Raw genomic sequence first — 57,671 nt, 5'->3', positions numbered from 1 at the left:
ACTTTAAGAACCTGTCCGGATCGAATCATTTTAGCAACCGTGACCACCTCTGCTTCTTTTTTCATTTGCAGGGCATGATCTTTTGTCACAACATTGCTTTCGAACGTTTCAACAACCAGATTCCGCTTTTTTTGTATAACAGCTTCAATTTGATCCTGCTGTTTTTTATGAAGCAGACGGTTACCCGCTTTAACGCTAACGGTGATATATGGCCCGTCTTCATGAATGTATTGCTTTAAAGATAACATTTGCTCAAGTTCATTCAGCAGTTCTTCAAAAGAACATGAATCATCGAGATGCAGCGTTAGTCCATCTTTTGTACCTTTTATTGTGACAAATTGCTGTTTCTGAGCCTTCATGACGTTCACCTCAACGACTATACTATTTCGACAGATAGATGCAATCTTCCTCTTTTTTTTATAAGAGAATTTTGATTATTCGGCTGATGATCCAACATGTCTGCCGCAGCGATAGCCGTTTTCCAGAATGTGATTCATCAATAATCGCTAGTCATCCAGATAATCACTTTTGATTCTCGATATAAAGCGGCTCATTGGATAAATCAGGACAACAGCCCCGACCGAATTTGCAGCCAATGTAGGCAAAAGCCTGAGATTAGTAAAATCATAGAATGACAAATTGGAGTAGCCGATCAGCATTTGAATGCCATATGAGTAAAATTCCAAAAGTGTAACAGCAAGCAAAGACAAGAAAAGCACAACGAGCATATTTCCCTGCAGTGCTTTTAAAGCTTTTGAAATTAAGTAAGCGAATAACGGATAGGCAAATAAGTAAATACCAAGTATTTCTGTATACACAATATCATGCAGGAGTCCAAAAACCAGTCCGTAAATCAGCCCTAATTTTTGACTGTGATAAGCTGTGATAAAAACGATTGAGAGCATAACAAAGCGCGGAATGATGACCTGGTCCTCATTTGTAAATGGAAGCTCAATCAGGTCAACAAATGTGCTTTCGGAAATAAAAATAAATAAGATCAAAAGAGGAAGGAGAATGCGGTTCATTATTCTTCCTCCTCCTCTGGATCCATATTATCGATATCAATCGTTTCTTTCACTCGATCTGTAACAAAAACACGGTCAATATCATAAAGATCAGCTTCAGGCTTAATGTAGGCCATTTGCGAGAGTCCGTATGAATCAGGCTCTACTTCCAGAACTTCCCCAATGACAAGGCCTTCGGGAAAGATTCCGCTGCTTCCGGAGGTGACCACCTTCTGCCCTTTTTCGATCTTGACATCAGATTCAATTTTTTTTAGGAGCAGCGCTTTTTTCTTCTCATCATATCCTTCGATCAATCCGAAAATATTTGGCTGCCCTTCTTTGCCCTGTATTTCAGCTGCAATCCGGTTTTTACGGTCCGGAGAGCTTAATAGCTGAACGGTAGAATTGAATTTGGACGTATTTTTTATTTTTCCGATTAATCCTTTATCCGTAATAACGGCCATGTCCTTTTGGATGCCGTGCTGTGATCCCTTATCAATCGTAATCAAGTCAAACCAGCGGCCAGGATCCGGATTTCTTGCAATTAGAGTGGCTACGATTGGATTATATTTCCGAAGCGATTCTTCTGCACCGATTTCAGCCCGGAGCTTTTCGTTATCCCGTTTCAGCTCTTGAAGCTCGGTCTCTATTTTCATATGCTCGTCAATTTTGCTTTTAAGCAATTTATTTTCTTCATATGTATTTTTCAAATCGCCGACATTCTCAAAGAAGCCCGCTACATATTGTGCGGGCTTATGAAAAACAGTTTGGAATAGTCCTGTTGAATCTTTTACAAATTGTTCCGGCCATGTTAGCTGTCTGTCTTCTTTTAAAGAATACCCAATCAATGCCACTAAAAAGATGATACTGACCAGCAACAAGATAAGACGTTTATTCAAGAAAAACTGTGGCATGTGACTTTTACACCCTCTTAATGTTTATTTCACAATTAGCGGCTGTCTCTTGCTTTTGTTTTGAACAAATGAATATGCTCAAGAGCTTTCCCTGTACCGATTGCAACACAATCAAGCGGGTTTTCTGCAATTAAAACAGGCATATTTGTTTCTTCGCTGATCACTTTATCGATGTTGCGAAGCAAAGCTCCGCCTCCAGTAAGAACAATGCCGCGGTCCATAATATCCGCCGCAAGCTCAGGCGGTGTTTTTTCAAGTGTATTTTTTACAGAATCAACAATCGAATTGACCGTATCACGCAAAGCTTCTGCAATTTCTTTAGCGGTAATTTCAATTGTTTTTGGAAGTCCTGTCAGCAGATCGCGGCCGCGAATGTCCATATTATCGACACCTTCAGCAGACCCTGCAGAACCAATTTCCATTTTAATAGATTCTGAAGTACGGTCGCCGATCATTAAGTTATATGTTTTGCGGATATAGTTGACAATAGCATCGTCCATTTCGTCACCGGCAACGCGGATAGACTGTGACGTAACGATTCCTCCAAGAGAAATAATCGCCACTTCTGTCGTGCCTCCGCCAATATCAACAACCATGCTTCCAGTCGGTTCCCAAACAGGAAGATTCGCACCGATTGCAGCTGCAAACGGCTCTTCAATCGTATAAGCATCACGTGCGCCTGCTTGTCTTGTCGCATCAATAACTGCTCGCTCTTCTACTGCTGTAATGCCGGAAGGAACACAGACCATAACATAAGGCTTGCTTGCGAAAACACCTTTACCTTTTGTTGCTTGTTTTATGTAATACTTCATCATTGATGCGGTTGTTTCATAATCGGCAATGACGCCGTCTTTCATCGGACGGAGCGCCACAACATTTCCCGGTGTGCGTCCAATCATATTTTTTGCGTCGTTTCCTACTGCTACGATGGACTTAGTGTCTGTCTGCATCGCTACTACAGAAGGCTCACGAACCACAATTCCTTTTCCTTTAACGAAAACAAGGGTATTTGCTGTACCCAAATCTATACCAAGGTCTCTTGTCCCAATTCCAAACATCAGATGTATCTCCCTTTCTAAAAACCGAATTACTTTCTACTATTTATTTTCACATGGTCATATGAGAACTAAAAAAACTCATAAACATTATTATAGCGTAATTACGCAAAAATAAAAGTGTTACAAATATCCTTTTTCTTTTAAACTCACATATTTTTGTTCACCGATAATAAGATGGTCCAAAAGCTCTATCCCTAACATTTTACCACACTCTGTTAACCTTTTTGTGACTTCGATGTCTTCGCGGCTTGGAGTAGGGTCTCCCGAGGGGTGATTATGGATGCAGATAATCGAAGCTGCCGAGCGTTTCAGAGCTTCTTTATACACTTCGCGGGGATGGACAATCGAGGCATTCAGGCTGCCGATAAAAACCGTTTGTTTGTGAAGCACTTGGTTTTTCGTATTTAAATAGAGGCAAACGAAATGCTCCTGTGATAAAAACCGCATTTCTTCCATTACATAATTGGCACCATCTTGAGGAGACTTGATGACATATCTGTCTTCATAAGTGAGGCGGTTGATTCTTCTGCCCAATTCAAGAGCTGCGAGAATCTGCACGGCCTTCGCTTCCCCTATTCCAGAGATGCTTGTCAGTTCCCCAACCGATGCTTCTTTAAGATACCTTAAACCCTCAAAGTGAGTGAGGAGTCTGTTTGAAAGCTGCAGAACAGATTCCTTTTTTGAACCTGTTCTAAGCAAAATAGCAAGCAGCTCGTGATTTGCAAGACTTTCAGGACCGTCGTTGATCAATCGTTCACGCGGCCTGTCTTCTTCAGGGAAATCATGGATTTTTAAAGCTTCCAATCGTCGTCTCCTCCTATTTCCCTCTCTGCTTCATCCTTTACTTAAGCGAAAATCCTGCTTTCTTCAGCTCTTTGACCGTGCGTGCGACAGGCAATCCCACAACAGAAAAATAGTCACCTTTTATTTCTTTTACAAAGAGGGAACCGAGCTCTTGAATTCCATAGGATCCCGCTTTATCCATCGGCTCCTCTGTTTCGATGTAATCTTCAATCTCTTCATCTGTAATCGTCCAGAAAGTAACATCTGTCTGTTCATAAAACAGGATTTTTTCGTTTTCAAAAAGAATGGCAACTCCCGTTAAAACCTGGTGAGTATTGCCTGATAATTTAGTCAGCATCCGCTTTGCTTCTTCAGTATTGGCCGGCTTCCCTAAAACTTCTCCATCATATACAACAATGGTATCTGCTCCAAGAACAAATGATTCATTAAAACGGTCTGCAACGGCTGCAGCTTTTTGCTCTGCAAGCGACATCACAACCTCAGAAGGCGGAAGCTTCGGATCCACAACTTCTTCTACATCACTGATTACAACTGTAAAAGGCACACGAACATTCTCAAGCAGTTCTTTTCTGCGCGGAGAACCTGATGCCAAAATAAGGTGCTGCTCCATCCTTCAACATCCTTTCATTCGGTTTAAAAGGGAGATACACTCGTATCGTAGCAAACACTGAAGGGATACACAAATAGGAAAAATCCGATTTTGCAGAATAAATGGGCAAGCGCGAAAGCCCGCTTGTTTTTATTTATAGGGGAGGTTATCCATGGGAATCTTACCCTCCCATATCGTTATTCGGTTTCGCGGGGTAGGATTCAACTTGCCAGTGAAGGATTACACATATAAATTCTGATACAAGATCAAAAGCGCAAGCACCTTGGTCAGATCACAGCAAAGCCCTGGTCCCGACTTTTTGGGCGGATTCATTTTGCAATGATCTAGGCGCTTACGCTTGCCGCAGATAACATTATTTACTTCACCGCAACTTTCGCAAAACAATAAAAAAAGATTGCCCTAAAAATTAGGACAATCCTCATTTTAAAGTCAGCAAGAGATCCATAAGCTTCTGCTGGGCGGCCCACCCTGTTTTATCGGTTACATCTTCTTTTAGAAGCTTGGAAACATCAGTCAGCTCTTTTTTGACAGCTGCAAGATTTTCATCTTTCGGTTTGAGCTTGTTCAGTTCTGCCGCAATCGCATCAGCTTCAGACTCAATTCCATCTGTCTGACCTGCAGCAGCAGAGGAAGATAAAGTTACTAACGATTTAAAATGATTGATAAGGGCACTTGCATCTTCACTTGTTTTCATTGAAAAAACAGCACTTTTCCCGCTCCATGGTTCAATGGCGCTCGTTTTGTACACATTGCTTAACCCATCTGTTTCCTGTTTGGCATTTCCGACGCCGCCATACACAAAGTATGATCCCTCTTCTTCAACGGCTATTGCAGGGAACCCTTTGCTTTTTAGCTCAGAAGCTGTAGTTTTTGCCCCGTCCTCCGTTGAAAACTTTCCGATTTGAGCGAAGAACAGCTGAAAATCAGCTGAAGCTTCCCCTGAACCTGCCGCGCCATCCTTAGAATCCGGTTGGGAGGATGCTTGCTCTGTCTCAGCGCCAGCCTGCTGCAGGGCTGCCGGCAAATCCTCATTTGAAATAAAATTCAGTGCAACAAATCCAAAGCTCACTCCGAGCACGATTGCAAGAATGATGGTAACCGCATATTGTTTAAATGGATAGGTGCTGAGCGAATTCTTTCTGCCTATGCCGAAGTATGGGGACACTTTCCCCTTTGACGATGATTTTTTAGCAGTAACTACTTTTGGATCATCCTGAAATACTTCACCGTCATCCTCAGGCAAAACCCAAGAAAATTCATCCTCTTTCTCTGCACCAGAAGCGGCAACTTCTTTCTCAGCCAGCACTTTCTCATCCCAGCTCAGAACAGGAAAATCCAGAGATGCCTCATCATGTTCGGTTTCTTCCGGTTTCTTTTTCGGCTGCTTCACGCTCTTCAGTTTGCGTTCTTCCCCATTAATCTTGATCTTAATTGCATTAGCCTGCTGCTTGTCCAATTCAACACCGCCTATCTGAAACGATTCTCGTATCTGAATTCCATGCTAGCATATGAAAATAAAAAAAGAACAAGACATTTGTCGTCTTGTTCAGAAAGGTTTTCGTCAAATAAACACTCTATTCGCCATCTTTTTCCTTTACGAGGGAAGTATTCAGGGGATTGAGCTTGCCTTCAGGCTCCGGGGCTGCTACCTTCGGGGTTTCACCCTCAAGGTCCGGAAGGTTGTCCATGTAAAAAGCAGAGACTTGCAGAGTATATTTCAGCGGCTCAGCCTCTTGATCGAGTGACGTAAGTTCTTTTACCCCATTAAAAGTCAGCAGATCCACTTTCGAAACACGCTGCTGATTTTCAAGCTCAGCAATAAACGCCTCCATATCAAAATAGTGGCTTGACGTCACTTCAAGGGAAATGAGAATTCGCTTTAGCCCCTCAGGTGCTGCAGGCAGCTCAGCCGTCCCCTGCGCATTTACAGGCTGTGCAGACGCTGCGTCCGCTGATTCTGACGGCACCTCTGAATTTCCAGATTGATCTGCCGGAGCCTCTGGACTTTCAGCTTCCGCTTGTGCCGGTGGCGGAAGCAATGCATCTTCGCTTTCTGCAAACGTCATGCTTTCAATTTTACTGTTTGAAACAGTCTCCGCCTTTTCAAGATCGAGCACAAGCTGTTCCACCATCGGGGAAACCGGGACTTTTCGCTGTAATTCTACAGAATGAACAGGCGCCTTCGTTTCTGTCGAAGGATTTTCAGCTAAAGTTCCGATTTGGCTCTGATACATATCTTTTGAAGTCTGCAGCGTGCTGATTTCTTCCTTAACAGGCTTTATAAAGAGATGGTAAGCACCAAAATAAAGCAACCCGAGAGTGACGACTGCTGCAAGCAGAACAATGAGATGTTTTTTATGAAGATGAATCGTCATCAGCTGCTTCCCCGCTCTCTGCTTGTAAATAATCCGGATTCAATTTAAGCATATACTGTGCTTCTGACCGTGGAAGCTCATTGGATTCTTCTTCCGGCGTCTCTGTTCCCTCTTCTTTAACAGCGGCAATACTGATTAGTTCGGCACTAGTGAAAAAAGAAGATTCTTTTAATCTCGCAAGATAGTACGCAGCCTCGCGGTTTGTATCAAATTGAACGGAAAGCGTCAGCTCTCCTGCATCATTGTAAGAGAAGGTTTTAAAGAAGCCCCGTTCAGGAAGCTTGCCTGCAAGCTCTTTTACAGCCGGAACAGAATCGAGCGACACACCGTCTGCATACTCAACAGCACTTTGAAGAGCGGAAACAGAAGAGCTGGAACTGCTTTCTGTTCCTTTCTCAGCCGCGAGCCGCTCATACTCTGATTCAAGTGCCGCAACCCGCATTTTCACTTCTGCTTTTTCTCCATTGGCAGAAGTAAATTGAATGATAAAAAGCCCCGCAAAGACGACTGCGATAAAAGCAAGCAGAATATAGAGAGTGGCATTGGCCACATTCCTGGGATCTTTTTTCGGCAGTAAATTAATATCAGCCAGCATTTAACGCACCTCTTTTAATGCCAGACCGGCAGTCAGATAAAACGAAGCAGGCAGCGGAGATTTATTCGAAATTTCAGCTTGCGCATTCTTTAATGAATCAACAGGATAGTCATATCGTTCAATCAGAAGCCGCTCTGCTTCCTGGAGCAGCGGGTGATCACCCGTCAGGATAAAGGATGAAACTTCATCATTTCCCTGATTCAGTGAAAATCTGTAAAAATTGAGGACATGGTCGATTTCCTTTATGATTTCATTCACTTGGAGTCTGAAGTCATCTTGTGTTATGCTCCCGCTCATTTTGTCAGATTCACGGATACTCTTCTCTACCTCTAGGTTGCGCATAAACACAGGCTGCTCATGCTGAAAAATGCTGAGGTTTACGCCTGACAGATCATACTGAATGAGCATGACAGAGGACGCATGATCCACTTTTGTCTTTTGATTCAAATAAAAACGGTACTGGCAAAGGGGAGAGATATCGGCAGCATCCGGTTTCAGGCCTGCACTTTCAAACAGGTCGGAATAGCTTCTCACAAGCTCTTCGCTCGAAGCAAACAGCAGCAGGTGAAGCTCTTTTTCCGTTCTACCAGTCACGATAAAATCAAAAACAGCCTCATCAAAAGGCAGATGAATCGACGAACCGATTTCAATATAGAGATGCCCGCGAATCTCATCGTCTATTAAATCGCCGGGGACAGTCACCTTCCGGATCACTACATGGGAATCAGGAACCGTAAACCTGATTTTCCTGCCTTTAATGCCCCATTCCCTCACACACTCATCCAGTATGAGTGAAAGGGTGTCAAAATCCTGGATGACCCCTCCGCGGACAAGTCCTTCTGGAAGCAGGCGCTCTTCGCACATCCCCATAATCAATGGTTCTGCCTGCTTCAATTCCGCATAGCGGATGGCATCATCTTTAATCGTAAAATTTCCTGTCTTTTTGCTGAAACGAAATCCCGAAAGCCTCAATATGCTCCCTCCTTTCCTAATAACCGATCAAACGGATATACCAGTCTATTAATTGTTCCCCGAAAAAGTAGGCTGCAAGAGTCCCCGCCATAATGAAAGGACCGAACGGCATCGGTTCCTTCCGCTTTGCTTTGCCAAGAAGCATCGCAATCCCTCCGGCAATCGAACCCGCCAGGCACGAAAGGAAGAAGGCCAAAAGAACAAGTTTCCATCCAAGCACAATGCCAAGAACGGCAAAAAGCTTGATATCGCCGCCGCCCATGCCTTTGCCCCTTGTCACGAAAGCAATCGCATAAAGCAGCGAAAACCCGGCTGCAGCGCCTGCAAGCGGATCCCACCAAGGCGAAAGCGGAATCAAGATTCTTTCAAGAGCCAAAAGCCCGCCGAAAAACAGCAGCACTTTATCAGGAATCACCATGTATTTCACATCAGACACAAAAATAATCATAAACAGCGAAATCAGCGTCAGGGCAACAGCCAGTTCACCTGTCCACCCCAAAAGCAAAGCCGCCGCTGCAAAAAGCAGCGCCGTCATCGCCTCCACAAACGGATACAGCGGAGAAATGGAGGCTTTGCACTTTTTGCACTTACCGCCCTGTAAAACATAAGAAACAACAGGAATAAGCTCGCCTGCTGTTAATGTATGTCCGCACCCCGGACACGCGGAACGGGGTGCGACTATGGATTGTTTCATTGGAACGCGGAGGCCGACTACGTTGTAGAAAGAGCCTAGTAGGAGGCCGTTGGTAATTACATATATTAATAAAAACATTTTATCAATTTAGATTAGCTTTGATTTCTGCTTCAGTGGCACCATCTGTATCAGTAAAAGCACTGATGCTAGTAATACTATTGATTTTGTGTCCCGTTATAGAATAAGTAAATTTCCCATTAGTTTCTGTTACTTTAACGGTAAAGTTAGATGAAGTATCAAGGTATTTATCAAAACCTGCAGTGCTTTTTGTAATTGTAAGAGCGTTCGAAGTGAATGCTGGTTCATCATTCGTTACGTATAATTTAGCAGCATCAATAATTTGAGATGCTTCAGTGATTATTGCATCTTGTTTTGAGCTTTTAATTATGCCGCTTATACTCGGCACAGCAATAGCGGCAATAATCCCCAAAATCACAACAACAGCAAGCAATTCGATCAGTGTTAATCCCCGTTCGTTTTTCAGCATTTTTTTAAACATGTCTCTTTCTCCTTATCTAGTAAATTAGAAGTATAGGTCTTTATGTTTAGTCTATCGTCATTATAGCATACAAAATTGGGTTTTACTGCTAATTTTTCTCGAAAATTAATTAATTTTGTTGAAAATATCAAACATAGGTACTAGGATGGAAGTCACTACCACACCGACAATTCCTGCAAGAAAGACGATCATCAGCGGTTCGATCAGGGACTTCAGTCTGTCTGTCGCCTGCTCGACCTCATCTTCGTAGAAATCTGCGACTTTTGAGAGCATTTCATCGAGTGAGCCCGTTTCTTCTCCGATTGCGATCATCTGTGTGACGAGCGGAGGGAATACCCAGTGGTCTCTCATAGGCTCCGTCAGTGAATGTCCTTTTTCAAGCGCGTTTCTTGAGTCCTTCAGCACCCGGCTGATGACCTCGTTTTCAACGATACTTTCTACAATGGAAATCGCCTGCAGGATCGGCACAGAGCTTGAAAACAGCGAGCTGAGTGTTCTCGTCATTCTTGCCAGCGCTGCCTTTTGCAGCATTTTGCCGAATATCGGCATTCTCAGAACAGCGGCATCCAAATAGTATTTTGATGAAGGCTGTGATTTCATAGCTGCAATCCCGGCAAAGAACAGAAGGATGAAAAGAATGACAAGCCACCAAAACGACTGCATCCATCCACTCGCTCCGAGTACAAACCTAGTAATCAGGGGCAGTTCGGCTCCGAAATCCTGGAACATATCAACAAACGTCGGCACAACAGCCACTAATAGAAAAATAACGACCGCAATGGCCACAACTCCGACAACCGCAGGATAGGCAAGCGCGGAAATGATTTTCTGTTTTGTTTTATGCTGTTTTTCATAATGCAGGGCAAGCCGGTCAAGGGTTTCGTCCATGTTACCGGCTGCTTCGCCGGCCTTGACCATGTTCGTAAACATATTGGAGAAGATTTTTTTATGTTTAGCCGCTGCAGCAGACAGCGGATTCCCTGACCTGAGCTCTTCTTCAACGTCAAAAAGCGTTTTCCCTAAAGCTTTGCTTTCTGTTTGTCTGGCAAGAATATTCGTCGCATCCACGACAGAAATTCCCGCTTTGAGCAGAGTCGAAAACTGCCGCAGGTAGATGACAAAGTCCTGAAGCTTCACAGGGTTGCCTAAGCTGATTTCCTTTGTCAAAAAGGTTTCCTGCAGCTCTTCAATCTTTGTAATCCGAAGGCCTTTTTCCTGCAGCTTCACAATGACATCCCTTTTTGAAGTACCGGCGATTACACCGCTTGTCTGGCCTGTTTTTCCCCGTCCTTCATATTTAAACCGCGCCATTATCGCATCGTCTCCTGTAAGTATGGTTCTGCCATTTCCCTTAAAATGACGCCCGATTGAATAAGCTCTCTTATCGACCCTTCAAGTGTCATCATCCCCTGATTACGGCTCGTTTGAAGTATATTGGGAATCTGGTGGATTTTTTCATTCCGGATCAGGTTTGCAATGGCCGGGTTATTCACAAGAATTTCCGTTGCCGCTCTTCTCCCTCTAAAGTCCGAAGTCTGAAAAAGACGCTGGGACAAAATACCGGTTAAAACGGAGGCAAGCTGAATTCTTACCTGCGCCTGCTGGTTTGGAGGGAAAACATCAATGATTCTGTCAATGGTGGCATGAGCGCTTGAAGTATGAAGAGTCCCAAGGACAAGATGGCCTGTTTCAGCAGCGGTAATCGCTGTATGGACAGTCTCCAAATCTCTCATTTCCCCGACAAGGATAACATCCGGGTCCTGCCTGAGCGCTGCCCTCAGACCGTTGGCAAAGTTCAATGTATCAAACCCCACTTCTCTTTGGTCAATGATGCAGGATCCGTGCTTATGAAGATATTCAATCGGATCTTCAAGAGTAATAATGTGCTTTCTGGCTGACTGGTTCATATGATGAATCATTGCTGCAAGTGTTGTAGATTTTCCGCTTCCAGTCGGTCCTGTTACTAAAATAAGCCCCTGGGGTTTATGGGAAAGTGTCTTCAGCACATCCGGTAGGTGCAGGTCTTCAAGAGTCGGGATGGACGTCGGTATAATCCGGACGGCAAGCGCTGTACAGGAGCGCTGCTTGTAGGCATTTATTCTGAATCTCGATACACCGGCTATCCCGTAGGAGAAGTCAAGCTCTCCTTTTTCCTGAAACTTTTCCCACATCGCCGGCGGAAGAATGGACCTTGCCATTTCCTCTGTATCCTCCGGCACTAGAACCATATCGCTGTAGCTTCTCAGTTCCCCATTCACTCTCAGCATAGGAGCAATTCCGACTGTCAAGTGAATATCGGATGCTCTCAGTTCAAACGCAGCTCTCATGATTTCTTCAAGTTTCAATTTCATCTTCATCACTCCGATAAGGCTACGCGCAAAATTTCTTCTGTCGTCGTCAGCCCCTGTTTCACTTTCAGCAGGCCGTCATCAATCAAGAAGAGCGTTCTGTTTTTAACAGCAAGATCACGTATAGCGGAGAAGGATTCTCCGTTCATAATGACTTTTTTCATTTCATCTGTCACAACAAGCAGTTCATGGATGGCAAGGCGGCCTTTATACCCCGTCATGTTGCATGTTCCGCAGCCTCTTCCTCTGACAATGGATTCAACCGTCATGCCGCGTTTGGCGAAAATCTCTTTTTCCCGGACAGTCGGCTGAACCGTTTCAGCACAGTCGCGGCAAACTTTTCGGACAAGCCTCTGGGCAACTACCCCGGAAAGCGATGTAGCCACGAGAAACGGCTCTACTCCCATATCAATCAGGCGGGTAATGGTGCCGACCGAGTCATTCGTATGAAGTGTGCTGAGAACAAGGTGACCTGTGAGCGACGCCCGTATAGCAACCTCAGCCGTCTCTTTATCACGGATCTCTCCGACCATAATGATATTCGGATCCTGCCTCAGGATAGAGCGAAGTCCTTTTGCAAATGTCATGCCGACAGTCTGATTCACCTGAATCTGATTGATGCCTTCAAGCTGGTATTCAACCGGATCTTCAATTGTAATAATGTTGACCTCTTCAGAATTCAGCTTGTTCAAAGCTGCATAGAGCGTCGACGATTTCCCTGAACCGGTCGGGCCGGTAATCAGCACAATTCCGGACGGCCGTTCAATCAGCTGTGAGAAGCGCTCCAGATTCATTTGATGGAAGCCAAGCTGCGTCATGTCATTTAATGCACTGCTCAAATCAAGCACCCGCAGAACAATCTTTTCCCCGTAGACGGTCGGCAGTGTGGCAACACGCAGATCAATCGGATGAAAATCAAGCGTCAGTTTAATCCTTCCGTCCTGAGGAACGCGCTGCTCTGTAATATCGAGATTGGACATGATTTTGATTCTTGCCGTAAGAACACTCTGCATGTGTTTTGGAAGGACCCGCTCCGTTTTCAGGACGCCGTCTATTCTGTAGCGCACTGCAATCTTTGTCTCCTGAGGATCTATATGAATATCGCTCGCCCGCTGCTGAACGGCATTTTGCAGCAGCTGATTGACAAGCCTCACAATCGGCGAATCCGCATCCGCAGCTTTCTCATCCTGCACCGTTTCCTGCGGCGCACCGATCAGCTGATCAATGTCTTCTTCCATATCAAAATATTTTGTAATGGTTCTTAATATATCATCCTTCGTGGCAATGGCCGGCTCTACCTGAAAGCCTGTGGAAAGCCTCAAGTCCTCAATTGCATAGTAATCCATCGGATCTGCCATTGCGACGTACAGCTTGTCCCCTTCTTTTTTCAGAGGAATCATATAATTGCGTTTGGCCGTTTCCTTCGGAATTAAGGTGAAAAGCTTCGTATCGAAGGGATACCTGAACAAACTTACGTGGGGAATGCCAAGCTGAAATTCAAGCACCTCTATCAGCTGCTGCTCTGTAATGTAGCCGCGCTGCAGGAGCGCATCCCCAAGCTTTTGACGTTCGCTTTTTTCTTTCAGCGTTACCTTCAGCTGCTCATCTGTAATCAGTCCTGTTTCTACAAGAAGATCTCCGAGCCTTTTCCGCGTCTGCTTCACAGTGCTATTCATCCCCTTTCTCAAATGCCGGTTCTTCCCACAGCTCCTGATCTCGATCGCCTTCGGCCGGAGGATTATTTCCAGGCTGATTCTCTGATGAAGGGTTCACCGTATTGACCTCAGGTTTGTTTTGAACAGCCCCTGCTTCCGGCTGAACGGCTCCTTCAGCCTCACCCTGAACGGATTCCTGCTGTTCTGACTTCAGCGCTTTTACTTCCACTCTGTGAACAGGTGCGTAAAAGTCGTCTGAAATCAGGGTGCTTGATAAAATGTTTCCGTTACTGTCAAGCTCATTCCGGTACACTTCAGCCGACTGGCCGTTTCTGCCTTCCTCTTTTACTCTCGTTGTATCATGATCAAGAGCCGAATCATATTGAATGATGGTTTTAGGCTTAAAACTTTTTTCACTTTCCATTGTTAAGCTGTACGTATTCTCAAAGGCAGCTCCTTCAAGACTGATGTTCAGAGATGATTCGTCCTGAACAAGCTTCAGTTCATACGCGGCATCGTTCGGGTTGTAGAAGACAAGGTCCTGCTTCCCTTTTATAAATGCAGCTTCTTTTCCAAGCTCTGCATAAGCCGGCAGTTCTGCACTTATGTGGCGTTCAAGAATGTCAAAGTTCGTTAGAAGGATTGTCTGATAGATTCCTGTCGCCATCCGGCTCAAAGCGGCATCATCCAGCTGAAGAAGAAACTCTTCTAGATAAGCTTCCAATGAAAAAGTTTCAAGGGGTTTTATCTGGATGACAGCCGGCTGCAGGAGCACAGCCGAATCCGCAGGAAGCTCAGATCCTGCAAGCAGCGTTTTAGGAAGCTTTTCTTTTAAAAGGTAATTATTAATAGACAGAGTGAAAATCCCCTCCGTCAATTCGGATGCTGCAAGCTCAATTTCCGCTGCAAGTGCTTTTTGATCAACTGCCCCGAACGTGTCGGCACTGAGCTCATTTTCAAGAAAAGTGGTAAGAGCTTTTTCATCAACTGCGGCTATCAGCCTGTTCGTTTTATTGGCAACAGCAAGCTCTGCTGTTTTATTCACATCGAATGTTACAAGATTCAAATCAAGACCAAGCTCCCGGTCTGCCTGAAGAAAATAAAAGCTGTTTTCTTTCCACGCGGCAACAGCCTGATTCAGCTTCTCTTCCGCTTCTTCCTTTGTTAAACCGGATAGTACATTTCCTCCAGCCATGACACCTTCCGGAACCGTTTTTTCATTAAAAAGCGCCCCATACGCTTTCACTCCGAAAAAAGAAAATCCAAAGAGAATAAAAACACATCCGAACAAAACAAGAAACACTTTCCTTTTTGATGCTGTACCCACTTCATGCCCCCCTTTGTCACAACACACTCTCTACTAGTTAAATAAACCTAAGTAATTCGAATTATTTATTTCCAAATACTAGACAAAAATCGACTAGTTTTATTGTATAATAGCTTTATTCAGATGAAAAGAAAGATTTTCCTTCAAATCCATAAATTATAAGAGAAAGTACGGGGATGCCTATGAAAAAGGCTTTTAAAAAGGAACAGGGGTTCACATTGATCGAAGTTTTAGCCTCCATCGTCATTTTGACCATTATGTTTTCAGTTCTGAGCAGCTTTTTCGTAAATAGTGCTTCTTACTCAAATTCTTTCGACAAAAAATTGAATTCGGTGCAATTGAGCAAGAGCCTTCTTGAAAAATTTCAGGCAGAAGGATTTGAAGCGGCTCAAAAAAGGCTACAGACCGGATCCAAATCTTTATCAAGTGCTGAAATAAATTCTGTACTTGAACTAAGTGAAGATTTTGTCCCGGTAACATATGAGGCCAAGATTGAGTATTTCACCATAAGCCGGCATGATGAACCGGTTATGGACCCTGCCTTGTTGAGTCGGTTTATTCTTATAAAAGTTACTGTAAGTAATAAAGATGGAAAATCAGAAGCAGAACTGGAAGGATATGTTCGCAAATGAGTAATAACGAACGAGGAGTTACACTTATTGAATTGCTTTTAGTCCTTGTACTGTCATCAATGGTTCTGACACTCAGTGCGTCATTTTTATTTACTATGTTCAAAACGTCTGATCAAACACTTCTTGAAACAGAGTTACGCAATGAATCTGTTCTTATTCTTGATTCTCTTAATAAAGCGATGGAAAACGCAGACGGATTATTACTAAGTGAAGGTGCTTCAGAAATAGTTAAAAAAGTAAATGTGAGCCAGATAAATATTATAGATGAGAACGGGGTTTTTAAAGAGAACCCCATTACCTTTATCATTGAAATTAAAAACGGAAATCTTCTGATCAACAATAACATTGTAAATCATCCGAATTTCTCCATGGCAGATTCAGTCTTTTATCAAAAAGAGAACAAATTAGTTTGCAAGATTATCATTAAGGAAAAAAACACCCCATCTAAACCATATGAGTTGATTAAGATTTATGAGCTGAAATGAGGCGGATAACAGTATGAAGAAAATGAATCAAGATGGTTATGCACTGCTTAACGTCATTCTCGTTTTTACTATCGTCACAATAGCCGGTTTAGCCTTGCTTGCATCTGTAGTCAGTTCCAGGCATTTCGTTGCCTACTCGGAAACCTACACTAAAGAATTAGCAGAAGCCGAAAAAACTATGGAGACTGCAACCGCTGAACTGGAACACGGCATTGAAACGATTAATAATCGAATCAGTTCAATTAATATTCAAACATTACCGGGGGAGATAAACAGACTGCAAAGCTCTTTGGATGCTAAAAGTTCAAAGTATGCTATTTCGATAGAAACTATTAAAGATCTCAGTGACGCAAACAATCTTTTTTTGCGCAAAGCTGTTATTGAAGTTCCTGTTGGTACAAGCAAAAAGAAATCTATAAAAAAAACCATTACAATTTCAACCTTTCCAGATGTTTTTCGGCACAGTGTAGTGACAGAGGGAGATTTAACGTTAAATGGAGCAGTTGATATTAAAGGAGACTTATTTGTCAATCGCACAGTAAATATCAGTCGTGCCGGAAAATTTACGACAACAGATGGGCGGGGAAACGAAACCATTTATCAGCCATTAACAGCATTTCCTTCCATTGAAGGCAACCTTACTGTTAAAGGAAATATCGGCGGAACAAAATATTACACAGGCATTGAACCGAATTTCTCGCCGCTGCAAAGTAATCAAAACATAACTGATTATTTTACGAAAGCTCCAACATTCAAAGATCGAAACGTATCATTTAATCAATTTAATATTAATCAGCTGATTAATGAAAAAAAAGAGAACTTTTACAGCCTTTACAATAAGGTCAGAAATGTTGTTGAATCGGGCACTGTTAAAAATAATACTGTCATCAATCAGGACATACTTTTTAATAACAGACTTAACTTATCGTCTAATCGATTAACGGTTAAAGGTGACTTGTTTCTCCTTAACGGTCTTAACATTGCTCAAGGAGGCAAACTAACCGTAGAGGGAAATTTGTATATCTATAATAATTATGGCTGGTGGAATCCAAATAATTTGACAGGAACCATTGAATTAACAAAACGAAATAACTATATGTATATACAAGGAAACTCTAATATTAAAGATCTTACCTTCAATGGACAGATGTTCAGCAATGGAGAAATTTCTATCAGTGATAACTTGAATATGAATGGGACGATGTATGTTTCAGAAAATGTATCGATTCGGAATTTGTCAAACCAAAGCGGAGGAACAGCTGTCATCCTGAGCGAAGGGAACATTCAAGTCGCTAATAACAATGTGTATGAACGTAACATCCGCGTACTTGATGCTTTTTTATATTCAAATAAAGATTTAGAAATTTATGGAGTCGGATCCAATATGAAAATACGCGGAGGCATTTACGGGCGAAACATAAAGCTGAATGCAACAAAAGGTGAAACCTATCCGAAAGATGGCTATTCAAATTATGTTCAAAACCTGGATCTAAGCCGTTTTGATTCTATTGGATACTTATATATTCAAAAAAACCAGCAGAATCCTTCTCTAAAATCCAGACTGCAAATCGAATTTAAGCCTGATTTAATTTTAAATCCTCCTGTAGGGATACCGACTGTAGAGAACCTTCAGTTTACCGAAATCGACCAAAAAATCGAATAACACCAAAAAACCAGCATCCGCACAAGGATGCTGGTTTTCTATTTCACATACTCTGCTACCCGGTTCCGTCCCGCCTGTTTGGCTCCGATATACATGGCACGGTCTGCATGTCTGATTAGGTCGAGTGCACCCTCTGCGTCAAAAGGAGCCGTTGCGTATCCTATGCTTGCAGTGATCGGAACGGATTGGCGCCTGCCAATGGTTTGAATGCCCTGATCAATTAAAAATGACCGGTTGGCGATCGTTTTACGGATCCCTTCAGCGATGGCAAAGCATGCCATTTTGTCCACGTTTGGCAGAAGGATAACGAATTCTTCTCCTCCATATCTTGCAACTGTGCCCCGGTCCCCGATAAACTTAACAAGCCTGTCTGCGAGTGCGATCAGGATTTCATTACCCGCCTGGTGCCCGTAAGTATCGTTCACTTTTTTGAAGTGATCAATATCGAGTAAAATAAGGGATAAATGATGTAGATTGCCCTCTTCTAGTTCCATATACTCCGATTCAAGCAGCTTCTCCATATAGCGGTAGTTATAGAGACCTGTTAACGCACAGCGTTCACTTTGTTTTTTCGTTTCCTCATAGCTTCTTGCATTATCAATCGCAACGCCGAGATAGGCTGTTAATAAATCAACGATCATCAGCTGTGACTGATCATAGGAGCGTTTTTTGTCAGAAGCAAGCACCACGATGCCAACGACTTTTTGGTTTCTTACAATCGGCACCGCAATCATGCTTTCAATCGTTTCCGGCAGCAGGGTTTTCTCAAGCTTTGCCCAATGATCACGTTTTTTGTACAGAACGCTTTTCTTTTTGGCATAAACCAGCCCGCCGATCCCCTGATGAACGGAAAGCGTTTCTTTTGTATTGGATAAAATCTGTCCATTTTCAAGCTTCCGGATGACTTTAAGCTCATATTCATTGATGACATCAATGATATAAGCGTAGTCTGTCTTGATCATGGAAGTCAGTTTATCAATATAGACGTCCAGCACTTCCTTCACTTCCAGCCTTTCAGTGAGCTGATGGCCAATTTCACTCGATTGCTGAAGGTAAGTATTCAAACGCTGGCTGTTTGAAAGCAGAAGCAGAATAAAGGATATTCCGACGAACGGAGTTCCTACATAGAACAAGGCTTCTAGACCCAGTTCTTTATATAAAAGATACAGCATGATTCCAACGGGCAGGAACATGAGAGTGGTGAGGATCTCCCATAAAAAATCTTTCGAAAAGAATTTTTCTTTATTTTTATAAAAGAAGCCTCTGATCACATGCTGAAGAAAAAAATGATTGGTCAGGCAAATGGTGAAAGCATAAATAATGATCTTCAATAAAAATTCCAGAGTGAATTCTGTTTGCCCGTGTGATCCGCCGATTGCATAATAGACGGCCGCCCCTGCAATAGAAACGATTAAGAACATCAATGAATTTGTAGGATATCGGTAGATTTCTTTAAAGCCTATGCGAAGCTTAAGAAGAAGAACCGTCAGGGAAACCTGCATCAGAATCATTTCAACAAATGGACCGAACAGCAGAAAAACAGAAATCGACACACCCTGAGCGAAAAAAACAGGTGTTTCATTTACGATTATAGGAAAGATGGAAACAATACACATCAAGATCAGGAAAGTTGCAATTTCCAGCTCATTGCCTGCTATCATCGGCGGCCAGAAATAGTAGGCTGCACATAGTGCTGACGGAAATATAATAGCCCATGACACCCACAATACAACTTTAAGATGTTTATCCACGTACTGTTCCCCCCTCTCTATCATTTATTATTTTTATATTTTAACAAAAATTCAGATATTTGTCATTTATTTTAGGACTATCAGCCTAATCTTTCGATAAGAAATTCCGACAATATGGCCTGACTTCTGAAATAAAGTACAACGAACCAGTAACTAAGAAGATATCTCCTAATTCTTTCTCCGTCATCATTTTATCAAAAGCAGATTTCCAATCTTCATCAAAATCTTTTTTCGGATGCCCGCACGCCTCAAAAAGCTCTGCAGCTGAAGCGGCCCTTGGAAAGTCAAAGGTTGTAAAATGCATGCTGTCAGCAATTGATGAGAGAATATCAATCATCTCAGCGTATTCCTTATCTTTTAAAGCAGAAAAAAGAATATGAATCTTTTTGCAGGGATAATGGCGTTTCATGACTGCTGCCAGGCTTTCGACTCCCTCTTTATTATGAGCTCCGTCAACAATAATGGCGGGGTATTCGCATACCTGTTCAAACCTGCCGTTCCAGCTTGTCTGTAAAAGACCTTTAATGACATGCTGCCGGTCTATATGAAACCATTCATTCGCCCGAAGATAATCCAGTGCCATCACTGCAAGAGCGGCATTTTGGACTTGATGCTCACCGCGCATTGATATCTCAAGATTTTGGTAATGACTGAACGGCGTCTTCATTTCAAACCTTTCTCCGCTTGGGATAGGCCTGTGAGACAATACTGGAAAAGAATCATAGTAAAGAGAAGCGTTCATCTCCTTTGCCTTCTTCTTTATGACGTTTAAAGCACGTTCATCTGCTACAGACGTGAGCATAGGAATGCCCTGCTTGATGATGCCCGCTTTTTCACCAGCGATTTCTTCGATCGTATTGCCGAGAATATTCATGTGATCATAGCCGATGCTTGTAATCATCGTTAAGATCGGCTCTGCAATATTGGTTGAATCATATGTGCCGCCAAGACCTGTTTCAAGCAGCAGAATATCTGTTTTTTCATGTCTTCCAAAATAGTAGAAAGCCATGGCCGTGATCACTTCAAATTCAGTCGGTCCGCCGAGCTCTGTCCCTTCAAGATCATCTGCAAGTGGCTTGATCATATTTACTAAAAACAGCATTTCTTCATCGGAAATGGGTTTGCCGTTCATGCTGATTCTTTCGTTGAATGTTTCTAGAAACGGAGAGGTAAATGTACCTGTCGTATACCCTGCTTCTTGAAGAACATTCCGCATATAGGAAATAGTTGACCCCTTGCCGTTTGTCCCCGCAACATGAATGGCGCGAATGTGTTTATGGGGATTATTTAACTTTTCCATCATCCAGGTCATCCGCTTTAATCCTGGTTTGATCCCAAATCTTAAGCGGGAATGAATCCAATCTACAGCTTCCTCATAGGTTTGAAACATGAGCCTCTGCCCCTTTTCTCTCTATTTACATGAAAACTCGGGTGTGATTCTGCTGATCACAACCCGAGCTTCTCTAAAAAGCTTACCCTTTTAATTCGCCGATTCTTGAGAGAACTGCTTCTCTTTTCTCCACATAATCGTTTTCTTTCGCACGTTCTTCTTCAATTACTTTTTCAGGTGCTTTTTTCACAAAGCCTTCGTTGCTCAGTTTCTTTTGAACACGTTCGACTTCTTTATTTAATTTGTCCAGCTCTTTTTGAAGGCGTGAGATTTCCTCATCAATATTGATTAAGCCTTCAAGAGGGAAAATAAGCTCAGCTCCCGTTACGACAGAAGTCATCGCTTTTTCGCCTGACTCTGCATCCGTGCTGATTGCCAAACTGCTTGTGTTGCAGAAACGCTCAATGTAAGCACGATTTTGATCAAGCTGCTTTGCAACATCCTCATTCTTCGCTTTAATCAGCATTGGAATCTGCTTGCTCATAGGTGTATTTACCTCTGCACGCACGTTTCTCACAGAACGGATCACTTCAACAAGCAGCTTCATATCTGCCGCAGCTTCTAGATCTGTTAATGAAGCATCAACTTCAGGCCATTTAGCAATTGTAATGGATTCGCCTTCGTGAGGAAGGTTCTGCCATATTTCCTCGGTAATGAATGGCATGAATGGATGAAGAAGTCTCATCGTGTTATCAAGCACATAAGCAAGAATGGAACGAGTTGTTTTCTTCGCCTCTTCATTGTCTCCATAAAGCGGAAGCTTCGCCATTTCGATATACCAGTCACAGAAATCATCCCAAATGAAGTTATAAAGAAGGCGGCCTACTTCACCGAATTCATATTTATCAGCAAGTTTGGTCACATGCTCAATGGTTTCGTTCAATCGAGTCAAAATCCATTTGTCAGCGACTGACTTTTCTCCGCTGATATCAATTTCTTCATATTTCAGGCCGTCCATGTTCATTAAAGCAAAACGTGAAGCATTCCAGATCTTATTTGCAAAGTTCCAAGTCGCTTCTACCTTTTCGTAGCTGAAACGCAAGTCCTGGCCCGGAGAGCTTCCGGTAGACAGGAAGTAACGCAGTGAATCTGCTCCGTATTTCTCGATGACTTCCATTGGATCGACGCCGTTGCCAAGAGATTTACTCATTTTGCGGCCCTGTTCATCACGTACAAGTCCGTGAATCAGCACATCTTTAAATGGACGCTTACCTGTAAATTCAAGACCCTGGAAAATCATGCGGGATACCCAGAAGAAAATAATATCGTAGCCCGTTACGAGCACATCTGTCGGATAGAAGCGCTGATAGTCGATTGATTCTGTATCAGGCCAGCCCATTGTCGAGAACGGCCATAGCGCGGAACTGAACCACGTATCAAGAACATCTGTATCCTGCTCCCAGTTTTCAATATCTGCAGGCGGTGAGTGATCAACATGAACCTCGCCTGTTTCTTTGTTATACCAGGCAGGAATTCTGTGTCCCCACCAAAGCTGTCTTGAAATACACCAGTCACGGATGTTTTCCATCCAGCGCATATACGTATTTTCAAACCGGTTTGGAACAAAGTTTACTTTTTCTTCCTTGCTTTGCAGTTCGATTGCTGCATCAGCAAGCGGCTGCATTTTAACAAACCATTGTGTTGAAAGATATGGTTCTACAACTGCTCCGCTTCGTTCACTGTGCCCTACAGAATGAAGATGCTCTTCAATCTTGAATAAAACATCCATCTCCTGAAGGTCTTTCACGATTTGCTTGCGGCAGTCAAAACGGTCAAGACCATTGTATTTGCCTGCTTTAGCATTCATTGTTCCGTCTTCATTCATAACTAAAACACGTTCTAAGTCATGGCGGTTTCCGATTTCAAAATCGTTCGGATCATGTGCAGGCGTTATTTTAACTGCTCCTGATCCAAATTCCATATCTACATAGTCGTCACCTACAATCGGAATCTCGCGGCCAACGATTGGCAGAACAACTGTCTTTCCGATCAAATGCTTGTAGCGGTCATCTTCCGGATGAACGGCAACTGCTGTATCGCCAAGCATCGTTTCAGGACGGGTAGTAGCGATTTCAATATGTCCAGAACCGTCAGAAAGAGGATAGCGCATATGGTAAAAAGCGCCTTGTACATCTTTGTAGATAACTTCGATGTCCGATAAAGCAGTTTTCGTTTGCGGATCCCAGTTGATGATATATTCGCCGCGATATATAAGTCCCTTTTTATAAAGGGATACAAATACTTCATTTACTGCTTTTGATAAGCCTTCATCTAAAGTAAAACGTTCTCTGGAGTAATCAAGTCCAAGGCCAAGCTTAGACCATTGCGTACGAATGTGGGACGCATACTCCTCTTTCCACTTCCACGTTTCTTCAACAAATTTTTCCCGTCCAAGATCATAGCGGGATTTGCCTTCTTCGCGCAGCTTGCCTTCTACTTTTGCCTGAGTAGCAATTCCTGCATGGTCCATGCCGGGAAGCCACAGTACGTCGTAGCCCTGCATTCTTTTCATGCGGGTCACAATGTCTTGAAGTGTTGTGTCCCAAGCATGCCCGAGGTGAAGTTTTCCAGTAACATTTGGCGGCGGGATAACGATTGTATATGGCTGTTTTTCCTGATCATTTGTCGCTTCAAAGTACTTGCCCTCAAGCCAGTAATCATAGCGGTTACGCTCGATTGCCTGCGGATCGTATTTTGTAGAGAGTGTTTGTTCCTTGTTCTCCATTTTTCTTCCTCCTTAAAATTAAACCGGTGAACTAGAAAAGCGCAAGCGCCTTGTTCTGACCGAGGATCTAGGCGCTTGCGCGAGACATAGACCCATAACACTAAATAAATTCTGATAAAATTGTAAGGCGTAAGCGCCATGCCCGCTCCGGCAGGAAGATAAACGTCCGGCAGAATGAATGGCGGAGCCGTCCTGACCCGGGGAACCAGCCGCAGCAGCTGGACAAAATAAAAAACTCCTCTCATCCAATAAAAGGACGAAAGGAGTTGATTTCGCGGTGCCACCTTTTTTCACAGGCGAAAATAAGCCTATGCTCTCAAATGGGGTAACGGCGTTCATGCCGATTCTCTCTACTTCAAGTTCAAGAGAATTACTCGAGGGCGACCTTCAAGCGAGCTAGTTTAAGAAATCTTTCAGCAACTGATTTCTCTCTCTAAAAACAGCATTCGGCTTTACTCTTCCCTGTCAATGTATGTTCTTTTATTCAATAAAAGCATATATGTATTATTGTATACAATCATATCATTTTACGTCAATCATCTTCTCCAATTTTTCTATCCTTTATTCACAGTCAGCACAAATTTGGGTAAATGCACATATCTTGATAGCATGAGTCAACAGGTTAGGAGAATTTGTATGCGCAAAAAAATTAATTACTACAATATGTCACCATGGGTAAAGCAATTCAAAGTGATTGCAGGCCAGTTCATTGTACCGATCACGATTTTCCAGACGATAAGGACTTTGATCTTTCCTTCTCCAGTAGACCTTGTTCTATTATCCCTGCTGATATTGCTTGGCGTTGCCCTTCACATGGAGTGGATTTAAAGAACCCAATCAAAGAGATGATTGGGATTTTTTTATGATGATTGCTCAGCTGCTATTTTCTTATTCTCTTCAATTTCCGTTACTTTCATAACAAAATATTCGATATTTTTAAACGTCCAATAAGATTTAATGAGATCCTGATTGCGTTTGAGCTGTGGGACACTCCGGGTTCCATGGTTCATATGCTTTTTTAAATTCCTGTAAATGAAATCAGGGTATGCAAGATAGCAAATGAATAAAAGCATTTCTTCTTCCCTTAAGGGAAAATGCTGCTGATGCGTATAGAGCCAATCCACACACTCATCATCTGCAAATGGATACGTATGAAACGTGCGATGATAAAAGAGAAGCAAATCATCGATCGGAGATGAGTATCTGGCTTGTTCAAAATTCGTTAAAAATCCAGTGCCCTGTTCATCATACAGGAAGTGATGGATGGAAGCTCTGCCGTGAATAATAACCTGGCGGACATCTTCCTTTTCCTTCATCATCTCATACCATTCATCAAGTTTCTTCCGCGCGAAATCCGTCGCTCTTGCTGTTTCAAAATAATACGTAACCGCCTGCAGTTCAAACGGGGACAAGTACCATCTTTTTTCACATTCTTCTACATATTTTTCGTACATGGCTTTGTTGTCATCCCATTGCTTAGATAACGTTTCATAATGTCCTTTAAGTGCCTCCTGATTCAATTTTTCCGAAGCTGCTGTTTTCTGATGGAGCAAGGCGAGTTCCCTGAACATATTTTTATGGCGCTCATCTCTTTCCTCTTCCGGTTCATTGTGAAGCCACGGCATGATGTAATACCAGTTCTCGCCATCTGAGGTGAAAAATTGCCTGTGTTTATTTCTGAAGATCGGCACATAGCCTGAAAATCCTTTTTGATGTGCAGTATGAAGAGTTTCTATAAAATTCCCGTTCCGGTTTGCTGTCACTTTTTTTAGAGCATATGATGCTCCTGAGCTTGCATAGATTTTGGTCAGCTTGTCACTGATTGATTCCGCGTACTCGCCAGTTAAATCATATTGGCTGATTACAGGCACCAGCTTTTCCATAATTCCTCTCACCACTCTATACCTCACTTTCCTTTATGAAGGAATAAGTGAACGATTCTTATAAAAAAACAGCTGAGGAATACTCCTCCCCAAGCTGTTCTGTCCATCTTAATGCGTGTTTGCATAAACCGGAATGTATAATGTCTGCCCTTCATGGACATCTGCCGTTGAGCTGATCTGGTTCACTCTGTGCAGCTGCTGGACCGTAATATTATAACGGTCGCAAATGCTGTCAATGGAATCACCCTGCTGAACAATGCAGATTTTCAGTTTTGAAAACTCTTCTTCGTCTTCTCTGCCAAAAAGCTTTGTTAAATAAAGAGAGTTTTCGGTCTCCTTCGGCTGCTCCTGCTTTTTTGCTTCTTCTTTTCGGCTTTTAGGACTTTTTTTAGGCGGAGCTGAGTAAACCTCTTCGAACTCATCTTCAGCCGGCCTTCCTGCATTATAATGAATCTCAGGCTGAACAATTTCTTCTTCAATAGCCTGCTTTCTGACCTCTACATCAAAAGGCTGATAAAACTCTTCTTTTTGAGGAGTTCCGCTGTTCTCAGCAAGTACGGCATCATAGCTTTCTGAATAGGCTTCCTCTGTCTCCTCCTCGTAGAGCAAAGCCTGTGACGAACGGTACAAAGGCTCAAGCTCTTCTTCAGATGTGTGATTATATGTGTGCTCTTCTTCCTCTTCCTGAACTTCTTCAAAAGAATCCTGACTTGCGATTCCGCTTATTTCTAAATCGGCAACAAGCTTCAGGTTTCTGCTTTCAGATAAATCATAGTCAAAAGATTCAATCGTCACATATACTTCTTCTAAATTTCCAATTCTGTTTCTTGGGATTGTAATATCCACAGGAAATCGGTGAACAAGCTGCGAAATGCCGTCATCCTCCCGGGTTTCAACACTGCTTACAAACCGGAGATTGGCGTATTCAAATTCCTCTTCGTTATAATCCTCATCTATTTTGTACTCACCCGTTAACTGCAGTGCACCCCGAATGGAGATGTACTGGTCAAATTCCTGGATGGTGATGTCTGGATCTAATGAGATGGATAACAGCTCACCTACTTCCTGTCCCTTTTGAAACCAAACGGATTCTTCAACAGAAAACCGTAATGATGATTGTTGATCCTGTGACAACTTGAACTCCTCCTTTCAATGGCCTAACCAAATAGCTATGACATTAAATTTTTATGTTCCAGATTCAAAGATTATGAGTGATTTTTAGAATTAGACTTCATTCCATGAAGGCTTTTAGTATTTTCAATAAAGTGTTTTAACTATCCCCGGTCCGGGAATAAAGACTGTAACATACAAAAAGGAGTGATCTGCAATGTCAAAAGATCAAGGTTTAAGCGACAAAGTAAAAGGCAAGGTTAACCAGGCCAAAGGTGAAGTGAAAGACCAGGTCGGCAATGCGACAGACAATCCGAATATGCAGCGTGAAGGCAAAAAAGATAAGCTTAAAGGCAACATCCAAGAAGGTGTAGGAAAAGCGAAGGATGATTCCCGCCGCTATTAATGTACATAAAGAGAGTCTGGCGAAAGCCCGGCTCTCTTTTTTATTTCATGGCATATTTGCTATACTAGAAGAAAAACACAGGAGATTCTATGAAACCCTTATTTTTTATAATAATTGGTCTGATTTTTTTGCTTCAGATCCCGTTATGGTTCAATATTGTCGATGACTGGCTGATGGCTGCAGTAGGTTTAATTGGTTTTACAATTATTTTTGCAAGCAAGTGGCTGAGCAGGAAATCTGGTTATGAGGAAAAATAAAAACAAACCCCTGCACATTTTCATGCAGGGGTTTTCCTATGCTTATTTTAATTTAGAAAAAGCTTTTTCAGCAGCAGCAATGGTTTTATCCAAATCTTCATCTGTATGGGCTGTAGATAAGAATAGACCTTCAAATTGTGACGGCGGAAGGAAGACACCCTCATTTGCCATTTCACGGTAGAATTTTGAGAAAAAGTCTAAATTGGATGTTTTGGCTGTCTCAAAGTTTGTTACTTTTTCATTTGTAAAGAAGAAGCCTATCATGGAGCCGGCTCTGTTGAATGTGATCGGAATATCATGCTTTTTCGCTGCAGCCGTCAGGCCTTCTTCGAGAATATCTGCTTTGCGGCCAAATTCTTTATAAGAATCCGGAGTCAGCTGTTTTAAAGTTGCATAACCTGCAGTCATAGCAAGCGGATTTCCGGATAAAGTACCAGCCTGATAAATCGGCCCGCTTGGAGCAATCTGCTGCATAATGTCTGCACGGCCGCCATAAGCTCCAACAGGCAATCCTCCGCCAATGACTTTTCCGAGGCAAGTAATATCAGGTGTTACACCAAAATAGTCTTGCGCACAGCCATAGTCAACACGGAAACCTGTCATTACTTCATCAAAGATAAGCAGTGAGCCGTATTGAGCGGTCATTTCTCTGAGGCTTTCCAGGAATCCTTTGAGCGGCGGCACCACTCCCATATTTCCTGCAACTGGTTCAACAATCACACCAGCAATATCGTCTCCGAATTGTTCAAATGCGTATTTGACGCTTTCCATATCATTGTAAGGAACTGTTATCGTGTTTTTCGCAATTCCCTCAGGCACACCAGGACTGTCCGGCAGACCGAGTGTTGCAACACCAGACCCTGCTTTGATTAATAATGAGTCACCATGTCCATGGTAGCAGCCTTCAAATTTGAGAATTTTGTTTCGGCCGGTAAAACCCCGGGCAAGGCGCAATGCACTCATTGTTGCTTCTGTTCCTGAGCTTACCATGCGAATCACTTCAATTGAAGGGACACGGTCAATCACAAGCTTTGCAAGTTCATTTTCAATTAATGTGGGAGCACCAAAGCTTGTACCTGATTCCGTCACCTTTTTGATGGCTTCAACCACTTCATCATTTGTATGACCTAAAATAAGCGGTCCCCATGATAATACATAATCAATATATTCATTTCCATCGATATCATAAATCTTGGAGCCTTTACCGCGCTCCATGAAGATAGGATCCATTGCAACCGATTTAAATGCGCGCACTGGGCTGTTTACACCGCCTGGCATTAAATCCTGCGCTTCTTTAAAGGCCTGCTTTGATTTTTCATAATTGCGCATAAGAATTCTCCCTTACGATTAGTGTTGTTCTTTAAGCCAGCGTGCAGCATCCTTTGCATGATACGTCAAAATCATATCAACGCCCGCACGTTTCATGCTGATCATCATTTCCATCACGATCGCTTTTTCATCAACCCAGCCATTTTGTGCAGCCGCTTTGATCATGGCATATTCTCCGCTTACGTTATAAGCTACAATTGGTACATTAAAGTTGTTTTTTACATCACGGATAATATCAAGATAAGATAAAGCAGGCTTCACAATCAGAAAATCTGCGCCTTCCAATAAATCAGATTCTGCTTCTCTTAAAGCCTCCATGCGGTTAGCAGGATCCATTTGATAGGTTTTGCGGTCGCCAAATTGCGGGGTGCTGTGTGCAGCATCGCGGAATGGGCCGTAAAATGCGCTTGAGTACTTGATTCCATATGACATAACCGGCACATCTTCAAAGCCTGCTTCGTCTAATCCGTGGCGGATTGCTGCTACAAATCCGTCCATCATATTGGATGGTGCAATAATGTCAGCTCCTGCTTTTGCCTGGCTGACCGCTGTCCGTGCAAGCAGATCCAGTGTAGGATCATTTAAGATTTTGCCTTCTTTAACAATGCCGCAATGTCCATGGTCTGTAAATTGGCATAAACACGTATCGGCAATGACAACAAGATCAGGGAAGTTCTCTTTAATTTGGGTAATCGCTCTCTGAACAATTCCGTGATCATGATATGCTTGTGAACCGACCTCGTCCTTTTTGTCGGGAACACCGAACACGATAACTGATTTAATGCCCAGATCAGATACTTCCTGCATCTCTGCATCTAAATAATCAAGTGAAATCTGATCAACGCCTGGCATTGATTTTACTTCATTTCTCTTTTTTTCTCCCTCTACTACAAAGATTGGATAAATGAAGTCTTCTGCATGAAGGTGAGTTTCACGTACAATTGATCTCATGCTGCTTGTGGTGCGTAGTCTGCGGTGTCTTGTAAATTGAAGATCCATAATGATTCATTTCCTTTCAGATTGAATATGAGTTTTCATTCTATTTATCATGGCATCGATTGTGTACGTTTCACAAACAATCCCATTAAATCCGTAATTGGTCAGGGTCTGGTGAGTAATGGGCCCAATGCTCACTAAAGTAACCCCGGAAAGCAGCGAATCCAGATCCCTGTTTTTCATTACTTTCATAAAAGCATCTACGGTTGAAGAGCTTGTAAATGTGATATAATCCAGCTCATTCTGCTTCAGCAAATGCTCAATATTTTGACCATCTTCTACATTATGTATTGTTTCATACAGCTTGGCATCTGTCACGGAGAAGCCCTTATCCGTAAGCTTATTGATTAAGATTTCCCTGGCGAGGTTTCCTCTGAACAGGAAAATATGCTGAGAGGAGCTGGCATTTGCTGCAATTTCCTCTGCTAATCGCTCTGCCACATATTCTTTTGGAATGATGGTGACCGGGAAGCCTTTGTCTTCAATCAATTTCTTTGTTTTTCTCCCGACTGCGGCAAAGATGCACTCTGATAATTTGGTTATATGTATATTATGTTCTGTCAGGAAGTCAAAAAAGTAAGCAACCCCATTTGTGCTTGTAAAAACCAGGCAGTCTTTGGGTCTGATGCTGTCTATAATCTCATGAATTTGCTTTTCATTCTTTGCCTTTTCAAAACGGATAAGCGGAGCTGCAATGGGAACTCCGCCGGCGTTTATTATTTTTTTGGCAAATGTGGTCGCCTGTGTATGCTCTCTCGTAATTAAGATTTTCTTACCGGAGAGGTCAGGAGCCATTATAGATCAAGCTCCTCTTTCACCCGGTCTATCAAATCTTTAGCCCCTTGTTTGATCAGGCGGTCTGAAACTTCCTTGCCGATCGCCTCAGGATCTTTTCCAACGATTCTTTCTTTATAAATCTCTTTTCCGTCAGGTGAAGCAATTAATGCAGTCAGGGAGATTTCATTATCAAAAGCAACTGTAGCATATCCTGCAATCGGAACCTGACAACCGCCTTCCATGACGTGCAGGAATGTTCTCTCTGCCAAAACAGCGAGCTTTGTTGCTTCATCCGTAAAATGAGACAAGAGCTCAAGCAGCTCGTGATCATCTTCTCTGCATTCAATAGAAAGTGCACCTTGTCCAACTGCCGGGACACAATCATTTGCATCAAGGAATTCAGTGACAACATCCTGACTCCATCCCATTCTGGCAAGACCCGCAGCAGCTAAAATAATAGCGTCATATTCTTCATGCTGAAGCTTTGCAAGACGTGTATCAATATTTCCACGAATCCACTTAATCTCAAGATCCGGCCTCATCGCAAGCAGCTGCGCGCTTCTTCTTAAACTGCTCGTTCCAACAATTGCTCCTGCCGGAAGCTCAGAAAGCTTTACATGATTTTTTGAAATGAAAGCATCTCTCGGATCTTCGCGGAAAGGAATGCAGCCGATAGTCAGCCCTTCAGGCAATACAGCAGGCATGTCTTTCATGCTATGTACAGCCATATCAATTTTGCCGTCAAGCATGGCCTGCTCGATTTCTTTGACAAAAAGACCTTTTCCGCCTACTTTTGAAAGTGTCACATCTAATATCTGATCGCCTTTTGTCACGATTTCATGCACTTCAAAATCAAAAGGCAGCCCTATGTTTTTTAACTGATCAATCACCCAGTTTGTTTGGGTTAATGCCAATTTACTGCGTCTAGAACCTACAATTATTTTGCGCATATTGAGTACCTCCAACTTTCAGCCTGATGTATGGTGCATTTATTATGAATCCCATATATGAAACCGGGACAAACTTCCAAATAAAAAGAAGTTAATTAATAGAATTAAAAAGGATGCTGCATTCAAGTAAGCAACCTGCTTGCCCTGCCACTCTTTCACAATGCGGCTGTATAAATAAAAACTATAAACGAGGAGCATCATAAAAGATCCAAGCACTTTTGCATCGTACCAGTGGAAATTTGGAAGTTTTAAATACGCCCAAATGACTCCTAGAATTAAGCTTAGTAACAGCATTGGTACTCCTATGACATTTAATACATATGACATATGATCAAGCTTTGCCAAATCATCGATTCGAAGCAATTGCTTTCCCCATTTTTTCTTTTTCAGCAGGTTGAATTGAATCAAGTAAAGCAGAGAAAAAACGAATGACAGTGTAAAAGCGCCATATGAGAGAATAGCCATCGTAATGTGGATAAACAGCAATTCAGAGATCAGCTGGCCTGTAACTGCCGCCGATTCATACTGGGAAGGAGCAAATGTATGAATCGACAGCATAATAAACCCTAATACGTTTGTAAAAAAGATAATAAAGTCCACTCTTAGAAAGCGGTTTAATACAACAGAAAGCGTAACAAGCACCCACGAATAAAAGTACAAGCCTTCAGAAATATTCAAAATTGGAAATCTTCCGGTTGTAAACATTTGATAAAACAAAAAAATTGTTTGCAGCAGCCAAACAATAGAAAGCAACCAGAAGGCAATCTTGTTTGCCTTCCGGTTGTTATGGATAAAATCTATGAAAAAAAAGAGAACACTAAATGCGTAAATAATGATGATTAATTCATTGATTCTTGTTAAACTCATCTCTGGCATAAATCAAATTCCTTTCACTTACGATTGAAGTGAAGCTTTTGCTTGCTCAACCGGTGCTTTTGAGCTGCTAAAAGAAATTGAGTTTTCTTGTCTTTTTTGCTCTTCTACTGCTTCTTCAATATCAAAGATTTTCATAAAAAGATCCAGCGTGTGATCTGCATCAGGTGCTGCAGACAATTCTTTCACCTTTAATATTGGATCACGGAGCATTTGATTGATGATGCTTTTCGTATGCTTGTTTAAAAGTTTTAATTCACGTTCTGAAAGATTTGGCATCTTCCGTTCAAGGCTTTGCATGGTCTCAGCCTGAATACCAAGTGCTTTTTGACGGAGAGCGGAAATCACAGGAACAACACCCAGTGTGCTGAGCCACTGTTTAAAGGCAACAATCTCACCTTCAACCATAATTCCAATCTCCTCAGCTGCCTTTTGTCTTTCTTGAAGATTTGCATCCACAATTCCCTGCAGATCATCAATATCATACAAAAAGACACTTTCAAGCTCATCAAGTGCAGGATCAAGATCACGGGGAACAGCAATATCCACCATAAACAGCGGTTTGCCCTTTCTCATTTTTTCGGCCCCTGCCATGATTTCCTTTGTAATGACAAACTCGTTTGCACCTGTAGAACTGATCAGAATATCAGCTTCAACAAGCGCACATTGCAGTTCATTCATGCTTTTTGCGCTGCCGCTGAATTTCTTGGCCAGAACCTCTGCTTTTTCAAATGTGCGGTTAATGACAGTCACTTTGCGCACTCCGCTTCCGTGCAGATTCTGCACAGCAAGCTCTCCCATTTTGCCTGCTCCGAGAATAAGAACATGCTTGTTTGATAAATCACCAAAAATTTTCTTTGCAAGTTCTACAGCAGCATAGCTGACAGAAACGGCATTTGCGCCAATATCTGTTTCTGAGTGTGCTTTTTTGGCAAGGGTGATGGCTTGTTTAAACAGGTGCTGAAAAACCGTTCCAATTGTGTCTTCTGTTTGCCCAAGCATGAAGCTTGACCGTACTTGTCCAAGAATCTGGGTTTCACCAAGAACCATCGAATCAAGTCCGCATGAAACGCTGAATAAATGATCGATTGCTCCATCATTTTCATACATCGTTAAAAAGGGTGAAAAAGAATCTTTGTCGATTCCGAACCACTCTGCTAAAAATGCTTTAATATAATAACGGCCAGTATGAAGCTGGTCCACAACTGTATAAATTTCTGTCCGATTACAAGTCGAAACAATGATATTCTCCAAGATGCTTTTCTTGCCTTTCAAAGCCTTCATTGCATCTCCGAGCTCATTTGGATTAAACGTTAATTTTTCACGGATTTCGACAGGGGCAGTTTTATAATTTAAGCCGACAACTAAAATATGCATGATCCTATACACCCCACATACAAGAATACTATTACCATTATACCATGACCTGCATTTTTCTCTTTTTTTAAATGTGAACAGTTCTTGAAAGCTTGTTCGTCTATGGTATGATACTATTTAAAAGCAAAGCTGTTACATATTCGTCCACCTTGAACAATACCAAAAAAAGTGCTTACAATCAAGGAAATCGTTCTATTTAGAGGTGAAAATCAATGAAAAAATCGACAAATTTCTCTGCTCTCGCCCTGCTTGCAATCGGATTTTACTACTTTCTGCAAACCTTTCAAATCCAGCTGTTTGAAAATCAGGAATCCTGGCAAACTTTGCTCGTCCTGTTTGGCCTGGTGTTTCTGATTGGCGGGCACTTCGATCAAGATGACAGCGCCATTCTTCCCGGGATTCTTTTGCTTGGACTTGGGATTCATTTTCATAGCATCGAACGTTTTCCGAATTGGCCTGAGCATGCACCTGCCATTACCTTTATTATCGGACTCGGAATGCTGCTGCGGGGAGCAAAAGCCAAAACAGGCTATTTACACGGTTTCATTTTACTCCTGCTTGCCGTTTTTCTCCACTCATTTGATTCGATCATAAACGGTCTTGGCTGGGTCGAGCAAGGAATGGAGGTCATCCAGAAATTTTGGCCTGTCCTGCTAATTCTTGGAGGTTTTTACTTATTATTTATTAAAAGAAAGTAAATTATGTAAGATCAGGGATTTAAATGATGAGCTTCCAGCCCCAATGTGCGGCTGGTTTTCTTTTTACCCAATAAAAAGAACCAGCCCTGTGGCTGGTTTCAGTTTATTTTTTTAAATGTGTATAATGCTCGATTGCAGACCAGGCTTCAACTTTGCCCTGCCCTGTTTCAGAAGAGAAGCAGATCAAGGGATCATTCGGATCCTTGTTCAGTGTTTCTCTGACAACCTTCATATGTTTTTGCCATTTGCCTTTAGGAATTTTGTCGGCTTTAGTGGCAACTACAATTGTCGGAATATCATAATGCTTAAGAAACTCATACATCATCACATCGTCTTTTGATGGCGCATGGCGAAGGTCAACAAGCAACACAGCTGCACAAAGCTGTCTGCGTTTTGTAAAATACGTTTCAATCATTTTCCCCCATGCATCCCGCTCGGACTTAGAAACTTTTGCATAGCCGTAGCCCGGTACATCGACAAAATGAAGCACTTCATTAATGATATAAAAATTTAAAGTTTGCGTTTTTCCCGGCTTTGATGACGTCCTCGCCAGGTTTTTCCGGTTCAGCAATTTATTGATAAACGACGATTTTCCTACGTTTGATCGTCCGGCCAGAGCAATTTCCGGCAATTCCAGATCTGGATACTGCTCGGGCTTTACTGCACTGATGACAATCTCGGAACTTGTTACTTTCATTCATTCTCTCCTACTAACGCATGCTGCAGCACTTCATCCAGGTGTGATACAGGCACAAATGTTAAATCATTGCGGACACTTTCAGGGATATCTTCAATATCTTTTTCATTGTCCTTTGGCATAATGATTTTTGTTAATCCTGCCCGGTGCGCACTCAGCGTTTTTTCTTTTAGTCCGCCGATCGGCAGTACTCTTCCTCTTAATGTAATTTCTCCGGTCATGCCGACTTCTTTTCTGACCGGTCTTCCGGTCAAAGCTGAAATCAGCGCTGTTGCCATTGTAATTCCTGCTGAAGGGCCATCTTTTGGAACTGCACCTTCAGGAACATGAATATGAATGTCATGCAATTCATGAAAATTCTCTTCAATATTCAGCTCTTTTGCCCTGGAGCGGATAAAACTGAATGCCGCCTGTGCAGATTCTTTCATGACATCCCCAAGTTTTCCGGTTAAAATCAGCTTGCCTTTTCCAGGTGATAACGATACTTCAATTGAGAGTGTATCTCCGCCTACGGTTGTATATGCAAGGCCTGTTGCCACTCCAATTTGATCTTCGAGTTCAGCCTGACCGTAACGGAACTTGTTCTTCCCTAAATAATCAGCAAGGTTTTTGTCTGTTACGATAATTTTCTTGCGTTCTTCAGAAACAACTTGCTTGGCTGCTTTTCGGCAAATCGCTGCCAGCTGTCTTTCAAGACTTCTGACTCCTGCTTCACGGGTATGATAGCGAATGATATTTTGTATAGCTGACTCGCGGATTTGCAAATTAGACTTTTTCAAACCGTGATCTTTTAGTTGCTTAGACAGCAGATGATCTTTGGCAATATGAATTTTCTCCAATTCTGTATAGCCTGCAATCGTGATTATCTCCATCCGGTCACGCAATGGGCCAGGTATGGTTGACAGGTTATTTGCTGTAGCGATAAACATAACTTTGGATAAATCATAGGTCTCTTCAATATAATGATCGCTGAACGTATGATTTTGTTCAGGATCTAGAACCTCGAGAAGGGCTGAAGAAGGGTCTCCTCTGAAATCATTGGACATTTTATCAATTTCATCAAGTAAAAAAACCGGGTTAATGGTTCCCGCTTTTTTCATCCCCTGAATAATTCGGCCCGGCATTGCGCCGACATATGTCCGGCGGTGACCGCGGATTTCAGATTCATCCCTGACTCCTCCGAGTGAAATGCGCACGAAATTCCTGTCAAGAGATTTAGCAACTGAACGGGCAAGGGATGTTTTCCCTACTCCGGGAGGTCCTGATAAGCATAAAATCGGTCCTTTAAGTGAGTTTGTCAGTTTTTGGACGGCCAAATATTCAAGCACTCGGTCTTTTACTTTTTCAAGCCCGTAGTGGTCCTCGTCCAAAATGGTTTCAGCCCGTTTTAAATCAAGACGGTCAACCGTTGCATTCGACCACGGCAAGGAGATAAGCCACTCGAGATAATTTCGGACTACTGAACTCTCAGCTGAGGTTGAAGGAACTTTTTCATAGCGCTCAAGTTCTTTCAAAGCAGTAAGTTTGATATGATCCGGCATGCCGGCCTTTTCAATCTTCTCATTCAGAATATCCACTTCACCCGTTTTGCCTTCTTTATCGCCAAGTTCTTTTTGAATCGCCTTCATTTGTTCGCGGAGATAGTATTCCTTTTGCGTCCGCTCCATTGACCGTTTCACACGCTGGCCGATTTTCTTTTCAAGCTGCAGCACTTCTTTTTCATTATGAATGATTTCAATGACACGGTTTAAACGCTCTTTAATATCCAGAGTTTCAAGAACTTCCTGTTTTTCTTTCAATTTAAGCGGCAGGTGAGATGCAACAATGTCAGCCATCCTGCCAGGCTCATCAATATCTGTAACAGTTGAAAGAGTTTCACCGGATATTTTTTTAGACAGTTTTATGTATTGATCAAAGTGATCGATCAGCGTTCTCATAAGCGCTTCATCTTCGGCGTCTTTATCTGTGCTTTCTTCTAAGGAAGCTGCACCGACTGCAAAATAGTCACCTTCATCTACATATTTAGTGATTTTCCCCCGCTGAATTCCTTCTACGAGAACCCGGATTGTCCCATTTGGGAGCTTCAGCATTTGTTTTATTTTCGTTAATGTTCCTACTGTAAAGATATCTTCTTCGGTTGGTTCATCAATTGAAATATCACGTTGAGTTGTTAAAAAGATTATATGATCATCCATCATCGCTTTTTCAAGCGCCTGTACGGATTTTTCGCGTCCTACATCAAGGTGAAGTACCATTGTCGGGTACACTAACAATCCTCTAAGAGGTAGGAGGGGGACGATTTTCTCTTCTTTTTTCGCCAACTGTCATACACCTCCATGACTTTAGTATCAATCATTATAATATAATGAGTTCATTCTTGTACAATTCTAACTTATCGGCAATACAGTGTCTATTTGTAAATCATATAGTGTTACCTTATGTAGTATACCCTTTCCTCAGTCAGAAGACTAAAGAAATTACTTTTGTGATCAAAGAAAAGTGGAATCGCCCGTTTAGCTCCGTCAGACAGATAAGGATCCGGCTGAAAAGGCGCTTTTTGCCTTTACAGACGGAGCCGTTCTGGCCGAGGAGTTGGGCGATGGAACTGGACAACAAGAAAAGCGGAATCGTCCGGTTAGCGCGGGCAGACAGATAAGGATTTGGCAGAAAAAGCGCTTTTTGCTTTTCCTGCCAAATCCGTTCCGGCCGCTGAGCTGGACAACAAGAAAAGCAGAAGACTGTTCAGACTCATTCAGACAGATAAAACTTCACCAGAAAAGTCCGGTTTTGGCTTTCCATAGGGAATGATCGAAGCCATATCTGCGATCGCAGAATGATTTCATTCTTTTCACTTAAAAAACCCCGAGATTACCCGAGGTCTTGTTTTATTAATGATGGTATCGGCGCTGGCACTTCAGTTGGAGGATTCAGCAGCGCGACATCGAACACTTCCTGCAAATTCGTAACCGGGATGATATGTATGCCTTCAACCGTTTTTAATATCGATTGCATATTTTCAGCCGGAATTATGACTGTTTTCGCACCTGCAAGCTTAGCAGCTTTAATTTTCGGCACAACTCCGCCAATCGGTTTTACACTGCCGTGAATGCTGATTTCTCCCGTCATGGCTACTGTATGATCGACCGGTATTTTGTGGATAGCCGAGAAAATGCCCGTTGCCATGGCGATTCCCGCTGATGGCCCGTCTACTGGTATGCCTCCCGGAAAGTTGACATGGATATCATAATCATCTGCTTTAATTCCCATTGACCTCAAGACTGTAATGACATTTTCAATCGAGCCTTTGGCCATGCTTTTTCTTCTGACTGATTTGCCTCTGTCACCGATGCTTTCCTCTTCCACTATACCTGTTATATTAATATTCCCTTTATCTTTGGCATGAATGACCGTCACTTCTATTTCAAGAAGAGAACCTGAATTCGGACCGTGAACTGCGAGCCCATTGACGAGACCTACTTTTGCATCCGCATAGATTTTTTTATCATATCGCGGGGTAAGCTGACTTGAACTTACCACCCATTCAATATCCTGCATAGTAATTTCTGTGCGGTCTTCTGTCATCGCCATGCCTGCTGCAATTTGCATCATGTTCACAACTTCGCGACCGTTTCTCACATATGAAGTTAAAGTAGCTATGCTTGGTTCGCTTACCTTCATATTTACTTTGACTGCCGCTTTCCTTGCCACAACCGCAAGTTCAGCCTGCTCTAAATCTCTGAAGAAAACTTCAAGACAGCGGGAGCGGATGGCAGGAGGGATTTCATTAGGCGTTCTGGTCGTTGCGCCAATCAAACGAAAATCAGCCGGCAGTCCATTTTGAAAAATATCATGTATGTGATTAGGAATCTGTGTATTTTCCTCACTGTAATAGGCGCTTTCTAAAAAAACTTTCCGATCTTCTAAAACCTTCAGCAGTTTGTTCATCTGTATCGGATGCAATTCGCCGATTTCATCTATAAACAGAACGCCTCCGTGTGCATTTGTCACAGCCCCCTGCTTAGGCTGGGGAATACCGGCTTGTCCCATCGCGCCTGCCCCCTGATAAATCGGGTCGTGCACAGATCCAATTAAAGGATCTGCAATCCCTCTTTCATCAAACCTTGCAGTAGTTGCATCTAATTCGATAAAAACAGCCGCAGTCTTAAATGGCGATTTATTATTTCGTTTTGCTTCTTCGAGTACCAGTCTTGCAGCCGCCGTTTTTCCGACACCTGGAGGACCGTATACGATTACATGCTGAGGATTGGGTCCGCATAGGGCTGCTTTTAGCGCTTTGATTCCATCTTCCTGGCCAACAATATCTGAAAAGCTTTTAGGACGGACTCTTTCAGAAAGAGGCTCCGATAATTTAATCGATCTCATCTTTTTCAGTTGTTCCATTTCTTTGCGTGATTCGCGGTCGATTGATACTTTTTGGGTACGCTGATTTTTTAATAAATTCCAAAAATACAAGCCAATAATGACCCCGAAAAACAGTTGCACAAATAATGCAATTCCAGTCCAGCTCATAGTGGTCCCTCCTACTGCGATGTCAATTTATCCCGCATTAACGGGCAGTAAAAACCCTCACCTAATAATAGTAGGGAATACTTACTCTCTGGTGAGGGCAACTGCCCGTAAATACCCGATCTGTTCAACAAATCATCACCGTTTCTGCTGATGAAAGTTTCACTGTATAAGCTAGTATCTCCGAGGGACTTCTGGAATAAACGTTATTATCCTAACTATAATTACGATATTAATGTATAAAAAAAGCAGTCTTTCAAATTTAAAAATACAAAAAAGCCTTGCGGATTTACATCCCGCAAGGCTTTTAATTAGATATTAAATAAAGTAAAAAGTTTTCCGCTTCTGAGTCCAGCTCCAGCGCCTGATGACTCTTCGGCCAGAACGGCTCCGCCTAAAAAGTCAAACCCCGACTTTCCGGCGAATCCTAATCTGCCTGCCTGATCTGGCCAAGGCGCTTCCGCTTTGTCATTATGCAGATGTTTTCGTATCTTCTTCAATAATCGTGCCGTCAGTCAGAACCAATTTAGGCGGCACTTTATCAGTGACTGTTTCAGCAGTAATGATGCATTTCGTAATATCATCTCGTGATGGAAGTTCAAACATGACTTCAAGCATGAGTCCTTCAATAATAGAACGAAGTCCGCGCGCCCCTGTTTTGCGTTCAATTGCTTTTTTAGAAATTTCCATCAATGCATTCTCTTCAAATTCAAGTTCTACACCATCTAAATCAAGCATTTTTTGATATTGCTTTACAAGAGCATTCTTAGGTTTAGTCAGAATTTCAACAAGTGCTTCTTCATCTAAAGGCTGAAGACTTGCAATAACCGGCAGACGGCCGATGAATTCCGGAATAAGTCCAAAACGCAGAAGATCTTCCGGAAGCACTTTTGAAAGAAGCATTTTTTGGTCCAGCTCATCATCTTTTTTGTCAGAGCCAAAGCCAATAACCTTTTGGCCTAAGCGGCGCTTAACGATTTGCTCGATGCCGTCGAAGGCTCCGCCGCAAATAAATAAGATGTTTGTTGTATCAATTTGAATGAATTCTTGATGTGGGTGTTTGCGTCCGCCCTGAGGTGGAACACTTGCAACCGTGCCTTCAAGAATTTTAAGAAGCGCCTGCTGAACACCTTCACCTGAAACATCACGTGTAATAGACGGATTTTCAGACTTGCGGGCAACTTTATCAATTTCATCGATGTAAATAATTCCTTTTTCTGCTTTTTCCACATCATAATCTGCAGCTTGGATCAGTTTTAAAAGAATGTTTTCAACATCTTCTCCAACATATCCAGCTTCCGTTAAAGATGTAGCATCAGCAATTGCAAAAGGAACATTCAGAATACGGGCTAATGTTTGAGCAAGGAGTGTTTTACCGCTTCCTGTCGGCCCGATCATCGCGATATTACTCTTTGAAAGCTCTACTTCATCGATCTTGCTGTTTGAATTAATTCGCTTGTAGTGGTTATAAACAGCTACAGCAAGGCTCTTTTTCGCTTGTTCCTGCCCGATGACATATTCGTCCAAAATTTCGCGAATTTCTTTCGGCTTAGGAACATCTTTAAATTCAACTTCTTCTTCTGTTCCCAGTTCTTCTTCGACGATTTCTGTGCATAATTCAATGCACTCGTCACATATATAGACACCCGGTCCAGCAACTAATTTACGAACCTGGTCTTGAGTTTTACCGCAAAATGAACACTTCAGCTGACCTTTTTCGTCATTAAATTTAAACATGTTTTCACCCCTTATATCTTTGTATCATCAAAGTACCCATACATCTTCATCTATAGGAGAAGCTGCTCTGGATGGATTATCTTTCTTATTCCTAAGTATAAAGGTAATGGGAATGAATATCACGCAACTTACCTTGACCGCTGGTCCGAAGCGGTTAAAGTCTGAAAAATTGGTATGTATTGCATTGTACCATAAGTATGTAGAGTACAGGAAATAAAACCACTCTGCCTGAGCAGATTAGAGTGTTTGTATATATAATTCGCTCTCTGGATTTAAAATCCTTGCTCTCTGAATGAATCTTTTTCTTATCATATGTATGTAGCATCCGGTAATTATATAGTACCCAATGCGATTAAAAATAAATCTATTTTGCAAAACAAGGCACGAATCATCTCGCGCCTTGTTTCTTTATAATTTATTATGCAATTTCTTTGCTGTTTTCAACAAGGAAGTCGATCGCTTTACGTACTTTAAGATCTTCTTTTAGTCCTTCTAAAGATCCCAGAGCTTGCTTGATGTTCTCAACAGGCATGTTGTACATTTCAGCCATTTTAGCAATCTCAGCATCTACTTCTTCGTCTGTAGCTTCGATGTTTTCTGCTTTAGCGATTGCTTCAAGAGTCAAGTTGTACTTCACGCGTTTAGAAGCATCTTCTTTCATTTGCTCTTTTAAAGCATCTTCATCTTGACCTGAGAATTGGAAGTATAACTCAAGGTTCATGCCTTGTGCTTGAAGACGCTGTTCGAACTCCTGCATCATGCGGCTTACTTCGTTTTCGATCAATACTTGAGGAATGTCAACTTCTGCATTGTCAGAAGCTTTGTCTACAAGTGAGTCACGAAGTGTGTTTTCCGCTTCAGCTTTTCTAGTTTCTTCTAGGCGGGTTCTTGTTTTAGCTTTTAAAGCTTCAAGGCTTTCCACTTCTTCATCTACGTCTTTAGCAAATTCATCATCTAAAGCAGGAAGTTCTTTTGCTTTGATTTCATGAAGCTTCACTTTGAAAGTTGCCGGCTTACCAGCAAGGTTTTCAGCGTGGTACTCTTCAGGGAATGTTACTTCAACTTCTTTTTCTCCGCCTGCCTCAAGGCCTACAAGCTGCTCTTCAAAGCCAGGGATGAAAGAGCCAGATCCGATTTCAAGCGTATAGTTCTCAGCTGTTCCGCCTTCAAATGCTTCGCCGCCTTCGAATCCTTCGAAATCGATTACGACTGTATCGCCATTTTCAACAGCGCCGCCTTCTTTTACAACTAGTTCAGCATGACGCTCCTGCAATGTTTTAAGTTCAGCATCAACATCTTCTTCAGATACTTCTGCATTCAATTTTTCTGCTTCAAGGCCTTTGTATTCGCCTAATTTCACTTCTGGTTTTACAACAACTTTAGCAGTGAAAATTAAGTTTTTGCCTTTTTCGATTTGTTCAACATCAATTTCAGGGCGGTCGATTGGTTCGATGCCAGCTTCTTCAACTGCTTGTGGATATACTTCTGGAAGAATGATATCCAAAGCATCTTGATAAAGTGACTCTACGCCAAAACGCTGTTCGAACATGCCGCGCGGTACTTTACCTTTGCGGAATCCCGGAATATTTACTTGCTTTGATACTTTTTTAAATGCTTCATCAAGGGCTTTGCTGAACGTTTCCGCATCAACTTCTACTGTCAGAACGCCTTGGTTACCCTCTAACTTTTCCCATTTTGCAGACATATGTTTCCCTCCAAAAAATCTATTGAAATAGTGACATAATCTAGGTTAGGTTTGGCAAAGTATGCCTTGTCCATTTTAAACAAGTGCTTCCTTTGTTATACCCCTATGTAGATGATTTACTAAATCGGCCAGTGTAGTGTATGATGTCTGCGCGCATAAGGGTACATTCCCTTTGGTACGGCTGATCATCATTTTACAACCATTTTATTATAACATAGAAAAAATTCCTTTCAACATTTACGTTAGATTTGCAAATAAGAAATTTCTTCTATTTCATATATTTTTCTTGCAGCTTCAATCAGTGTATTTTCTTTTACTTCATATGTATAGCTGACCTCTTCTGCCGGTGCGGCTATTCCATGCATTTCATAGCCTGCATAATGAAGGGCAGCTGCCCACAGCCTTGCTTCGGCCGGTTCCGGCAAAAATGGAAACAACACATACAAATGGCGAATCCATACTTCTTTTACTGCTTCAAACAGCGCAGGGTTCTCCTGACCAAGAATATCATCCAGGACATTCAGGACTTTCTTGGTAAAAGGTAGCTCAGATGAGTCTTCAAGCTCTGCGGGAATCAGCGAAATCGTTTTGCCGAACTTAGAAATTTTCACTTCTTTTGCTACCTCATTTTCCATAAGCAAATGAAGAATCATCGATTGAACAACAGGATGGCTGCCTCCATCTTTTAAAATTGATTGAAGCTGCAGCATGTGCCTTGATACATTCCGGTCTTTTAAGGATTGGACATAGGCTACCTGCTGATTAATCGTATCAAGCAAATTTCCCGGTTCTGTATAGCTTTCATCTTCCTCTTCCACATCAATCGGAAAATCTTCGTCCTCGGTCATTTTACGGCTGAAATCGAGAAGCTTATAAAAGTGCTCGGCCTGATCGTGAGGCAGCTGATTTTCCTGCAGCACAGCCTCGATCGTCTGCTGCACTTCACTGTATTGTCTAAGCTGAATAAGAACCGTTAAATAAACCTGCAGCACAGTAAAATAGTCCCCTATGTCTTCATGGAGCATTTTACGGCAGACTGTCTTTGCTTCTTCAAGCTCTCCAAGCTCCATCAGGCATAATGCGATTCCGAGATGAATTTCAGCCCGTTCCTCTCCAAGTTCCTGCACCTCATAAAAGAGAGTGAGTGCTTCTTTAAATTGTTTATTTTTCAGAGCTTCCAATCCTTTATCAACTAAACGCTCACTTAAGTTAGGAAAGGGAATGACTTTTCTCTGTTTTTTTCCATCCATCATTGTAGGATCAACTCCGGCTTGCTATTTGCCTACAAGTGTACCAATGGACGCTTTAGAAAACAAGGAAAGAAGAGCCCGGAATTACGACATCCAGACTCTTCTTGCTTTTTCATATTCAGCAATCTGTTCTTCATACATGAAAGTAAGTGAAATTTCGTCATGTCCGTTCAGCAGCATATCTTTCCAATATGGATCGACCGTGAACGAATAAAGGACCATTTCCTCGTCGCGGATTTCTTGTTTTTCAAGGTCAATCGTGCACTCAAAATGAGGGTTTGAGGCCAGCTGAATGAATTGCTGATGAAAACTTTCTTCTATTCTAATAGGAAGAAGTCCATTTTTCAGGCAATTTTGATGAAATATATCTGCAAAAGACGGGGCGATGATAACTTTGAACCCATAATCCCCTAATGCCCAAGGCGCATGCTCCCGTGAAGATCCGCAGCCGAAATTCTCTCCAGCCACTAAGATGCTTGCTCCTGCTGCTTCAGGCTTATTCAGCTCAAATTTTGGATTATCTGTTCCGTCATTTAAATATCTCCAGTCAAAGAAAGCAAATCTGCCATATCCGGTCCGTTCAATCCTTTTTAAAAACTGCTTCGGAATAATCTGATCTGTATCAACATTCGACCGGTTTAATACAGCCAGTTTACCTTTGTGCACTTGAAATGCTTCCACTTGCAATCCCTCCTGTTAGTTCTCTGACATCAACAAATCTGCCGTAAACAGCTGCTGCTGCAGCCATGGCCGGACTGACAAGATGCGTTCTGGCACCTTTTCCCTGTCTTCCTTCGAAGTTCCGGTTTGACGTTGAAGCGCAGCGCTTTCCTTCAGGCACAATATCATCATTCATGCTTAGACACATGCTGCAGCCTGATTCACGCCATTCAAATCCTGCATTAATAAAAATCTGATGCAGCCCTTCTTCTTCTGCCTGAAGCTTCACTTTTTGGGAGCCGGGAACGACGATTGCTCTTACAGATGGATTTACTTTTCTATCATTAATTATATCAGCAGCCTGACGAAGGTCTGTTATTCTGGAATTTGTACAGGATCCGATAAACACATAATCAATTTCAATATCCTGCACCCTTGTATCCGGTTCAAGACCCATATAGAAATAAGCTCTCTCCGCTTCCTGCTTCTCTTCCTGTTTATTGAACATGCCCGTGTTCGGCACTTTTTGATCCACCGCTACAGCCATGCCCGGATTCGTTCCCCAAGTAACCATTGGAGAAATATCGGCAGCGTCAATGCTGATTTTATCGTCATATTCAGCCCCTGGATCGCTCTTGAGGTTTTTCCAATAGGCAATGGCTTCCTCTAATTCTTCTCCCTTTGGAGCATAAGGACGTCCTTTAATGTATTCAAATGTGGTTTCATCAGGAGCCATGAGCCCTGCACGAGCACCAGCTTCAATTGACATGTTGCAGACGGTCATCCGTTCGTCCATTGACATATTCTCAATCGCTTCTCCGGTAAATTCAATGACATACCCTGTACCAAAGCGGACCCCGAATGTCCCGATAATATATAAAATGACATCTTTTGCTGTTACCCCTTTATTCAACGGGCCATTTATATGGATGTTTAATGTTTTTGGTTTCTGCTGCCAAAGCGTTTGAGTTGCGAGCACATGTTCCACTTCGCTTGTTCCGATTCCAAATGCCAATGCCCCAAAGGCACCATGTGTAGAAGTATGACTGTCTCCGCAGACAATTGTTTTTCCAGGCAGTGTAAGTCCAAGCTCAGGTCCGATTACATGGACAATTCCCTGATCTGTACTATTAAGGTCAGCAAGCCTGATTCCAAATTCGCGGCAATTGGCCTCAAGTGCATTTACCTGGAGTTTTGCCACTTCATCTTTAATCTCAAACCGGTTAACTGTTGGAATGTTATGATCCATTGTGGCAAACGTATTCCCGGGCTTTCTTACCTTTCTCCCGTTCTGCCTTAAACCTTCAAACGCCTGCGGGGAAGTGACCTCATGAATCAGATGAAGATCTATATAAAGAAGATCAGGCTGATCATTTTTCCGGTAGACAACATGATCATCCCATATTTTTTCTACTATTGTTCTGGCTTTCAAACAAATACCCCCTTTAATATTTAAAGGCTGTTTTCGCATAGATTGTTATTTTCGATTAAATATGTTTTCCGTTCCTTCCGCTGCAATCCACATAAGGATATAAACATATAATCTAAAAGCAACAAAGCTTACGAAAAGAGCCTATTTAATAGATTGGCGCTCTTCATCTAATGAAAAGCGCCGAAAGGTTTATGCGTAAGCTTCCATAATGTTAAAAATGGTATGATCATCTGCAAGAGCTGCTTTGATTTCTTCAACAAGCTTTGAGGTAGAAAGGGGTGTTTCTCCCTTTCTTGATAAATCAGCTGTTCTTTTGCCTGAATCGAGTACATGTTTAACCGCATTTTCGATTGCTTCGGCCTCTTCCTCCATTTTAAAGGAGTGTCTCAGCATCATAGCTGTTGATAAAATCATGGCGACAGGGTTCGCTTTATCTTCTCCCGCAATATCAGGAGCAGAGCCATGAACAGGCTCATAAAGATGCAGTCCTGTTGCACTCAAGCTTGCTGACGGCAGCATTCCAAGAGATCCTGTGAGCATAGAAGCCTCGTCGCTTAAAATGTCGCCAAACATATTTTCAGTAACAATCACATCAAATTGTTTAGGATTATGAATAAGTGCCATCGCAGCATGATCAACCAGCATATGCTGAAGTTCCACATCAGGGAATTTCATTGCAACTTCTTCAGCGACTTCTCTCCACATTCGGCTTGATTCTAAAACATTCGCTTTATCGACAGACGTCACTTTCTTTTTTCTGTCCTGTGCCAGCTGAAACGCTCTTTCAATAATGCGCACCATTTCATCCCGCTTATAAAACAGCGTATCGACTACTGTATGTTCCCCATTTTTTACATTTCGTTCACTCGGCTTTCCGAAATAAAGCCCGCCTGTTAATTCTCTTACAATCATGAAGTCGACGCCTTCCACATACTCCCGCTTAAGCGGAGAAGAATCGAGCAGGCTTTCAACCGTTTCAACAGGCCGGAGATTTGCGTACAAATCCAGTTCCTTCCGAAGAGCAAGCAGGCCTTTTTCAGGTCTTAAATGAGATGGGTTCTTATCCCATTTCGGCCCTCCTACTGAACCAAGCAGAACTGCATCAGATTCTCTGCATATTTGCAGTGTTTCCTGCGGAAGCGGAGAATTCATTTCATCGATCGCCGCTCCTCCAATCACTCCATATTGAAAATGAAAACGATGATAGTAATGTTCTTCAATTGCTTTTAGAATTTCCACAGCACCATCCATAACTTCTTTTCCAATACCGTCACCCGGCAATAATGCAATTTTCTTCTCCATTTAACTCTGCCTCCTTCATGATTTTTATTAAACAGTAGCTTTTAAACTTTCCTCGGCCTGAGCATTTAATATAAGAATTCGATTTACAGCATTCAGATAGGCTTTCGCAGAGGCTTCAAGAACATCCTGCGCCATTCCTCTGCCGCTTGATTCAACGCCTCCGACCATGACTCTTACAAAGACTTGAGCAAAGGCATCCCGGCCGCTGCTGTTTGATTGAATCCGGTAGTCCTGCAGCTTAATAGAAAAACCTGTGCACCGCTCAAGCGTATTGTAGATGGCTTCTACGCTTCCTCCGCCAGTGGCTGCTTCCTGCACTAACTGCTGCTTCTGGTTTTTAAGAGTAACTGTAGCAGTCGGCACCTGGGATGTTCCGTACTGAACCTGCAGAGATACAAGTTCAAACATATCCTCGCTTCTTTCTACTTTTTCTTCTATTACAAGAGCGGCAATATCTTCGTCTGTGAATTCCTTCTTTTTCTCAGACAGTGTTTTGAACGTATTAAAGATTTTATGAGATTCTTCTTCCGTTACACTGAAGCCAAGCTCTGCAAGCTTGCTTTTGAAAGCGTGGCGGCCTGAATGTTTTCCAAGCACCATTGAATTTGAGCCGACTCCAACTAGCTCAGGCGAGATGATTTCGTACGTTGTTTTTTCCTTCAGTACTCCATCCTGATGAATGCCTGATTCATGGGCAAACGCATTTTTCCCGACAACTGCTTTGTTAGGAGGAATCATCATTCCAGTCAGCTTGCTTACTAGATCGCTTGTTTTCTTAATTTCATCCAGTTTCATATTGGTTTTTGCGCCAAAATAATCTGAGCGAATGTGAAGAGCTACGCCGATTTCCTCAAGTGAGGCATTTCCAGCACGCTCGCCTATTCCATTAATCGTACCTTCAATTTGCCCGGCTCCGTTTTCGATGGCTGCAAGAGAATTCGCAACGGCCATCCCAAGATCATCGTGGCAATGGGCAGATAAGATGACGTTATCAATGCCTCTGACATTTGATTTCAAATATTGAAAAATCTCACCGTATTCTTTCGGGTTAATGTATCCCACTGTATCCGGGATATTAATTACGTTTGCCCCCGCTGCAATTACTTGTTCAACGATTTTCGCCAAAAACGGGAGTTCGCTTCTGCAGGCATCTTCGGCTGACCATTGGATAAGCGGAAAGTATTTCGATGCATACTTGACTGATTCAACGGCTGTTTCAATGACCTGCTCAGGAGATTGCTTTAATTTATAGTGCATATGAATGGGAGAAGTAGCAAGGAATACGTGCAGTCTCGGGTTTGCACCATCCTTCAGCGCATCCCACGCTGCATCGATATCTGTTTTCACAGATCTTGCAAGTCCTGTAACTGAACCATTTTTAATTGTTCTGGCGATCTCCTGTACAGCTAAAAAATCTCCTTTTGAGGAAGCCGGAAACCCGGCCTCCATTATATCAACACCAAGACGTTCCAGCTGAAGGGCAATCTGCAGTTTTTCTTTAGCATTTAAATTGACTCCGGCTGATTGTTCTCCATCTCTAAGAGTTGTATCAAATAGGTTAATTTTTCGCACTTGCGACCACTTCTTTCCGTTTTGGCTTAACAAATGGCATCATTTCACGAAGCTTTCTCCCTACTACCTCAATTTGATGTTCATTTTCACGATTGTTGATTGCATTGAATTGAGGGCGATTTACCTGATTCTCGATGATCCAGTCTTTTGCAAATTTACCGGATTGGATATCATGCAAGACTTCTTTCATCGATTCTTTTACTCTTTCATCTACAACTCTAGGTCCAGATACGAAATCTCCCCACTGTGCTGTGTCTGAAATGGAATATCTCATTCCTGCCATTCCATCTTCATACATAAGATCAACAATCAGCTTCAGCTCGTGCAGACACTCGAAGTATGCAAGCTCCGGCTGGTATCCCGCTTCTACTAATGTTTCAAATCCAGCTTTTACGAGAGATGTTAACCCTCCGCATAAAACCGCCTGCTCACCGAAAAGGTCTGTTTCTGTTTCTTCTTTAAACGTTGTTTCAAGCACTCCTGCACGAGCTCCTCCGATCGCTTTAGCATAGGCTAAAGCAAGATCTTTCGCCTCGCCTGTTACATCCTGATAGACTGCGAACAATGCAGGTACACCGGCACCGTCTTCAAATGTTCTTCTGACAAGATGTCCAGGACCTTTTGGAGCGACTAAAAATACGTCTACAAATTCAGGAGGAACAATCTGGTTGAAATGTACATTAAATCCGTGTGCAAATACTAGTGCATTTCCTGGCTGAAGCTGGTCTTTGATTTCTGCTTCATATACTTTTTGCTGCTGTTCATCCGGCAAGAGCACCATCACAACATCTGCCTGAGCTGCTGCTTCTTTAACCGTTGTAACCTCTACTCCGTCTGAGGCAGCCTTGTTAAATGAATTTCCTTTGCGAACGCCGACAACAACATCAATTCCGCTGTCCTTCAAGTTCAGTGCATGAGCGTGGCCCTGTGATCCGTAGCCGATTACTGCAACCTTTTTCCCTGCTAATACTTCCTCTTTAACATCACCGTTATAATATACTTTTACCATGTCCATTCTCTCCTTTTAATGTCAATTAGTTTAGACGATTGAATATGTTTTAGCGCCATTTGCAGTACGCTGTGTTCCTCTTGGGAAAGCAGTTGTGCCGGTTCTGGCAATTTCTTTGATTCCATATGGCCGCAATAAATCAATAATTGCTTCAATTTTTTCTGATTCGCCTGTAACCTGAACTACTACGCTGTCACGGCTCACGTCAATGACAGTTGCTCTGAAAGGCTCAATCACACCTTGAACTTCCATTCTCGTCGCCGGAGGCGCAATGACTTTAATTAAGGCGAGCTCTCTTGCGACGATTGATTGATTCGTAATATCCTGTACTTTTAAAACATCAATCTGTTTATTCAGCTGTTTAGTAATCTGCTCAACTTCTTTTTCGTCTTCTACGTGAATAACAAACGTCATTCTTGAGATACCTTCAATTTCTGCATGGCCGACTGTGATGCTTTCGATATTATAATGTCTTTTTGTAAATAAACCGGTGATCCGATTAAGGACCCCTGAGCGATTATTGACAGTCAGTGTAAGAATTCGCTTCACGGTTTAACACCCACCATTTCATGTAATCCTTTTCCTGGAGCAATCATCGGGTATACATTTTCCATCTGGCTTACATTTACGTTTATCAGTACTGGTTCTTTTGATAAAAGAGCCTGTTTGAACGCCGGAAAGTCTTTTTCAGTCTGAATTTTCAGTCCTTTCATGCCGTATGCTTCCGCTAACTTCACGAAATCTGGCTGAGATTGAAAAACAGATTGTGAATATCTTTCTTCATAGAAGATTTCCTGCCACTGTCTGACCATTCCAAGCACTCCGTTGTTCAATAGAATCACTTTAACCGGCAGATTGAGCTCATGGATAACAGATAGTTCCTGAAGGGTCATCTGGAAACCGCCGTCTCCAAGGATCGCAATGACATTTGCGTCTTTTTCAGCAAGCTGGGCTCCAATAGCTGCAGGCAATCCGAAGCCCATTGTGCCGAGACCCCCTGATGTAACCCAGCGATTAGGCTGCTGCAGGCGGTAATACTGCGCTGCCCACATTTGGTGCTGACCGACATCCGTTGTAATAATTGCCTCTCCATTTGTCCATTCATGAATGAGTTCAATCATATGCTGAGGTTTAAGCTCTTCATCTGATTTTTTGTACCATAACGGCAAGGACTTTTTGTTATTCTGCAAGGCTGTATACCAATCATCATGCTGACTGCGTTTTCCGTTTTGATGAATAAGATTTTCAAGAACAAGTCTTGCATCGCCAACGACTGGAATTTTTGTTTCAACCACTTTGCCGATTTCAGCAGGATCGATATCAATATGGGCAATTGTTGCACTTTTTGCAAAATGATTTAAATTTCCTGTTACCCTGTCGTCAAACCTTGCACCGACGCTGATTAATAGATCACATTCATATAACGCCATGTTTGCGGTATATGTACCGTGCATCCCGGCCATCCCGAGAAAGAGCGGATGATCTGCTGGAAAACTGCCAAGACCAAGCAGTGTGTTTACAACTGGAATGTGCTGCTGTTCTGCATATTCTTTCAGCTGCTCGCTTCCCTTGGCATGCAGCACTCCTGCACCGGCTAAAATGACCGGTTTTTTAGCACTGCTGACAGCTTCAACAAGCTTTCTGATCTGAAGATAATTCGGTTCTGTTTTTGGCTGATATCCCGGCAGATGGACAGGTGCGTCATAATTAAAAATTCCTTCCGCTACTGCGATATCCTTTGGAACATCAATGAGAACCGGTCCCGGTCTTCCCGTTGTGGCAATGTGAAAAGCTTCTTTGATGATGCGGGGAAAATCATTTACATCCCGGACTTGATAATTGTGCTTTGTAATCGGCATTGTGATTCCAAGAACATCCGCTTCCTGGAAAGCATCTGTTCCAATGACAGAAGATGCAACCTGGCCTGTAAATACAACCAGCGGCAGGGAATCAATCATGGCATCTGTAAGTCCTGTAATCAGGTTCGTGGCGCCTGGCCCGGATGTTGCAATGACAACACCAGGTTTGCCTGATACTCTTGCATAACCCTCAGCTGCATGAATACCGCCTTGCTCATGCCTTGTTAAAATGTGATACATGCCGGAGTTATAGAGTTTGTCGTAAATTGGAAGAACAGCCCCTCCCGGATAACCGAAAATCACCTCTACTTTCTCCCGTTTTAAAGCTTCAATCATCATCATGGCCCCGGACATTGTTTTCGTACATTTGGCAGACTTTGCATCCAATTGTACCTTCATACTCATTGATTATTGCCTCCTTTTTTCCCGCTATCATCTAAAGCCTTATTTTTTTATCTAATTATTTCAAAATAAAAAACCTCCCCGCCCCAATATTGCCCACGTGTAATGTGAGTCAAAGGGGCGAGAAGGTTTGAAAACACTTTTCGCGGTACCACCCTTGTTCATGGTCTGCATCAGACCACCTTATGAAAGCACTTGGCTTTCTTTTTAATAACGAGTGCTGTGTAAATGACACCCGGCTGATTCTACTAAACTTCAAATCAGCACTCAGAGGCGAGTTCACTTAAAAAGGGACCGCCGGTTCTCAGCTCCACCAGCTCTCTTTAGATCCTTGTTTTCTAAGCTACTTATCCTCTTCAGCGTTTTAAATTATTTTGTGATCAGCTTACACTTAAGCTTGAACTGTTTCCTTTTACTTTTACACCATCTGATAATACTTTTTCTCTGAAACACTCAAGCAGACGGTTCGTATGTTCTCCCGGCTGCCCATCGCCGATTTCCCTGCCGTCTACCTTTACAACAGCAATGACTTCAGCGGCAGTCCCAGTCAGGAAGACTTCATCTGCTGTATAAACATCATGTCTTGTGAAAGGTTCCTCACGCACATCATAGCCAAGTTCTTCAGCTATTTCGATGATGACGTTTCGGGTAACTCCTTCAAGAGCTCCCAAGTAACCTGGAGGAGTCAGAAGTTTTTTATTTTTATAGATAAAGACATTATCAGCAGATCCTTCTGCGACATAGCCTTGATCATTCAGCATCAGAGCTTCGCTTACATTTGCAAGATGTGCTTCAATTTTTACAAGTACGTTGTTCAGGTAATTCAGTGATTTTACTTTAGGACTTAAAACGTCCGGTCTATTTCGCCTTGTCGGAACTGTCACAATATCAATTCCTGTTTCATAAAGATGTTTAGGGAAGATGGACAGCGGCTCTACAATAATAACAACATTTGCTTCTTTGCATTTATATGGATCAAGCCCAAGATCTCCGACTCCTCTTGAGACAACCAGTCTGATGTATGCGTCATCTAATCCGTTTTTCTCAACAGTCTTAACAGTTAAATCCGTCATTTCCTCTTGCGTATAAGGCATGTTGAGCAAGATGGATCTTGCTGACTCATATAATCTTTTCATGTGCTCATTTAATCTGAAGATGTTGCCGCTGTATACTCTGATTCCTTCGAAAATACCGTCTCCGTAAAGGAATCCGTGGTCATACACCGAAATTTTCGCATCTTCTTTTTTTACAAATTCATTATTTAGAAAAATCCATTGGTCACCCATAAAGAGCACACCTTTCTTTTAAAGTCTAAACGCGTTAATCAGTTGAATTCCAGTGTGTAAAAAAAATCCGTATAACGTTTGTTATGGACTCTTTTAAATGAACCTCACATGTTCATGTAACTTATATTTGAGCCTATATTACGCCCATTAAATAGCGGTGTCAACCGTCTTTTTTCGAATTGTTAGATAATTTAGATTTGTTTAACAATTTGTATACGCTTACATGCCTGTCATTATGGGAATTGTGTTTTTTAAAAATTTTTCAGAAGTTTTTTTCTGTGAGATTGCCTGACAAGGTTTTGGCTGATTTGATAAGGGGTAAATTAGGAAGAAAAAATTTTAAAAAATCCAGCATTAAAAATTTTTTTTGAGTCCAGAAGGATGATTGTTAGCAATAGAAGCGTTTGTTATACGAATGTGATCCTGTTAACAATTCTAAACTTTTTTCGGGAAAATTTTATGAAACAACAAAAAAACTTCTTTCGGTTTATCGAAAGAAGTTGTATGTATAAAGTATGGCGTCCCAGGAGAGATTCGAACTCCCGACCAACGGCTTAGAAGGCCGTTGCTCTATCCACTGAGCTACTGGGACATGTTATTTTGTTTAACATCGCGTTTATGTATCAGCGACATTTTTTATTATATGTTCGATTAGATTAAAAGTCAATAACTTTTTCTAAAATTTTATGAAAGAGGGAAAAATATCCCTCTTTCACGATGAAGCAAGCTCAAACCTTTGCGTGAGGCCGGTTACAGGGGATCCGTCAAGCTCGAAAAAGGTAACTTGTGCCGTTTGATTTTGTATTTCTAATATAACATATGTTTTTTCAGTTCGCATCCGCGGAAGTCTGATGCTTCCAGGATTAATGAATAGAATATTATCGACATATTCCGCTCCTGCCGTATGAGAGTGACCAAAGCAGACAATCTTCGCATCGTGTTCTTTCGCACTGTACATCACATTCATGAGAGTCGATTTTACATTGTGCAAATGGCCATGAGCAACAAAGAAACGATATCCTTCCACATCTTCGATGATTTCATTTGCAAACCGCGCTTCAAAATCACAGTTTCCGCGGACAGACGTATATCCCAAAATAGCAGAATGATCTGCTTCAAGTTCAGAATCGCCGCAATGAAACATGGCATCTGTATCCCCTGCGTGGCGTTTCCTGATTTCCTGAAGCTCATCGGTTAAGCCGTGGCTGTCACTGATTATTAATACTTTCACGTATAAAACTCCCCATCGTCAGGCTTTAAGCAGTTTTGCAAGCTTTTGAAGCGCAACCGCACGATGGCTGATTTTATTTTTCTCTTCTTTTGTTAACTCTGCCATCGTTTTTGCTTTATCTTTCACTAAGAAAATCGGATCGTACCCGAATCCGTTTTCTCCAATTGGCTCTTCTGTGATATAGCCTTCAACTGAACCTTCTACCGTCACCGTTTCACGGCCAGGCTCAGCAAGTGCGAGTGCACAGCGGAATCTTGCATTCCGTTCTTCCTTTGAAACACCATTCAGCTGAAGCAGCACTTTTTCAATATTGGCTGCATCACTTTTCTCAGCTCCTGCATAGCGTGCTGAATAAACACCAGGTTCTCCGCCAAGATAATCGACTGATAGTCCGGAATCGTCTGCAATGGCCATTTTTCCATATAGCTTTGAGATTGCTTCCGCTTTTATAACGGCATTTTCTTCAAACGTAGAGCCCGTTTCTTCAACATCTGGAGAATCTTCCAGGTCCATCAGTGAAATGGCCTTTAAATCGTATTGAGATAAGATTGATTGAAATTCAAGTAATTTACCTGCATTTTTCGTTGCAATAATAACTTCCTTCATCTGATTCATCCCTTTCCATCTTTTTGATCGATGATTTTCAGAGCTAAATCTCCAAGGGCCTCCATTTGAATTGAAATTAGCGAGTTTATTCCTTTTTCAGCTAAATCAAGTAATTCATTCAGTTCTTCTCTTGAAAAAGTCGCTTCTTCTCCAGTTCCCTGAAGCTCTACGAATTTTCCTGAAGACGTCATGATGACATTCATATCCACCTCTGCTGATGAATCCTCAATATAGTTTAAATCTAAGATCTCTCCAAGCTTTGAATCCATTCCGACTGATGTCGCCGCAAGAAAATCGGTGATTGGCAGCGTGCTGAGTTTCTTCTGAGACATCAGCTTTCCAAGCGCTAAAGTCATGGCAACGAAAGCTCCGGTAATGGAAGCTGTGCGCGTCCCCCCATCTGCCTGAATCACATCGCAGTCAATCCAGATGGTGCGCTCGCCTAACTTTTCAAGATCAACCACTGCTCGCAAAGCTCGTCCAATCAAGCGCTGTATTTCCATCGTGCGGCCTGTTATTTTACCTTTTGAAGACTCTCTGATCGTCCGCTGTTCAGTAGCTCGGGGCAGCATGGAATATTCAGCTGTGATCCATCCCTTTCCTTCTCCCCGCATAAATGGAGGCACACGATCCTCAATGCTTGCATTGCAAATTACTTTTGTATCGCCAACACTTATTAACACTGAACCTTCAGGGTGCTTTACGTAGTCTGTCAGAATTTCAACTCTTCTTAATTCATCTTGTTTACGGCCATCATGTCTCATCCTATTCCTCCGATCAATTCTTATGCTGATCAAGCTTTCGTTTTATGTATAAACAATAAAGAAGAGGCAGCGCTTATGACTACCTCTTAGTTTCTCTATATAGTATATCAAAAATCAGCGATTAAAAACTACCTGTGTTCACATTGACTGGACGGGAGACAGGTTCAGTAATCTTTTTGCCGTCTTCATTTACAAGTTCTGCTTTTCCGTCAACCGTTAAGACCACGTTTTCAATGCCAGGCTGTTCTGTCAGCGATAAGACAAGAGAATTCAGAACATGAGTTGAAACCATCTTTTTCTCTTCATCTGCACTTCCATAAATGGACTCGTTGAAATTCAAAGTGACAGTGCCATCTTCCACTACAGGTTCTTCAAGAAGCTTTACATCCTTTTGCATGTCAGTGAGCAGTGCATGTGAGATGTTCGGTTCCTCTGTTAATTTTTTCACCACGGCTGCTATCGGATCTTCTTCGTCATTGCTTACCCGGGTCGTTACAGGTACATAGTATGTCTGATCGTTATGCTGGGCTGTATAATAAACCGTCAGAGGCTTTGTATTCGTAATATCCATAACACCCGCTGTATCCAGATTGATGCCGTCAGCACGGCTCAGCTCGCTGCTTATCGGGGTGCCCCCTACAGGCATTTCATTTTGTTCATGGCCGTTAATCATAATTTTCACTGTTTTGACTGAGTCAAATTGAGTCAGTGTCCAAGTAATTGACTGAAGGATTTTCAGCTCATCTTCAGCTTGATAGTTTTTAAACTCTTTAGAAAAGTCTACGATGGCAGTACCATCTTTAACATTCACATCCACTTGTGTGTCCTGCGGGATAACGGCCCTGAACCCATCAGGAAGAATATTGCTCACTGGTCCGCCATCTACAAGGTATTCAAGAACTTGTTTGGCTACTCCTTCTTGCTTAGGCAAGTCAAATGTCTGGGCAACAACAAGCCCGTTGCTGTCAATCAAATATAACTGCCTAGTATAGGTTTCTGCAGACTCTTCTCCTTTTTCACCCTCTGCTGTTGTTTTTTCTTCTTTCAGCGTTTCTTCGTTCCCTTTATCAGCATTTTCTGTGTATGAAACATCTTGCGGAGGATCGATTTCCTTTGCTTTTTCCCCGCCGAATAATCCGCATCCTGACAAGAGCAGCGTCGATGTTAAAACAGTAGCAGCAATCTTCATATTTCTAGTTTGAGACATACAATTCCCTCCTAAGGCAGTTTGTACTACTATGTATACGAGCTGTTTATTGAATTAGACCGAATTTGAAAAGATTTTTGTACTAAGAAAAGCGGAATCGCCCGTTTAGCTCCGACAGACAGATAAGGAACCGGCTGAAAAGGCGCTTTTTGCCTTTACAGACGGGTCCGTTCTGGCCGAGGAGCTGGGCGATGGAGCTGGACACCATAGAAAAACATATAAATTCTGATACTTTAAAAAAGCGGGGGACGCCAATATCCCCCGCTTT

54 protein-coding genes, 1 tRNA gene and 2 other annotated features (1 of these 57 running past the window's edge) are annotated in these 57,671 nt (G+C 42.3%); of the genes, 7 read left to right on the top strand and 48 right to left on the bottom strand.

What is annotated here, in order from left to right; translation table 11 throughout:
* From minC to ABEQ24_RS19425, 16 genes are all read right to left on the bottom strand, one after another.
* A protein-coding gene (gene minC, locus ABEQ24_RS19500) for a septum site-determining protein MinC (RefSeq protein ID WP_430008353.1) crosses the window boundary here: on the bottom strand, positions 1 to 359 show its 5' portion. The gene continues 325 nt to the left of window position 1, outside the view; the window shows 359 of its 684 coding nt (coding positions 1–359); its start codon is at positions 357 to 359; the stop codon falls past the left edge of the window.
* A 147-nt stretch (positions 360 to 506) separates the two neighbouring features.
* Positions 507 to 1,025, bottom strand: coding sequence for a rod shape-determining protein MreD (mreD, locus tag ABEQ24_RS19495; protein ID WP_430008352.1), 519 nt, complete (start codon positions 1,023 to 1,025; stop codon positions 507 to 509).
* Positions 1,025 to 1,918, bottom strand: coding sequence for a rod shape-determining protein MreC (mreC, locus tag ABEQ24_RS19490; protein ID WP_430008351.1), 894 nt, complete (start codon positions 1,916 to 1,918; stop codon positions 1,025 to 1,027). The genes mreD and mreC overlap by 1 nt, the downstream gene beginning before the upstream one ends.
* A gap of 35 nt (positions 1,919 to 1,953) precedes the next feature.
* The gene (locus ABEQ24_RS19485; RefSeq protein WP_070879454.1) at positions 1,954 to 2,976 is read right to left on the bottom strand and encodes a rod shape-determining protein; all 1,023 of its coding nucleotides are present in this window, start codon (positions 2,974 to 2,976) and stop codon (positions 1,954 to 1,956) included.
* A 120-nt stretch (positions 2,977 to 3,096) separates the two neighbouring features.
* On the bottom strand, positions 3,097 to 3,780 hold the full coding sequence (radC, locus tag ABEQ24_RS19480; protein ID WP_430008350.1) for a RadC family protein: 684 nt from the start codon (positions 3,778 to 3,780) through the stop codon (positions 3,097 to 3,099).
* A 37-nt stretch (positions 3,781 to 3,817) separates the two neighbouring features.
* Positions 3,818 to 4,390 carry a Maf family protein gene (locus ABEQ24_RS19475; RefSeq protein ID WP_430008349.1) on the bottom strand — a complete coding sequence of 191 codons (573 nt, stop codon included), beginning with the start codon at positions 4,388 to 4,390 and terminating at the stop codon, positions 3,818 to 3,820.
* 418 nt (positions 4,391 to 4,808) lie between these two features.
* Positions 4,809 to 5,846, bottom strand: a complete 1,038-nt coding sequence (locus ABEQ24_RS19470) for a hypothetical protein (protein ID WP_430008348.1) — start codon at positions 5,844 to 5,846, stop codon at positions 4,809 to 4,811.
* A 118-nt stretch (positions 5,847 to 5,964) separates the two neighbouring features.
* Entirely contained in the window at positions 5,965 to 6,765 is an 801-nt protein-coding gene (locus ABEQ24_RS19465; protein WP_430008347.1) for a hypothetical protein, read from the bottom strand.
* Positions 6,746 to 7,360 carry a PilN domain-containing protein gene (locus tag ABEQ24_RS19460; protein WP_430008346.1) on the bottom strand — a complete coding sequence of 205 codons (615 nt, stop codon included), beginning with the start codon at positions 7,358 to 7,360 and terminating at the stop codon, positions 6,746 to 6,748. Before ABEQ24_RS19460 ends, ABEQ24_RS19465 begins: the two co-directional genes overlap by 20 nt.
* Positions 7,361 to 8,332 (bottom strand): type IV pilus biogenesis protein PilM, encoded by a 972-nt coding sequence (gene pilM, locus ABEQ24_RS19455; RefSeq protein ID WP_430008345.1) that lies wholly within the window; start codon positions 8,330 to 8,332, stop codon positions 7,361 to 7,363. It abuts the gene before it with no gap.
* Between the two features lie 16 nt (positions 8,333 to 8,348).
* Positions 8,349 to 9,104 carry a prepilin peptidase gene (locus tag ABEQ24_RS19450; RefSeq protein ID WP_430008344.1) on the bottom strand — a complete coding sequence of 252 codons (756 nt, stop codon included), beginning with the start codon at positions 9,102 to 9,104 and terminating at the stop codon, positions 8,349 to 8,351.
* Positions 9,105 to 9,108: 4 nt separating this feature from the next.
* Positions 9,109 to 9,525, bottom strand: a complete 417-nt coding sequence (locus tag ABEQ24_RS19445; RefSeq protein ID WP_430008343.1) for a type IV pilin protein — start codon at positions 9,523 to 9,525, stop codon at positions 9,109 to 9,111.
* 105 nt (positions 9,526 to 9,630) lie between these two features.
* Positions 9,631 to 10,836 carry a type II secretion system F family protein gene (locus tag ABEQ24_RS19440; RefSeq protein WP_430008342.1) on the bottom strand — a complete coding sequence of 402 codons (1,206 nt, stop codon included), beginning with the start codon at positions 10,834 to 10,836 and terminating at the stop codon, positions 9,631 to 9,633.
* On the bottom strand, positions 10,836 to 11,876 hold the full coding sequence (locus tag ABEQ24_RS19435) for a type IV pilus twitching motility protein PilT (RefSeq protein WP_430008341.1): 1,041 nt from the start codon (positions 11,874 to 11,876) through the stop codon (positions 10,836 to 10,838). The genes ABEQ24_RS19440 and ABEQ24_RS19435 overlap by 1 nt, the downstream gene beginning before the upstream one ends.
* A 5-nt stretch (positions 11,877 to 11,881) precedes the next feature.
* On the bottom strand, positions 11,882 to 13,549 hold the full coding sequence (locus tag ABEQ24_RS19430) for a GspE/PulE family protein (RefSeq protein ID WP_430008340.1): 1,668 nt from the start codon (positions 13,547 to 13,549) through the stop codon (positions 11,882 to 11,884).
* Positions 13,542 to 14,855, bottom strand: a complete 1,314-nt coding sequence (locus tag ABEQ24_RS19425; RefSeq protein ID WP_430008339.1) for a G5 domain-containing protein — start codon at positions 14,853 to 14,855, stop codon at positions 13,542 to 13,544. The genes ABEQ24_RS19430 and ABEQ24_RS19425 overlap by 8 nt, the downstream gene beginning before the upstream one ends.
* Before the next feature lie 182 nt (positions 14,856 to 15,037).
* Between ABEQ24_RS19425 and ABEQ24_RS19420 the strand changes: the two genes are divergently transcribed.
* From ABEQ24_RS19420 to ABEQ24_RS19410, 3 genes are read left to right on the top strand one after another with little or no spacing between them, the layout of a single operon-like run.
* Positions 15,038 to 15,487, top strand: a complete 450-nt coding sequence (locus ABEQ24_RS19420) for a type IV pilus modification PilV family protein (protein ID WP_430008338.1) — start codon at positions 15,038 to 15,040, stop codon at positions 15,485 to 15,487.
* Positions 15,484 to 15,972, top strand: coding sequence for a prepilin-type N-terminal cleavage/methylation domain-containing protein (locus ABEQ24_RS19415; RefSeq protein WP_430008337.1), 489 nt, complete (start codon positions 15,484 to 15,486; stop codon positions 15,970 to 15,972). Before ABEQ24_RS19420 ends, ABEQ24_RS19415 begins: the two co-directional genes overlap by 4 nt.
* Positions 15,973 to 15,985: 13 nt before the next feature.
* Entirely contained in the window at positions 15,986 to 17,635 is a 1,650-nt protein-coding gene (locus ABEQ24_RS19410; RefSeq protein WP_430008336.1) for a hypothetical protein, read from the top strand.
* 38 nt (positions 17,636 to 17,673) lie between these two features.
* On the opposite strand, the gene ABEQ24_RS19405 is transcribed toward ABEQ24_RS19410, so the two are convergent.
* The 3 genes from ABEQ24_RS19405 to ABEQ24_RS19395 form a co-directional block, all read right to left on the bottom strand.
* Positions 17,674 to 19,386 (bottom strand): sensor domain-containing diguanylate cyclase, encoded by a 1,713-nt coding sequence (locus ABEQ24_RS19405; RefSeq protein ID WP_430008335.1) that lies wholly within the window; start codon positions 19,384 to 19,386, stop codon positions 17,674 to 17,676.
* Between the two features lie 85 nt (positions 19,387 to 19,471).
* Entirely contained in the window at positions 19,472 to 20,776 is a 1,305-nt protein-coding gene (locus tag ABEQ24_RS19400; RefSeq protein WP_430008334.1) for a bifunctional folylpolyglutamate synthase/dihydrofolate synthase, read from the bottom strand.
* Between the two features lie 82 nt (positions 20,777 to 20,858).
* Positions 20,859 to 23,501 carry a valine--tRNA ligase gene (locus tag ABEQ24_RS19395; protein WP_430008333.1) on the bottom strand — a complete coding sequence of 881 codons (2,643 nt, stop codon included), beginning with the start codon at positions 23,499 to 23,501 and terminating at the stop codon, positions 20,859 to 20,861.
* A 249-nt stretch (positions 23,502 to 23,750) separates the two neighbouring features.
* Positions 23,751 to 23,979, bottom strand: a binding site (T-box leader).
* A 158-nt stretch (positions 23,980 to 24,137) separates the two neighbouring features.
* On the opposite strand from ABEQ24_RS19395, the gene ABEQ24_RS19390 reads away from it, so the two are divergent.
* A complete protein-coding gene (locus ABEQ24_RS19390; RefSeq protein WP_430008332.1) occupies positions 24,138 to 24,329 on the top strand; it encodes a hypothetical protein in 192 nt (63 codons plus the stop codon).
* A 32-nt stretch (positions 24,330 to 24,361) separates the two neighbouring features.
* Here the strand turns inward: ABEQ24_RS19390 and ysxE are convergent, their stop codons facing one another.
* Positions 24,362 to 25,384 carry a spore coat protein YsxE gene (gene ysxE, locus ABEQ24_RS19385; RefSeq protein WP_430008331.1) on the bottom strand — a complete coding sequence of 341 codons (1,023 nt, stop codon included), beginning with the start codon at positions 25,382 to 25,384 and terminating at the stop codon, positions 24,362 to 24,364.
* A gap of 108 nt (positions 25,385 to 25,492) precedes the next feature.
* On the bottom strand, positions 25,493 to 26,518 hold the full coding sequence (spoVID, locus tag ABEQ24_RS19380) for a stage VI sporulation protein D (protein ID WP_430008330.1): 1,026 nt from the start codon (positions 26,516 to 26,518) through the stop codon (positions 25,493 to 25,495).
* 193 nt (positions 26,519 to 26,711) lie between these two features.
* Between spoVID and ABEQ24_RS19375 the strand changes: the two genes are divergently transcribed.
* A complete protein-coding gene (locus ABEQ24_RS19375; protein ID WP_309192464.1) occupies positions 26,712 to 26,900 on the top strand; it encodes a CsbD family protein in 189 nt (62 codons plus the stop codon).
* 89 nt (positions 26,901 to 26,989) lie between these two features.
* Entirely contained in the window at positions 26,990 to 27,157 is a 168-nt protein-coding gene (locus tag ABEQ24_RS19370; RefSeq protein ID WP_430008329.1) for a hypothetical protein, read from the top strand.
* Between the two features lie 42 nt (positions 27,158 to 27,199).
* Here the strand turns inward: ABEQ24_RS19370 and hemL are convergent, their stop codons facing one another.
* The 6 genes from hemL to hemA are packed head-to-tail and all read right to left on the bottom strand — an operon-like array spanning position 27,200 to position 33,459.
* Positions 27,200 to 28,486, bottom strand: a complete 1,287-nt coding sequence (gene hemL / locus ABEQ24_RS19365) for a glutamate-1-semialdehyde 2,1-aminomutase (RefSeq protein ID WP_430008328.1) — start codon at positions 28,484 to 28,486, stop codon at positions 27,200 to 27,202.
* An 18-nt stretch (positions 28,487 to 28,504) separates the two neighbouring features.
* Entirely contained in the window at positions 28,505 to 29,488 is a 984-nt protein-coding gene (hemB, locus tag ABEQ24_RS19360; RefSeq protein WP_430008448.1) for a porphobilinogen synthase, read from the bottom strand.
* A 3-nt stretch (positions 29,489 to 29,491) separates the two neighbouring features.
* The gene (locus tag ABEQ24_RS19355; protein WP_430008327.1) at positions 29,492 to 30,277 is read right to left on the bottom strand and encodes a uroporphyrinogen-III synthase; all 786 of its coding nucleotides are present in this window, start codon (positions 30,275 to 30,277) and stop codon (positions 29,492 to 29,494) included.
* Positions 30,277 to 31,209, bottom strand: coding sequence for a hydroxymethylbilane synthase (gene hemC, locus ABEQ24_RS19350; RefSeq protein WP_430008326.1), 933 nt, complete (start codon positions 31,207 to 31,209; stop codon positions 30,277 to 30,279). Before hemC ends, ABEQ24_RS19355 begins: the two co-directional genes overlap by 1 nt.
* A 42-nt stretch (positions 31,210 to 31,251) precedes the next feature.
* Positions 31,252 to 32,085: a cytochrome C assembly family protein gene (locus tag ABEQ24_RS19345; protein ID WP_430008325.1), complete on the bottom strand. Its 834-nt coding sequence runs from the start codon at positions 32,083 to 32,085 to the stop codon at positions 31,252 to 31,254.
* A gap of 18 nt (positions 32,086 to 32,103) precedes the next feature.
* Positions 32,104 to 33,459 (bottom strand): glutamyl-tRNA reductase, encoded by a 1,356-nt coding sequence (gene hemA, locus ABEQ24_RS19340; RefSeq protein WP_430008324.1) that lies wholly within the window; start codon positions 33,457 to 33,459, stop codon positions 32,104 to 32,106.
* Positions 33,460 to 33,671: 212 nt separating this feature from the next.
* Here hemA and ABEQ24_RS19335 point away from each other — a divergent pair, with 212 nt between their 5' ends.
* Positions 33,672 to 34,157 carry a LiaF transmembrane domain-containing protein gene (locus ABEQ24_RS19335; RefSeq protein ID WP_430008323.1) on the top strand — a complete coding sequence of 162 codons (486 nt, stop codon included), beginning with the start codon at positions 33,672 to 33,674 and terminating at the stop codon, positions 34,155 to 34,157.
* 103 nt (positions 34,158 to 34,260) lie between these two features.
* On the opposite strand, the gene yihA is transcribed toward ABEQ24_RS19335, so the two are convergent.
* The 21 genes from yihA to ABEQ24_RS19230 all read right to left on the bottom strand — a co-directional run.
* Positions 34,261 to 34,854: a ribosome biogenesis GTP-binding protein YihA/YsxC gene (gene yihA / locus ABEQ24_RS19330; RefSeq protein ID WP_430008322.1), complete on the bottom strand. Its 594-nt coding sequence runs from the start codon at positions 34,852 to 34,854 to the stop codon at positions 34,261 to 34,263.
* Positions 34,851 to 37,175 carry an endopeptidase La gene (gene lon, locus ABEQ24_RS19325; protein WP_430008321.1) on the bottom strand — a complete coding sequence of 775 codons (2,325 nt, stop codon included), beginning with the start codon at positions 37,173 to 37,175 and terminating at the stop codon, positions 34,851 to 34,853. Before lon ends, yihA begins: the two co-directional genes overlap by 4 nt.
* Before the next feature lie 547 nt (positions 37,176 to 37,722).
* Positions 37,723 to 39,384, bottom strand: a complete 1,662-nt coding sequence (gene lonB, locus ABEQ24_RS19320; protein ID WP_430008320.1) for an ATP-dependent protease LonB — start codon at positions 39,382 to 39,384, stop codon at positions 37,723 to 37,725.
* A gap of 308 nt (positions 39,385 to 39,692) precedes the next feature.
* Entirely contained in the window at positions 39,693 to 39,881 is a 189-nt protein-coding gene (locus tag ABEQ24_RS19315) for a hypothetical protein (protein WP_430008319.1), read from the bottom strand.
* Positions 39,853 to 41,118 (bottom strand): ATP-dependent protease ATP-binding subunit ClpX, encoded by a 1,266-nt coding sequence (clpX, locus tag ABEQ24_RS19310; protein WP_070876402.1) that lies wholly within the window; start codon positions 41,116 to 41,118, stop codon positions 39,853 to 39,855. The genes ABEQ24_RS19315 and clpX overlap by 29 nt, the downstream gene beginning before the upstream one ends.
* Positions 41,119 to 41,536: 418 nt before the next feature.
* Positions 41,537 to 42,823 (bottom strand): trigger factor, encoded by a 1,287-nt coding sequence (gene tig / locus ABEQ24_RS19305; protein WP_430008318.1) that lies wholly within the window; start codon positions 42,821 to 42,823, stop codon positions 41,537 to 41,539.
* A 242-nt stretch (positions 42,824 to 43,065) separates the two neighbouring features.
* Positions 43,066 to 44,076: a tetratricopeptide repeat protein gene (locus ABEQ24_RS19300; RefSeq protein WP_430008317.1), complete on the bottom strand. Its 1,011-nt coding sequence runs from the start codon at positions 44,074 to 44,076 to the stop codon at positions 43,066 to 43,068.
* 81 nt (positions 44,077 to 44,157) lie between these two features.
* Complete coding sequence (gene leuD / locus ABEQ24_RS19295) at positions 44,158 to 44,754, bottom strand: 3-isopropylmalate dehydratase small subunit (protein ID WP_430008316.1); 597 nt, start codon at positions 44,752 to 44,754, stop codon at positions 44,158 to 44,160.
* Complete coding sequence (gene leuC / locus ABEQ24_RS19290; RefSeq protein ID WP_430008315.1) at positions 44,726 to 46,165, bottom strand: 3-isopropylmalate dehydratase large subunit; 1,440 nt, start codon at positions 46,163 to 46,165, stop codon at positions 44,726 to 44,728. The genes leuD and leuC overlap by 29 nt, the downstream gene beginning before the upstream one ends.
* Before the next feature lie 189 nt (positions 46,166 to 46,354).
* Positions 46,355 to 47,467, bottom strand: coding sequence for a 3-isopropylmalate dehydrogenase (leuB, locus tag ABEQ24_RS19285; protein ID WP_430008314.1), 1,113 nt, complete (start codon positions 47,465 to 47,467; stop codon positions 46,355 to 46,357).
* A 27-nt stretch (positions 47,468 to 47,494) separates the two neighbouring features.
* On the bottom strand, positions 47,495 to 49,039 hold the full coding sequence (locus ABEQ24_RS19280) for a 2-isopropylmalate synthase (protein WP_430008313.1): 1,545 nt from the start codon (positions 49,037 to 49,039) through the stop codon (positions 47,495 to 47,497).
* Positions 49,026 to 50,048: a ketol-acid reductoisomerase gene (gene ilvC, locus ABEQ24_RS19275; protein WP_070876390.1), complete on the bottom strand. Its 1,023-nt coding sequence runs from the start codon at positions 50,046 to 50,048 to the stop codon at positions 49,026 to 49,028. Before ilvC ends, ABEQ24_RS19280 begins: the two co-directional genes overlap by 14 nt.
* Positions 50,049 to 50,078: 30 nt before the next feature.
* Complete coding sequence (gene ilvN, locus ABEQ24_RS19270) at positions 50,079 to 50,597, bottom strand: acetolactate synthase small subunit (protein WP_430008312.1); 519 nt, start codon at positions 50,595 to 50,597, stop codon at positions 50,079 to 50,081.
* Entirely contained in the window at positions 50,594 to 52,312 is a 1,719-nt protein-coding gene (gene ilvB, locus ABEQ24_RS19265; protein WP_430008311.1) for an acetolactate synthase large subunit, read from the bottom strand. Before ilvB ends, ilvN begins: the two co-directional genes overlap by 4 nt.
* Before the next feature lie 110 nt (positions 52,313 to 52,422).
* Positions 52,423 to 52,678: a binding site (T-box leader), on the bottom strand.
* 11 nt (positions 52,679 to 52,689) lie between these two features.
* Positions 52,690 to 53,595, bottom strand: a complete 906-nt coding sequence (gene ilvE / locus ABEQ24_RS19260) for a branched-chain-amino-acid transaminase (RefSeq protein WP_430008310.1) — start codon at positions 53,593 to 53,595, stop codon at positions 52,690 to 52,692.
* A 516-nt stretch (positions 53,596 to 54,111) separates the two neighbouring features.
* A tRNA-Arg gene (locus ABEQ24_RS19255) sits at positions 54,112 to 54,187 on the bottom strand.
* Between the two features lie 120 nt (positions 54,188 to 54,307).
* Positions 54,308 to 54,826, bottom strand: coding sequence for a metallophosphoesterase family protein (locus tag ABEQ24_RS19250; protein WP_430008309.1), 519 nt, complete (start codon positions 54,824 to 54,826; stop codon positions 54,308 to 54,310).
* Positions 54,827 to 54,844: 18 nt separating this feature from the next.
* Positions 54,845 to 55,432, bottom strand: a complete 588-nt coding sequence (locus tag ABEQ24_RS19245; protein ID WP_430008447.1) for an XTP/dITP diphosphatase — start codon at positions 55,430 to 55,432, stop codon at positions 54,845 to 54,847.
* Between the two features lie 5 nt (positions 55,433 to 55,437).
* Positions 55,438 to 56,196, bottom strand: a complete 759-nt coding sequence (gene rph / locus ABEQ24_RS19240; RefSeq protein ID WP_070876380.1) for a ribonuclease PH — start codon at positions 56,194 to 56,196, stop codon at positions 55,438 to 55,440.
* 121 nt (positions 56,197 to 56,317) lie between these two features.
* Complete coding sequence (locus ABEQ24_RS19235) at positions 56,318 to 57,403, bottom strand: GerMN domain-containing protein (protein WP_430008308.1); 1,086 nt, start codon at positions 57,401 to 57,403, stop codon at positions 56,318 to 56,320.
* Between the two features lie 82 nt (positions 57,404 to 57,485).
* The coding region (locus ABEQ24_RS19230; RefSeq protein WP_430008307.1) for a hypothetical protein at positions 57,486 to 57,671 on the bottom strand (186 nt) is incomplete at its 5' end.

It is taken from the genome of Metabacillus idriensis (assembly GCF_050483325.1).
In the GTDB taxonomy this organism is placed as follows: Bacteria; Bacillota; Bacilli; order Bacillales; family Bacillaceae; genus Bacillus_P; species Bacillus_P idriensis_A.
The sequence above is the reverse complement of the archived record's forward strand: the minus strand, read 5'-3'. Positions and strand labels throughout refer to the sequence as shown.

Bases quoted from the DNA above. Each gene is read 5' to 3' on its own strand.
- mreD (WP_430008352.1), bottom strand. From the start codon at position 1,025: ATGAACCGCATTCTCCTTCCTCTTTTGATCTTATTTATTTTTATTTCC.
- mreC (WP_430008351.1), bottom strand. From the start codon at position 1,918: ATGCCACAGTTTTTCTTGAATAAACGTCTTATCTTGTTGCTGGTCAGT.
- ABEQ24_RS19485 (WP_070879454.1), bottom strand. From the start codon at position 2,976: ATGTTTGGAATTGGGACAAGAGACCTTGGTATAGATTTGGGTACAGCA.
- ABEQ24_RS19475 (WP_430008349.1), bottom strand. From the start codon at position 4,390: ATGGAGCAGCACCTTATTTTGGCATCAGGTTCTCCGCGCAGAAAAGAA.
- ABEQ24_RS19465 (WP_430008347.1), bottom strand. From the start codon at position 6,765: ATGACGATTCATCTTCATAAAAAACATCTCATTGTTCTGCTTGCAGCA.
- ABEQ24_RS19460 (WP_430008346.1), bottom strand. From the start codon at position 7,360: ATGCTGGCTGATATTAATTTACTGCCGAAAAAAGATCCCAGGAATGTG.
- ABEQ24_RS19450 (WP_430008344.1), bottom strand. From the start codon at position 9,104: ATGTTTTTATTAATATATGTAATTACCAACGGCCTCCTACTAGGCTCT.
- ABEQ24_RS19445 (WP_430008343.1), bottom strand. From the start codon at position 9,525: ATGTTTAAAAAAATGCTGAAAAACGAACGGGGATTAACACTGATCGAA.
- ABEQ24_RS19440 (WP_430008342.1), bottom strand. From the start codon at position 10,836: ATGGCGCGGTTTAAATATGAAGGACGGGGAAAAACAGGCCAGACAAGC.
- ABEQ24_RS19435 (WP_430008341.1), bottom strand. From the start codon at position 11,876: ATGAAATTGAAACTTGAAGAAATCATGAGAGCTGCGTTTGAACTGAGA.
- ABEQ24_RS19430 (WP_430008340.1), bottom strand. From the start codon at position 13,549: ATGAATAGCACTGTGAAGCAGACGCGGAAAAGGCTCGGAGATCTTCTT.
- ABEQ24_RS19420 (WP_430008338.1), top strand. From the start codon at position 15,038: ATGAAAAAGGCTTTTAAAAAGGAACAGGGGTTCACATTGATCGAAGTT.
- ABEQ24_RS19415 (WP_430008337.1), top strand. From the start codon at position 15,484: ATGAGTAATAACGAACGAGGAGTTACACTTATTGAATTGCTTTTAGTC.
- ABEQ24_RS19410 (WP_430008336.1), top strand. From the start codon at position 15,986: ATGAAGAAAATGAATCAAGATGGTTATGCACTGCTTAACGTCATTCTC.
- ABEQ24_RS19400 (WP_430008334.1), bottom strand. From the start codon at position 20,776: ATGTTTCAAACCTATGAGGAAGCTGTAGATTGGATTCATTCCCGCTTA.
- ABEQ24_RS19395 (WP_430008333.1), bottom strand. From the start codon at position 23,501: ATGGAGAACAAGGAACAAACACTCTCTACAAAATACGATCCGCAGGCA.
- ABEQ24_RS19390 (WP_430008332.1), top strand. From the start codon at position 24,138: ATGCGCAAAAAAATTAATTACTACAATATGTCACCATGGGTAAAGCAA.
- ysxE (WP_430008331.1), bottom strand. From the start codon at position 25,384: ATGGAAAAGCTGGTGCCTGTAATCAGCCAATATGATTTAACTGGCGAG.
- ABEQ24_RS19375 (WP_309192464.1), top strand. From the start codon at position 26,712: ATGTCAAAAGATCAAGGTTTAAGCGACAAAGTAAAAGGCAAGGTTAAC.
- ABEQ24_RS19370 (WP_430008329.1), top strand. From the start codon at position 26,990: ATGAAACCCTTATTTTTTATAATAATTGGTCTGATTTTTTTGCTTCAG.
- hemL (WP_430008328.1), bottom strand. From the start codon at position 28,486: ATGCGCAATTATGAAAAATCAAAGCAGGCCTTTAAAGAAGCGCAGGAT.
- ABEQ24_RS19355 (WP_430008327.1), bottom strand. From the start codon at position 30,277: ATGGCTCCTGACCTCTCCGGTAAGAAAATCTTAATTACGAGAGAGCAT.
- hemC (WP_430008326.1), bottom strand. From the start codon at position 31,209: ATGCGCAAAATAATTGTAGGTTCTAGACGCAGTAAATTGGCATTAACC.
- ABEQ24_RS19345 (WP_430008325.1), bottom strand. From the start codon at position 32,085: ATGCCAGAGATGAGTTTAACAAGAATCAATGAATTAATCATCATTATT.
- hemA (WP_430008324.1), bottom strand. From the start codon at position 33,459: ATGCATATTTTAGTTGTCGGCTTAAATTATAAAACTGCCCCTGTCGAA.
- ABEQ24_RS19335 (WP_430008323.1), top strand. From the start codon at position 33,672: ATGAAAAAATCGACAAATTTCTCTGCTCTCGCCCTGCTTGCAATCGGA.
- yihA (WP_430008322.1), bottom strand. From the start codon at position 34,854: ATGAAAGTAACAAGTTCCGAGATTGTCATCAGTGCAGTAAAGCCCGAG.
- lonB (WP_430008320.1), bottom strand. From the start codon at position 39,384: ATGAGCTGGACTGGAATTGCATTATTTGTGCAACTGTTTTTCGGGGTC.
- clpX (WP_070876402.1), bottom strand. From the start codon at position 41,118: ATGTTTAAATTTAATGACGAAAAAGGTCAGCTGAAGTGTTCATTTTGC.
- tig (WP_430008318.1), bottom strand. From the start codon at position 42,823: ATGTCTGCAAAATGGGAAAAGTTAGAGGGTAACCAAGGCGTTCTGACA.
- ABEQ24_RS19300 (WP_430008317.1), bottom strand. From the start codon at position 44,076: ATGATGGATGGAAAAAAACAGAGAAAAGTCATTCCCTTTCCTAACTTA.
- leuB (WP_430008314.1), bottom strand. From the start codon at position 47,467: ATGGAGAAGAAAATTGCATTATTGCCGGGTGACGGTATTGGAAAAGAA.
- ilvC (WP_070876390.1), bottom strand. From the start codon at position 50,048: ATGGTAAAAGTATATTATAACGGTGATGTTAAAGAGGAAGTATTAGCA.
- ilvB (WP_430008311.1), bottom strand. From the start codon at position 52,312: ATGAGTATGAAGGTACAATTGGATGCAAAGTCTGCCAAATGTACGAAA.
- ilvE (WP_430008310.1), bottom strand. From the start codon at position 53,595: ATGGGTGACCAATGGATTTTTCTAAATAATGAATTTGTAAAAAAAGAA.
- ABEQ24_RS19245 (WP_430008447.1), bottom strand. From the start codon at position 55,432: ATGAAGGAAGTTATTATTGCAACGAAAAATGCAGGTAAATTACTTGAA.
- rph (WP_070876380.1), bottom strand. From the start codon at position 56,196: ATGAGACATGATGGCCGTAAACAAGATGAATTAAGAAGAGTTGAAATT.
- ABEQ24_RS19235 (WP_430008308.1), bottom strand. From the start codon at position 57,403: ATGTCTCAAACTAGAAATATGAAGATTGCTGCTACTGTTTTAACATCG.